The 57,671-nt window shown below is 57.3% G+C and carries 47 protein-coding genes, 5 tRNA genes and 2 pseudogenes (1 of these 54 running past the window's edge); 19 read left to right on the top strand and 35 right to left on the bottom strand.

Annotated elements, in window-relative coordinates; translation table 11 throughout:
• From NBH12_RS08440 to NBH12_RS08405, 8 genes and pseudogenes are all read left to right on the top strand, one after another.
• On the top strand, positions 1-244 hold the 3' portion of the coding sequence (locus NBH12_RS08440) for a pyridoxamine kinase (protein ID WP_003829051.1). Its footprint begins 629 nt before the window's first position; the window shows 244 of its 873 coding nt (coding positions 630-873); its start codon lies off the left edge, out of view; its stop codon occupies positions 242-244.
• Between the two features lie 572 nt (positions 245-816).
• Positions 817-1,023: pseudogene (locus NBH12_RS08435) on the top strand (IS30 family transposase); the annotation flags it as partial.
• A gap of 174 nt (positions 1,024-1,197) precedes the next feature.
• A complete protein-coding gene (locus tag NBH12_RS08430; protein ID WP_003833404.1) occupies positions 1,198-1,614 on the top strand; it encodes a YraN family protein in 417 nt (138 codons plus the stop codon).
• Between the two features lie 14 nt (positions 1,615-1,628).
• Positions 1,629-3,164, top strand: a complete 1,536-nt coding sequence (locus tag NBH12_RS08425; RefSeq protein WP_025301174.1) for a YifB family Mg chelatase-like AAA ATPase — start codon at positions 1,629-1,631, stop codon at positions 3,162-3,164.
• Between the two features lie 167 nt (positions 3,165-3,331).
• Positions 3,332-4,780: a DNA-processing protein DprA gene (locus tag NBH12_RS08420; protein WP_391503353.1), complete on the top strand. Its 1,449-nt coding sequence runs from the start codon at positions 3,332-3,334 to the stop codon at positions 4,778-4,780.
• A 101-nt stretch (positions 4,781-4,881) separates the two neighbouring features.
• Positions 4,882-6,744, top strand: coding sequence for an FAD-dependent oxidoreductase (locus tag NBH12_RS08415; RefSeq protein ID WP_065453817.1), 1,863 nt, complete (start codon positions 4,882-4,884; stop codon positions 6,742-6,744).
• 72 nt (positions 6,745-6,816) lie between these two features.
• On the top strand, positions 6,817-7,767 hold the full coding sequence (locus NBH12_RS08410; protein ID WP_250819360.1) for a succinate dehydrogenase/fumarate reductase iron-sulfur subunit: 951 nt from the start codon (positions 6,817-6,819) through the stop codon (positions 7,765-7,767).
• A 62-nt stretch (positions 7,768-7,829) separates the two neighbouring features.
• On the top strand, positions 7,830-8,495 hold the full coding sequence (locus NBH12_RS08405) for an O-methyltransferase (protein WP_003829041.1): 666 nt from the start codon (positions 7,830-7,832) through the stop codon (positions 8,493-8,495).
• A 40-nt stretch (positions 8,496-8,535) separates the two neighbouring features.
• Here the strand turns inward: NBH12_RS08405 and NBH12_RS08400 are convergent, their stop codons facing one another.
• The 21 genes from NBH12_RS08400 to NBH12_RS08300 form a co-directional block, all read right to left on the bottom strand.
• Positions 8,536-9,291: an LOG family protein gene (locus NBH12_RS08400; RefSeq protein WP_370622707.1), complete on the bottom strand. Its 756-nt coding sequence runs from the start codon at positions 9,289-9,291 to the stop codon at positions 8,536-8,538.
• 185 nt (positions 9,292-9,476) lie between these two features.
• Positions 9,477-10,865, bottom strand: a complete 1,389-nt coding sequence (locus NBH12_RS08395) for a Na+/H+ antiporter NhaA (RefSeq protein WP_014483861.1) — start codon at positions 10,863-10,865, stop codon at positions 9,477-9,479.
• Positions 10,866-10,944: 79 nt separating this feature from the next.
• Positions 10,945-12,150 carry a MalY/PatB family protein gene (locus NBH12_RS08390; RefSeq protein ID WP_052828822.1) on the bottom strand — a complete coding sequence of 402 codons (1,206 nt, stop codon included), beginning with the start codon at positions 12,148-12,150 and terminating at the stop codon, positions 10,945-10,947.
• Between the two features lie 109 nt (positions 12,151-12,259).
• A tRNA-Arg gene (locus tag NBH12_RS08385) sits at positions 12,260-12,333 on the bottom strand.
• A 29-nt stretch (positions 12,334-12,362) separates the two neighbouring features.
• Positions 12,363-12,436: transfer RNA gene (locus NBH12_RS08380), tRNA-Arg, on the bottom strand.
• A 106-nt stretch (positions 12,437-12,542) separates the two neighbouring features.
• On the bottom strand, positions 12,543-13,904 hold the full coding sequence (clpX, locus tag NBH12_RS08375; RefSeq protein WP_052822413.1) for an ATP-dependent Clp protease ATP-binding subunit ClpX: 1,362 nt from the start codon (positions 13,902-13,904) through the stop codon (positions 12,543-12,545).
• A 173-nt stretch (positions 13,905-14,077) separates the two neighbouring features.
• Entirely contained in the window at positions 14,078-14,761 is a 684-nt protein-coding gene (locus tag NBH12_RS08370) for an ATP-dependent Clp protease proteolytic subunit (RefSeq protein WP_052828821.1), read from the bottom strand.
• Positions 14,762-14,766: 5 nt separating this feature from the next.
• Positions 14,767-15,390, bottom strand: a complete 624-nt coding sequence (locus NBH12_RS08365; RefSeq protein WP_003833421.1) for an ATP-dependent Clp protease proteolytic subunit — start codon at positions 15,388-15,390, stop codon at positions 14,767-14,769.
• A gap of 151 nt (positions 15,391-15,541) precedes the next feature.
• Positions 15,542-15,919: a hypothetical protein gene (locus tag NBH12_RS08360; RefSeq protein ID WP_003833424.1), complete on the bottom strand. Its 378-nt coding sequence runs from the start codon at positions 15,917-15,919 to the stop codon at positions 15,542-15,544.
• 44 nt (positions 15,920-15,963) lie between these two features.
• Positions 15,964-17,364: a chloride channel protein gene (locus NBH12_RS08355; RefSeq protein ID WP_052828820.1), complete on the bottom strand. Its 1,401-nt coding sequence runs from the start codon at positions 17,362-17,364 to the stop codon at positions 15,964-15,966.
• A 182-nt stretch (positions 17,365-17,546) separates the two neighbouring features.
• Positions 17,547-18,920, bottom strand: a complete 1,374-nt coding sequence (gene tig / locus NBH12_RS08350; RefSeq protein WP_003829027.1) for a trigger factor — start codon at positions 18,918-18,920, stop codon at positions 17,547-17,549.
• 54 nt (positions 18,921-18,974) lie between these two features.
• Positions 18,975-20,276, bottom strand: a complete 1,302-nt coding sequence (locus NBH12_RS08345; protein ID WP_015438688.1) for an HRDC domain-containing protein — start codon at positions 20,274-20,276, stop codon at positions 18,975-18,977.
• Complete coding sequence (locus NBH12_RS08340) at positions 20,273-20,905, bottom strand: DUF3000 family protein (protein ID WP_050824853.1); 633 nt, start codon at positions 20,903-20,905, stop codon at positions 20,273-20,275. The genes NBH12_RS08345 and NBH12_RS08340 overlap by 4 nt, the downstream gene beginning before the upstream one ends.
• 182 nt (positions 20,906-21,087) lie before the next feature.
• Positions 21,088-21,969: a pyruvate formate-lyase-activating protein gene (gene pflA / locus NBH12_RS08335; RefSeq protein ID WP_003833429.1), complete on the bottom strand. Its 882-nt coding sequence runs from the start codon at positions 21,967-21,969 to the stop codon at positions 21,088-21,090.
• 112 nt (positions 21,970-22,081) lie between these two features.
• Positions 22,082-24,457, bottom strand: coding sequence for a formate C-acetyltransferase (pflB, locus tag NBH12_RS08330; protein ID WP_025262911.1), 2,376 nt, complete (start codon positions 24,455-24,457; stop codon positions 22,082-22,084).
• Positions 24,458-24,732: 275 nt separating this feature from the next.
• Complete coding sequence (locus NBH12_RS08325) at positions 24,733-24,963, bottom strand: hypothetical protein (protein ID WP_003829017.1); 231 nt, start codon at positions 24,961-24,963, stop codon at positions 24,733-24,735.
• A gap of 19 nt (positions 24,964-24,982) precedes the next feature.
• Positions 24,983-26,680 carry an NAD+ synthase gene (locus NBH12_RS08320; RefSeq protein WP_003833432.1) on the bottom strand — a complete coding sequence of 566 codons (1,698 nt, stop codon included), beginning with the start codon at positions 26,678-26,680 and terminating at the stop codon, positions 24,983-24,985.
• Positions 26,681-26,773: 93 nt separating this feature from the next.
• Complete coding sequence (locus NBH12_RS08315) at positions 26,774-27,925, bottom strand: M20 metallopeptidase family protein (RefSeq protein ID WP_250819359.1); 1,152 nt, start codon at positions 27,923-27,925, stop codon at positions 26,774-26,776.
• 78 nt (positions 27,926-28,003) lie between these two features.
• Positions 28,004-28,690 carry a methionine ABC transporter permease gene (locus NBH12_RS08310; protein ID WP_014483869.1) on the bottom strand — a complete coding sequence of 229 codons (687 nt, stop codon included), beginning with the start codon at positions 28,688-28,690 and terminating at the stop codon, positions 28,004-28,006.
• Positions 28,687-29,889 carry a methionine ABC transporter ATP-binding protein gene (locus tag NBH12_RS08305; RefSeq protein ID WP_250819358.1) on the bottom strand — a complete coding sequence of 401 codons (1,203 nt, stop codon included), beginning with the start codon at positions 29,887-29,889 and terminating at the stop codon, positions 28,687-28,689. Before NBH12_RS08305 ends, NBH12_RS08310 begins: the two co-directional genes overlap by 4 nt.
• Positions 29,890-30,057: 168 nt before the next feature.
• Positions 30,058-31,038: a MetQ/NlpA family ABC transporter substrate-binding protein gene (locus tag NBH12_RS08300; RefSeq protein ID WP_250819357.1), complete on the bottom strand. Its 981-nt coding sequence runs from the start codon at positions 31,036-31,038 to the stop codon at positions 30,058-30,060.
• Positions 31,039-31,286: 248 nt separating this feature from the next.
• On the opposite strand from NBH12_RS08300, the gene NBH12_RS08295 reads away from it, so the two are divergent.
• Entirely contained in the window at positions 31,287-32,096 is an 810-nt protein-coding gene (locus NBH12_RS08295; RefSeq protein WP_015438681.1) for a Cof-type HAD-IIB family hydrolase, read from the top strand.
• A gap of 50 nt (positions 32,097-32,146) precedes the next feature.
• Here the strand turns inward: NBH12_RS08295 and NBH12_RS08290 are convergent.
• From NBH12_RS08290 to NBH12_RS08265, 6 genes are all read right to left on the bottom strand, one after another.
• A tRNA-Ala gene (locus tag NBH12_RS08290) sits at positions 32,147-32,219 on the bottom strand.
• A gap of 86 nt (positions 32,220-32,305) precedes the next feature.
• Positions 32,306-32,378, bottom strand: a tRNA-Ala gene (locus tag NBH12_RS08285).
• Between the two features lie 127 nt (positions 32,379-32,505).
• Positions 32,506-33,207, bottom strand: a complete 702-nt coding sequence (locus tag NBH12_RS08280; protein WP_250819356.1) for a histidine phosphatase family protein — start codon at positions 33,205-33,207, stop codon at positions 32,506-32,508.
• The gene (rsfS, locus tag NBH12_RS08275; RefSeq protein ID WP_003833436.1) at positions 33,204-33,590 is read right to left on the bottom strand and encodes a ribosome silencing factor; all 387 of its coding nucleotides are present in this window, start codon (positions 33,588-33,590) and stop codon (positions 33,204-33,206) included. The genes NBH12_RS08280 and rsfS overlap by 4 nt, the downstream gene beginning before the upstream one ends.
• 3 nt (positions 33,591-33,593) lie before the next feature.
• Positions 33,594-34,976 (bottom strand): bifunctional UDP-N-acetylglucosamine diphosphorylase/glucosamine-1-phosphate N-acetyltransferase GlmU, encoded by a 1,383-nt coding sequence (gene glmU / locus NBH12_RS08270; RefSeq protein WP_025221459.1) that lies wholly within the window; start codon positions 34,974-34,976, stop codon positions 33,594-33,596.
• A gap of 183 nt (positions 34,977-35,159) precedes the next feature.
• The gene (locus tag NBH12_RS08265; protein WP_025221458.1) at positions 35,160-37,637 is read right to left on the bottom strand and encodes a phosphoketolase; all 2,478 of its coding nucleotides are present in this window, start codon (positions 37,635-37,637) and stop codon (positions 35,160-35,162) included.
• A 447-nt stretch (positions 37,638-38,084) separates the two neighbouring features.
• Between NBH12_RS08265 and guaA the strand changes: the two genes are divergently transcribed.
• The gene (guaA, locus tag NBH12_RS08260) at positions 38,085-39,647 is read left to right on the top strand and encodes a glutamine-hydrolyzing GMP synthase (RefSeq protein WP_016463142.1); all 1,563 of its coding nucleotides are present in this window, start codon (positions 38,085-38,087) and stop codon (positions 39,645-39,647) included.
• 251 nt (positions 39,648-39,898) lie between these two features.
• Here the strand turns inward: guaA and NBH12_RS08255 are convergent, their stop codons facing one another.
• A complete protein-coding gene (locus NBH12_RS08255) occupies positions 39,899-40,255 on the bottom strand; it encodes a site-specific integrase (protein ID WP_016463141.1) in 357 nt (118 codons plus the stop codon).
• Positions 40,256-40,309: 54 nt separating this feature from the next.
• Between NBH12_RS08255 and NBH12_RS08250 the strand changes: the two genes are divergently transcribed.
• The 3 genes from NBH12_RS08250 (at position 40,310) to NBH12_RS08240 (ending at position 43,255) form a co-directional block, all read left to right on the top strand.
• The gene (locus NBH12_RS08250) at positions 40,310-41,278 is read left to right on the top strand and encodes a hypothetical protein (RefSeq protein WP_016463140.1); all 969 of its coding nucleotides are present in this window, start codon (positions 40,310-40,312) and stop codon (positions 41,276-41,278) included.
• Positions 41,279-41,352: 74 nt separating this feature from the next.
• Positions 41,353-42,141: a DUF6414 family protein gene (locus NBH12_RS08245; protein WP_016463139.1), complete on the top strand. Its 789-nt coding sequence runs from the start codon at positions 41,353-41,355 to the stop codon at positions 42,139-42,141.
• The gene (locus tag NBH12_RS08240; RefSeq protein ID WP_016463138.1) at positions 42,131-43,255 is read left to right on the top strand and encodes an AAA family ATPase; all 1,125 of its coding nucleotides are present in this window, start codon (positions 42,131-42,133) and stop codon (positions 43,253-43,255) included. The genes NBH12_RS08245 and NBH12_RS08240 overlap by 11 nt, the downstream gene beginning before the upstream one ends.
• Positions 43,256-44,041: 786 nt before the next feature.
• Here the strand turns inward: NBH12_RS08240 and NBH12_RS08235 are convergent.
• Entirely contained in the window at positions 44,042-44,197 is a 156-nt protein-coding gene (locus NBH12_RS08235) for a hypothetical protein (RefSeq protein ID WP_016463137.1), read from the bottom strand.
• 208 nt (positions 44,198-44,405) lie between these two features.
• Between NBH12_RS08235 and NBH12_RS08230 the strand changes: the two genes are divergently transcribed.
• Positions 44,406-44,660 carry a hypothetical protein gene (locus NBH12_RS08230; RefSeq protein ID WP_016463136.1) on the top strand — a complete coding sequence of 85 codons (255 nt, stop codon included), beginning with the start codon at positions 44,406-44,408 and terminating at the stop codon, positions 44,658-44,660.
• A gap of 359 nt (positions 44,661-45,019) precedes the next feature.
• On the opposite strand, the gene NBH12_RS08225 is transcribed toward NBH12_RS08230, so the two are convergent.
• Together NBH12_RS08225 and NBH12_RS08220 are read right to left on the bottom strand one after the other, a co-directional pair.
• Positions 45,020-45,181, bottom strand: a complete 162-nt coding sequence (locus NBH12_RS08225; protein WP_229028526.1) for a helix-turn-helix domain-containing protein — start codon at positions 45,179-45,181, stop codon at positions 45,020-45,022.
• 831 nt (positions 45,182-46,012) lie between these two features.
• Positions 46,013-46,684, bottom strand: a complete 672-nt coding sequence (locus NBH12_RS08220) for a DUF3800 domain-containing protein (RefSeq protein ID WP_016463134.1) — start codon at positions 46,682-46,684, stop codon at positions 46,013-46,015.
• A 693-nt stretch (positions 46,685-47,377) separates the two neighbouring features.
• Here NBH12_RS08220 and NBH12_RS08215 point away from each other — a divergent pair.
• The 5 genes from NBH12_RS08215 (at position 47,378) to NBH12_RS08195 (ending at position 53,924) form a co-directional block, all read left to right on the top strand.
• A complete protein-coding gene (locus NBH12_RS08215; RefSeq protein WP_016463133.1) occupies positions 47,378-49,309 on the top strand; it encodes an acyltransferase family protein in 1,932 nt (643 codons plus the stop codon).
• Positions 49,310-49,449: 140 nt separating this feature from the next.
• Positions 49,450-50,472, top strand: a complete 1,023-nt coding sequence (locus NBH12_RS08210; RefSeq protein WP_014483875.1) for a ribose-phosphate diphosphokinase — start codon at positions 49,450-49,452, stop codon at positions 50,470-50,472.
• Between the two features lie 102 nt (positions 50,473-50,574).
• A tRNA-Gln gene (locus NBH12_RS08205) sits at positions 50,575-50,645 on the top strand.
• 247 nt (positions 50,646-50,892) lie between these two features.
• The gene (pta, locus tag NBH12_RS08200) at positions 50,893-52,563 is read left to right on the top strand and encodes a phosphate acetyltransferase (RefSeq protein WP_050824849.1); all 1,671 of its coding nucleotides are present in this window, start codon (positions 50,893-50,895) and stop codon (positions 52,561-52,563) included.
• 131 nt (positions 52,564-52,694) lie between these two features.
• Positions 52,695-53,924: an acetate/propionate family kinase gene (locus NBH12_RS08195; RefSeq protein ID WP_003828955.1), complete on the top strand. Its 1,230-nt coding sequence runs from the start codon at positions 52,695-52,697 to the stop codon at positions 53,922-53,924.
• Positions 53,925-54,153: 229 nt separating this feature from the next.
• Here the strand turns inward: NBH12_RS08195 and aroA are convergent, their stop codons facing one another.
• From aroA to NBH12_RS11005, 4 genes and pseudogenes are all read right to left on the bottom strand, one after another.
• Positions 54,154-55,488, bottom strand: a complete 1,335-nt coding sequence (aroA, locus tag NBH12_RS08190) for a 3-phosphoshikimate 1-carboxyvinyltransferase (RefSeq protein ID WP_025221445.1) — start codon at positions 55,486-55,488, stop codon at positions 54,154-54,156.
• Between the two features lie 27 nt (positions 55,489-55,515).
• Positions 55,516-56,688: a hypothetical protein gene (locus NBH12_RS08185; RefSeq protein ID WP_003831866.1), complete on the bottom strand. Its 1,173-nt coding sequence runs from the start codon at positions 56,686-56,688 to the stop codon at positions 55,516-55,518.
• A gap of 161 nt (positions 56,689-56,849) precedes the next feature.
• The gene (locus tag NBH12_RS08180) at positions 56,850-57,491 is read right to left on the bottom strand and encodes a hypothetical protein (RefSeq protein ID WP_350448380.1); all 642 of its coding nucleotides are present in this window, start codon (positions 57,489-57,491) and stop codon (positions 56,850-56,852) included.
• 20 nt (positions 57,492-57,511) lie between these two features.
• Positions 57,512-57,671, bottom strand: a pseudogene (locus NBH12_RS11005) (IS607 family element RNA-guided endonuclease TnpB); the annotation flags it as partial.

Here is a 57,671-nt window from a genome sequence, read left to right as displayed (position 1 = left end):
TGTTACCGGCAAGATCGAACTGGCACATGACAAGCTGCCGTACATGATTCACGGCACGGGCGATGCATTCGCTTCCGCCCTGTGCGGCGCGGTGATGGCCGGTCGCGGACTGGCTGAGTCTGCTGAGATTGCCGGCGAGTTCGTGCGTCATGCAATGGAAAGCACGCGCAACCAACCTCACTTCGAGGATCGCGGCGTCAGCTTCGAGCTCAATCTCGGAGAACTCACCAATTTGGTGAAGTGACCCACTTTGGCTCCCGCTGGCGGGAGCTGTCAACGAAGTTGACTGAGGGTGGTCTACTATCTGCACGCACCACCCTCAGTCTAGCGGGAGCATCCCAATCTACCGATTCTTGAAGTACTTGAGCAGGTGGCTTTCCCGCGTGCTAAGTACGGCAACTAACGCCCCAACCAGCACACCAACCACTGCGCTTATCGGCACCCGAAGCAGCGTGTCGGTAAGCGCCATTGCCTCTGCATTCCCGTTCTCCAGCCATACCCATGCCAGTAACAGGCTTGATATATCAGTATGCCGGCAAGTGCCCACACCCTGAGTTCTAAATAGAAGCGCAACACCCGCTCTATGGTTGGAAGTGTTCAAGTTCATAACCAGAGAGAAAGTGTCGCGCTCGATATGAAAGCTTATTCCCACCTGTCGGCAGAGGAACGCATCCGGGTCGACGAGTTGAGGAACCGCGAGGGGCTCGGGGTCCGCCAGATCGCCCTGAGGATCAGCCGCGAACCGAGGCGCGGCCCGTGGCTCGCGTCCAACGAGAACGAGTCCTACCGCCTCTACCGGCCGAAACGGCTGAAGAAGGACGCATCCGCCGCTACCTGCCCAAGAGGACCAGTCTCGACGACCTGACGGACGAGGACCTGCAGGCCATCGTCCAGGAGATCAACGACACCCCCATGAAGGTCCCGGACTGGGAAACACCCAACGAGGCTTGGTACCGCAAACTCGGCAAGCTAATGTCGAAGACAAGCCACCCACAGACAAACGTTGCACTTACAAATAGGTAACGGGATCGCGAATGTCATCCGCTGGATGACATAGCGAAGCACATACTTTCTGAACTAATGGTGGATAACCGCACTTTCATCCACACGCTGTCCACAACACGCCAAGCCGCGTCATGGTATCCACATTTGCCGGTCGCCCTTGCGTCCCGATATCCCAACCCGCACAGTGGAATCATGAATGATGCAGCAACTTCCACGGAACACATCGCAGCCGCAATGGGCGACCGCAATTTGTCACCCAAGCAGTTCGGCGCTCTTGGCGAACGATATGCGGCTGTTTGGTTGGAGAAGAAAGGATGGACCACACTGAGCCATAACTGGCGTACTCGATACGGCGAACTGGATCTTGTGATGCTCAACGACGAGCACACTGTGGTGTTCGTCGAGGTGAAATCGCGCCGCACCATCCAGTACGGCTGCCCGCAGGAGGCCGTGACGCCGGCCAAGCAACAGAATCTCAGGAAAGCTGCTTGCGATTGGCTGCTTGATTGCCGCAACCGTATCTCGCACAAAGCCGTCAGATTCGATGTCATCACCATCGTGTTGCGCGTGGGTAGACCGCTGGTGCATCACATTGAAAACGCGTTTTAGCGAAAGGATCAAGCATGGCCATTGGCAGCGCCCTTTCGGTCGGTCTGATCGGACTCAAGGCCTTCATTGTCCAGGTACAGGCTTTCATCAGTCCCGGCCTGCCATATTTCAGCATCATTGGACTGCCAGATACCTCACTGTCCGAAGCGCGCGAGCGAGTGAAATCGGCATGTCAAGCCAGTGGTTTCTCATGGCCACAAACCCGTGTGACCGTGAATATGAGCCCCGCTTCCCTACCCAAACGCGGCTCATCACATGATCTGGCCATTGCCGCCAGCGTTCTCTGCGCAGCTGGAGCCATTGGCCACGATTGTCTGGAAGACACTATTGTGCTTGGCGAAGTGAATCTTGACGGTTCGGTACTGCCTATCCATGGATTACTGCCAATCATGTTGCATGCGCAGGAACGCGGCATCCGAAAAGTAATCATTCCCTATCGCAATCTTGACGAGGCTTCGATGGTGGAAGACATGGATGCAATCGGCGTAAGACATGTGGGCGAGCTCATCGAGCTCATGGGAGGCAATGCCTCATATACAATCCCCGATCTGCAGCTCGCGGAGGATGCAAGTGCCTCCGAGCAAGCCGAAGTCAGTGAAAACGGATACGCAGACATGAATGAGGTGTTGGGCCAGGAACATGCCAAATGGGCGCTGCAGGTAGCGGCCGCCGGAGGCCATAACCTCATCATGACCGGACCTCCCGGCACGGGAAAAACCATGTTGGCTTCACGATTACCCGGCATCATGTGCCCATTGGAAGATACCGAACAGCTGGAAGTCGCTTCGATTCGCTCGCTGTGCGGCACCTTATCGCAATATGGCATCACCGATGTGCCTCCGTTTGAAGCGCCGCATCATACCGCTTCCACAGCATCACTGGTCGGCGGCGGCAGTGGCATCGCAGCACCGGGCGCGATAACCCGCGCTCACCGTGGCATTCTGTTTTTGGACGAAGCACCGGAGTTCAGCGCCCGGGCCTTGCAAACGTTGCGCGAACCATTGGAATCCGGCTATGTGGCTCTCTCCCGCTCCAAAGGAAGCACGTATTACCCAGCTGCATTCCAGCTGGTCATGGCGGCAAATCCTTGCCCATGCGGATATTATTACGGCACTGGCGAGCGCTGCAGGTGCCGGGAAAAAGATCGCATGAGGTATTTCTCCCGTTTATCGGGCCCGGTACTTGACCGAGTAGATATTCAGATGACAGTGCCGCCCGTCCCCCGCATCACCGTACAGCATGAACCGCTCGGCGAATCCAGCGCCACAATTCGTGCACGCGTGATTCGTGCAAGAAACGCCGCCAAAGATAGGTTCCAGCAATTCGGGTGGACATGTAATGCTCAGGCATCCGGCACGTGGCTGCATGCGAACACCTCGCTCAAGGCGATGGAACTGGTCAATCGTGCCTTGTCCTCGCAGCAGCTGACGTTGCGTGGAGCTGATCGCGCCATGCGATTGGCCTGGACCCTCGCCGATCTGGCCGGTCGGATTTCCCCTACCGAACAGGATGTCCATCAAGGTATCGAAATGAGAACGAGAGTGTCATGAGTACCACCAATATGATTGCCGAGCCCGCTTCAGTTCACGGCTCCCCTCACACAATCGGAAAAGCCGAAGCGGCCGCACAGACCGTGCGCTCACGTATTATCGCCGCTCCTTCACTAGATGCCCTATACCGTGCCGCGCTCACGTTCTGCATCGATGGCGCGGATGCGATGATGTACGCCACACTCAAAGGAGCCGAACATGCTGAGGCATTATGGCAGGTCTTGTCACAATGTCACCCTGACCGGCCTTCCGATGTTCGCCAAAAAGCACTGACCTGCATTGATCGCATGTTCATCAATGGTCTGACCCGCTGGGGTCGCAAACCCACACCCAGCGCGATGAACGCTTTTCGCAATGCCCTGTCCGGCTGGCATCAGCGGATGGACGCCCTGCCCTCGCAAGACATCGTTTCCTTGGCCGACTGGTTCACTATGGATGGCACACAATGGATTATCGGCCCGGGACACCCATGCTGGCCTGCGCAATTGACCGACCTATCCATCCGCTCCGACTGGGCACCTCCCTTATGCCTTTGGGTCAAAGGCGATCCGCGGGCCCTGACCAGCTGCGCAAAACCGGTGGGTATTGTCGGCTCCCGAGACGTCAACGAGTACGGACGGTATGTGGCCCATACGGTTGCCGAGCAAGCCGCGGTGGATGGTCATCTGGTAGTTTCAGGAGGCGCGATGGGCACGGACGCGGCCGCTCATTGGGGTGCTCTGAACGCTCTGCACGGCCGCAAACCAGGATGCGTGGGCAGAACCGTCGCCGTATTCGCCGGCGGACTGAACCATATGGGGCCAGCTCGCAATCGCACACTGTTTGAACGCATCGAATCGCAGGGAGGCGCACTCATCAGCGAACTCTGTCCCGGCACCATTCCCGAGGCGCGCAGATTCCTGCTGCGCAACCGTATTATCGCGGCATTGTCTTCCACACTGGTTGTGGCACAGGCGAGATTGCGCTCAGGCGCACTGAATACTGCGGGCTGGGCCTGCGAGCTGATGCGCGAGGTGTATGCAGTGCCAGGAGACATCAATCAGCCATGCAATGCCGGCTGCAACAAAATGATTGGCGACCATCAGGCCACGATTCTATGCGCCGCCACCTCCACGAAAGACATCTGTCACAAGCGCCATCAGCCGATTATGGAACGATGCCCAGGCATGGCGGACAACGCACAGCGCGATGCCAGTGATCCAGCGCCTTCGTGTACGACCAAGGCGGTCCACAAGAAATCCGAGCAGCCCACGCTATCCCAGGCTGTCATCACGACTCCCTTGCCGTCTCGCACAGACTCCAAGGATTTCTCCTCATCCCACCACATGCCAGATTTGCGCGCCCAGGCATCGTTGCAACCCGATGCGGAAGCGCAACAGACGATACAGGTCAGCACATTGCCGGAAGCGGAACGCTTGATGGTCGGCCTTATCCGCGAATGCCGTACGCATCGCCTCGCCATCACACCGGACACCCTGCTGCGCGCGGCCAGAAATAACGACCTCGAGGAAATACCGGATATCGCCACCGTACTGGAACTGCTCGGAGCGCTGGAACTGCGAGGAGCGATTCACCGGAAGACCGGAACGGTCACGCTCAGTTGTCGCCTCATCTGAATCATGGAGACGCCAGTCTTACACACCGCTAGAACAAGAATTGTCAGCACCCTCATGACACGATGACGGCGCTGTTCGGCGGGTGTGCAAGAATCGAATCCATGAGTCCGAAACGTTTGGAAGATATGTATGATGCAGTGATCGTCGGTGCCGGTGCGGCTGGTTTGTCGGCGGCATTGGGACTGCTTCGATCCCCCGAAATCGCCGAACTCAAGGAACAAGGCGTGGACCCGAAGATCCTTGTGGTCTCCAAACTACAGCCGCTGCGTTCGCACACCGGTTCGGCTGAAGGAGGCATTGCCGCAAGCCTGGGCAATGTGGAGTCCGATGACTGGCATTGGCATTACTACGACACCATCAAGGGCGGCGACTGGCTTGTTGATCAGGACGCGGCCAAGCTGCTCGCCGAGTATGCGCCGCAGACCGTAATCAATCTGGAGCGTCAGGGCGTGGCCTTCTCCCGTACCGAGGACGGGCATATCGCACAGCGCCGATTCGGCGGCCATACGCGCGAGTTCGGTGGAGCCCCGGTCAAGCGCGCCGCCTATGCGGCCGACCGTATCGGCCACCAGATTCTGCACGCCTTGTGGCAGCAGTGTGTGGCCGCCGGCGTTGAGTTTGCCGAAGAATGGTATGTGACCGATCTGGTGCTCGCCGATGATGGCAAGCAGACGTCCGGTATTGTGGCTTTTGATACGCATACGGGCAAGATTCAGGCCATTCACGCGCGCAATGTGCTGCTGGCCACCGGAGGCGCGGGCCGACTGTTCCACACCACGTCGAACTCTTGGGACTTGACCGGCGACGGCATGGCGCTGACCCTAGCTGCCGGCCTGCAGCTTGAAGACATCGAATTCGTGCAGTTCCACCCCACCGGTCTCGCGCACACCGGCATCCTGCTTTCCGAAGCGGCACGCGCCGAGGGCGGCATCCTGCGCAATGCCGACGGCGAGCCGTTCATGGAACGTTATGCTCCAGAGCATAAGGATCTGGCCGCGCGCGACGTGGTCTCCCGCTCCATCATGGCGGAGATCGACGCCGGCCGCGGCGTTGCCGACCCGAAGGATCCGGATGGTCCGAAGGACTGCGTCTGGCTGGATATGACCGGCATCGACCCTGAACGTATGAAGGAAGTGCTGCCGCAGGTGGTCGAAACCATCGAACAGTACGCGAACCTCGATCCGGCCAAGGACCTGGTGCCCATCAAGCCCACCGCGCACTATACGATGGGCGGCATCCCCATCACCACCAATGGCGAGGTGTACCGTTGGACGGACGATGCCGTGCAAATCGTCGATGGCTTGTTCGCCGCTGGCGAATGCTCCTGCGTTTCCGTACACGGCGCGAATCGCTTGGGCGGCAATTCGCTGCTTGACGCATGTCTGTTCGGCACGCGCGCCGGCCAAACCATGGCCACGCGTATCGCCGAGAATCCGGTCGACTCCCCCATGGCCGATGATTCGGCCGATGACATGTTGACGACGGCCGCCGATCATGCCGCCGAATCCCGTAAGTCCGAACTTGACGAGCTGCTCGCCGGCCAAGCCGATGATGTCGATGAGGGTTCCACGGCCAATCCTTATCAGCTCATGGCCCAACTTGGATCAGTGATGGAACAGGCTCTGGCTGTACGCTGCACCGCTCAGACCATCGATACGGCTCTGGCCCAGCTCAACAGCGACATCAAGCCGGTTTCCGATATCTTACGGGCACATGACAAAACTGCCGCCTTCAACCAAGAGGTCACCGCCATCTGGGAGGTCCGGCATTTGATTGAGCTGGCCGAGGCCATGTTGCACGCTTCCGAGTCTCGTCAGGAATCTCGTGGGTCCCTGCAGCGTCTTGATTTCCCCGAACGCGATGATGAGCATTTCCTCGCTCACTCGTTGGTCGCCGATGCCGGCCCGGTGAGCTTCAAGCCGGTGCATATCACCGACTACCCGCCCAAGAAGCGTGAATACTAAGCCGCCCAGGGCTTGTGACACAATAGATTGTCGAATAATCGGACTGATATCCACGGTTTCTGGAGGCAGAACATGGTTGAGGCGAACAACACAACGGTTACCCTGCAGGTGCATCGTTTCACGCCGCGCCCCGAGCGCGCCGAACGTGCACGCGGCGGCAGCCCGTTCGCCAAGAAAAGCTCCCCGTTCGGTGGCGGCTCGGATTCAGCGGCACGCCGCCGCCCGCGTGGCAAGCAGTGGGTGCAGGAATACACCATTCCCGCGCGTCCATCGGACACCGTGCTCGACTGTCTGCTGACCATTAAACGCACCATCGACCCGACGCTGGCCTTCCGCTATTCATGCGGTCACGGCATGTGCGGCTCTGATGCCGCAGCCATCAACGGCACACCCACTCTGCTGTGTACGGCCACCGTCCGCGACTGGGCCAAGCAGCCTAGTACAGCTCCGGAAGTCGATGATGAGGGATTCCGACGCACCGGCGACGAAACCGCTAACGAAACCGACGTTCCCGCCGAAAACGTCGAAAACAACATCCCTGAAGGTTCTCTGGGTGTTATCGAACTGGCTTCCTTGCCTGGATTCCCGCCGCAACGTGATCTCATCGCCGACATCGACCCGATGCTCAACCAGATTCGTAAACTCACCCCGTATCTTCAGGCTGATGGTGTGCTTGCCACCACCGCCGAAGGCAAAGTGGACGTTTTCGAATACCTGCAGAACCCCGAGCAGCTCGCCAAGTATGAGACGCTGAGCAATTGCATCGCCTGCGGTGTGTGCGAGGGGGCCTGCCCGGTATACGCCGGCGGCGATGCATTCGTTGGCCCGGCCGCATTGATCTGGGCTTCCCGCTTCATCAACGATTCACGTGATACCAAGGCCATGGATCGCATGGATGCCATTGATACCGCTGACGGTGTGGCCGGATGCCAATCGGTGCGTGCCTGCTCCCGCCACTGCCCGCGCGGTATCGATGTGGGCGAGGAAATGTGGCAGATCGTGGCCAAAGTCCGCGAGCGCTGAATCATTGCCGGGTAGATACCGGAAAGTCATAGTCTGAGAGAACGAATATCGAAGGAACGGTTATGGACAGAACACAGTACACGAATCTCGCCAAGGCATGGGAATTCACCGAAGAACATGCTCGCGAACTTGAACCGTCCACACTGGCTGATGCCCGTACCGCCGCCGACGAATCCGGACAACTGCAAGGTCCAGCCGCACAAGCCCGACTCCTGGGCCTGCTGGTCCGTTTGACCGGAGCCTCCTCGGTAATCGCCGTGGGCACCGGCTCCTTGGTGGAGACTCTGCAACTCGCCTATGCCTTGGACAACAAGGGACAGTTGACCGCCGTCGATTCCACCGCACAGGGCATCACACTGATTCGCAAGGCGTTTGCCGAACTGCAGGACGAGACCGCTACCACGCTTCGTGCGGTGAATGCCCCGGCCAGTGTGTTTCTGCCCAGGCTCAATGCCAATGATTACGATTTGATTGTGGTGGCCGGCGATGCGGAGAATTATGCCGCCACATTCGCCCAGGCGTCCCGCCTGCTACGTGATCATGGTGCCATCGTATTCACGGACGCATTGGCTTTGGATACGGAGCAGGGCGGTGTGATCAACCCGGCCGACCGCAGCGGCAAGGCCACGGCCATGCGCGAGCTCATCACTACCGTCGAGCAGGATGAGGAATTTGAATCCACACTTACTCCGGATGGTACCGGACTGCTCATCGCATACAAGAAGTAATATTTCTTGGCTTCCCTTGACGGAGGGGAGCCAAATGCCCTCAGACAACCATACTCGTGGCCACGTCCACGGCTTCGTCGGCATCGTCAGTCACGGTAACCAGCTTGGGATCTATCTTCGAAATCATGCCACGCTCGGCGACCGGCCCATCCAACCAGTCGAATAGCCCCTGCCAATAATCCTTACCGTACAACACCACCGGAATGTTCGCCACCTTGTGGGTCTGAACCAGGGTCAACAGCTCGAACATCTCATCCAACGTGCCGAACCCTCCCGGGCAGACGATCACACCGGAGGAATACTTGACGAACATCGTCTTCCTGACAAAGAAGTACCGGAAGCTCATGCCAAGGTTCACCCACTGGTTCAGCCCCTGTTCAAACGGAAGTTCGATGCCGAGCCCCACCGACTTGCCGCCCGCCAATGCCGCTCCCCTGTTCGCGGCTTCCATAATGCCCGGCCCGCCACCAGTGATGACGGCGATATTGCGCTTGGCGATCTGGCTGCCCATGCGACGAGCCGCCTTGTAGTCCGATTCGGTGCGTTGTGTGCGCGCGGAGCCGAAAATCGATACCGCAGGCCCCAGCTCGGCAAGCGCACCGAAGCCATCCACGAATTCGGATTGGATGCGCAGCACACGCCACGGATCCATATGCAGCCAATCGGTATCCCGATCCGGCTTGAGCAGGTTCGCGGTGGTGTTGTCCGAAGGAATCATCTGGCCGCGCAGAATCACTGGGCCTCGATGATAGGTGTCCCCCAGCGGCGCGGCGTCCTCCAAATCAACCGGATTCATCGGAATTTGTGCGACTTGAATGTTGGCTTGTTCTTCGGCAATTGTTCCGACGTTCGGATTCCCGTCAACACCGGTGTTTGTCGGCTGCTTTATACCGGATGCTTTTTTGCCATCGGCCTTTTGGGATTTTTTCTGCTTCTTCGCCATTTGGTACCTCCATGGGCTCTAGCAGTATCCTAGGCAGATTAACGACGGAAGTCGATTTCAACGCTTTCCGTGCCGTCCGCAAGGGTGATGGAATGCTCCGCCAGCTCGTCGGAATGCGTATTGACGTCGGACTCGGCGTCAGCCTCAGCAGCTGCAACGGCCACAGCCTGTTCAAATCGCTTGGATTGGCGGCTCAACAATACGCCGGAAATCGCGGCGGCGATCAGCGAGGCCACCAGCACACCGAATCGGGCTTCGGCGGACAGCTCCTGGTTCGTATAGGCCAGAGAGGCGATGAGGAACGACACCGTAAAACCGATTCCACAGGCGACGGCAGCGGGAATCATATCGCGAACGCGTAGCCCCTTGGCCATCTTGAGCCCTCCGACATGTGTGGCCAGCCAAGCGGTGACGATGATACCCAACGGCTTGCCGACCACCAGCGCCACAATCAGGGCGATGACCAGTGGCGAGAGCAGCAACAGCGGACTCATGGATTCAAAATGCACGCCGGTGGCGAACAAGGCGAAAATCGGCAAAGCCAGCAGAGCGGAAAACGGCTTGAGCTTGTCCGCATATCGTTCGGCGCGCGGTGAGTATTCACCGTGCATCACACGTGCCGGGGTCAGCAAACCAACCAATACACCGGCCAACGTGGGATGGATGCCGGCTTCAAACATCATGATCCAGGCAAGGATGCCGACCACGCCCACCGCGATCCATGGCACTTTCTTAAGACGAACCAGATGTGCCCATACCACGGCACACACGGCGATGCCAATGAACCAGTACCAAGCATTGACCGAGGAGAAGAACACCGCTATCAGGATGATGGCCAGCAAATCGTCGACCGTGGCCAAAGTCATCAGGAATGCGCGGATCGAACCGGGCAGCGCCTTGGCAAACAGTGCGAGCACCGCCAACGAGAACGCGATATCCGTGGCTGTGGGCACCGCCCAGCCGTGGGACATCTCGGCGAACGGGATGCTGCTGCCAGTGGTGGCCAGGATCAATGAGCCAGGCTCCCCCGGGCCGAACTGCGAAAACAGTGCAGTGGTGGCCAGAAACAGGATGGGCGGGGTGATCATGCCCCCAACGGCACACAGCATCGGCACAGCGGCCGCCTTGGGATTAGCGAGCGAGCCGGTGGTGAGCTCCTGCTTCAGTTCGAGGCCAACAGTCAGGAAGAAGATAGTGAGCAAACCGTCCTGAGCCCAATGGCCGATCGGCAGATCAAGATTGGTATGCGGAATGAACACATGCGTTTCCGCTACGGCCTCAAATGCATGCGCGGTGAGGGGAAGATTCGCCAGAACCAGACCGGCAAGGGCAAAACCGAGCATAATCAGTCCAGATATGCGATCAGAGGCGGCTATCCGCCTGATCATGGGCCAAATGCCCCGTTTTGCGCCGGTGGTTGTGGCCATCGCGTCTCCTCGCTCGATAATGAATGATCTGCTGCTATGGTACGGAATATCTCAGGACGTTCAGCCCGGGGCGTACCCCCTACTGACGGTCAGCCAAAGCGGTCTCGATGTTGGCAAGCACCTGTTCAAGCAGCCTGGTCGGACAGGCAAGGTTGACACGCTCGAAGAAGTTTCCGGATTCGCCGAACATCGAGCCTTCATCAAACCACACACGGGCCTCATTGCGCAGAAAATCGCAAAGTTCTTCAGGAGTATCGAAGCCCAGGCCTCGGCAATCGAGCCAAGCCAAGTAAGTGCCTTCCGGTTCAATCAGACGAATGCCGCTTACACGTGCAGTGAAGTCGCGGATGAGCCCGAGATTGCGTTCCAGCACTTCCATCAGTGCGTCCAGCCACGGTTCGGCATGGTCGTAGGCGGCTTGGCATGCGACCATACCGAAATGGTTGACGGTCAGGCCGCCGATATTATCCGCCGCCGCATCGTAACGACGCTTGAGATGCGGGTTCGAGATGATGGTGTTGGAGCACAACAGACCAGCCAGATTGAAGGTTTTGGTAGGCGCGGTGAATTCAAAGACGATATTCGCGTACTCAGCCCCCAACGTGGAGAACATGGTGACCTTATGTCCAGGATAGGAAAAGTCGGCGTGAATCTCGTCGCACAGCAGACGCACACGGCGTTTGATACAGATATCGCCAATGCGCCGCAGTTCTTCAGGCGTCCAGACACGGCCCACCGGGTTGTGCGGATTGCACAGAATCATGGCCGTGCAGCGAGGATCGGCGGCCTTGGATTCGAGATCATCAAAATCAATGCCATAGTGGCCGTTCTCGTCCAGTACCAGCTCGTTGTCGAGAATGGTCAAACCATTGTGCTCGGCGGCAAAGGTGAACGGGTAATAGACAGGCCGCTGGATAATGACCTTATCTCCCGGTCGGGTGACGGATCGCAGGGCCGTGTTGACGGCAGGCATCACGCCGTCGGACAGGCTCACCCATGAAGGGTCGATATGGAAATTATGACGATGCTCCATCCAATTGAGAAAAGCTGTGAAGTAGTCTTCAGTGGCGTAATCGTAACCGAATACGTCATGGGTGGCAGATTGGATGAGAGCCTCGACTATTTCAGGAGCCGGTTTGAATTCCATGTCTGCCACGGACAAGGGCACCACATCTTTGCCGTCCTCACCCATCTGTTCCACGACCTCATGCCATTTGGCGGACGAAGAGCCATGACGCTCAAGAATCGTATCGAAATCGTAAGGGGCATGCTGTGCCAGAATCACTGTTTCTCCTTCTTCACTACCGGCGAAAACAAACCTGACCCATCGTAAAGGAGGTATGTAACGAGAATTGGAAAAGCCTCGAAGGCATTTCGCTTCCGAGGCTTTATCGTGCGCCAGACAGGATTCGAACCTGCGACCTGCTGATCCGTAGTCAGCTGCTCTAATCCGCTGGGCTACTGGCGCATACCACCGTTGTCCCCGTGGTTCGGGAGTGCGCCAGACAGGATTCGAACCTGCGACCTGCTGATCCGTAGTCAGCTGCTCTAATCCGCTGGGCTACTGGCGCATATTGTCTTTCAGACAACTCAATACATATTACTCAAGGTTCGTGTTTGTGCAACCCATTGGTTACTCGGCGTGTCACAGGAACAGCGAGTCACAGTATCCGACAATCATGCTGTACGACGACGCTCCGCGGATTCCTGGATGACCGTTTCACGCAGCAGTTTCGGCGCACTGGTGCCTTCCACGGATGCCTTGTCGACAACCACCTGCTTGACATCCTCAAGACTGGGCAGCTGGAACATCGTGTCTTGCAGGGTGCGTTCGATAATCGAACGCAGACCTCGTGCGCCAATCCCCTGCTTGATAGCCGTATCGGCAATCGCTTGGACGGCCTGGTCGGTGAACTCCAGATCAACGCCGTCGACGGCAAACAGTTTGCGGTACTGCTTAATCAGCGCATTGGCCGGCTGCGTAAGAATCTCCGTCAAATCATCCACCGTCAGCTCCTTGAGCACGCTGGTGACCGGCAGTCGACCGATGAATTCAGGCAGCAGACCGAATTCGGCTAAATCATCGGCATTGACCTGCTTAAGCAGCTCCTCGTCTTTCAGGTCGGCGTCATGCCAATTGGCTCCAAAACCGGTTTCCCGGCGGCCCAGACGCTTGCGCACGATGTCCGTCAATCCTACGAATGCGCCGCCACAGATGAACAGGATGCCACGCGTATCCATCTGCACCGTGTCCTGCTCTTTGTGCTTGCGAGTGCCTTCCAGTGGCACGGAAGCAATAGTGCCTTCAAGGATTTTCAATAGTGCCTGCTGCACTCCCTCACCGGATACGTCACGGGTAATCGAGGTGTTCTCGCCGGATTTGCGGGCGATTTTATCGATTTCGTCAATATAGATAATGCCGTGCTGGGCTCGGCTGACATCGCCGTCCGCGGCCTGCAGCAGACGCTGGAGCACGGTCTCCACGTCATCGCCCACGTAGCCGGCTTCGGTGAGCGTGGTGGCATCGGTGATGACGAACGGCACGTTCATCACACGGGCCAGTGACTGGGCAAGATAGGTTTTGCCCACACCGGTGGGCCCCAGCAACAGAATGTTCGACTTGGCGACTTCCACATCCGATAGCGGATCATTAGCCCGCTGAGACTTGCGGGCTCGCCCGGCTGATTGGAGCGCGGCATTGCCGTTCGCGCCGTCAAGTTGTTCGGCGGATTCCTGCAACTCCATATTGACGCGCTTGTAATGGTTGTACACGGCCACGGAAAGCGCCCGTTTGGCTTCTTCCTGGCCGATGACATATCGATTGAGATAATCGAAAATCTGCGTTGGTTTGGGCAGGCTCAGCGAGTTGACTTCGGCGTCTTTGCTGCGCTCCTCGGAGATGATATCCACGCATAGGGCAATGCATTCGTCGCAGATGGAGGCATTGGGACCGGCCACCAGTTTGCGAACCTGACGCTCGGTTTTGCCGCAGAACGTGCAGCGGGGAATGTCCTCGTTGTAGCTCACCACACGCCCCATGAGATCTCCTTTGCCGATGAATGCCGCACTGCCTGCTGTGCTTGTCTGTATGTTTACACGACGCACACATTGCCGTCGCCTTTCAACACAATACCCCCGGTCAGACCGACCGAGGGTATTGCAATGCCTAGTGTCCGGACGAATATCACTATTCGTCCACATGTTTGAGACCGTTACTGGCGGTGAGCCAGCACTTCGTCCACGATGCCGTAATCCTTGGCTTCGTCGGCGGTCAGGAAGGTGTCCACCTCGATGTCGCGGCGAATCTTCTCCACGTCCTGACCGGTGTGCTTGGCGAGGGTTTCCTCCAGCCATTCGCGCATGCGGAGCATTTCCTTGGCCTGGATTTCAATCTCCGTGGCCTTGCCGAAGCCCTGGTCGATGGCCGGCTGGTGGATGAGCACACGGGCGTTCGGCAACATCAGACGCTTGCCCTTGGTGCCGGAAGCCAGCAGAATCGCCGCTGCGGAGGCGGCCTGACCGAGGCATACGGTCTGCACATCGGGCTTGATGTACTGCATGGTGTCGTAGATGGCGGTCATGGCCGTCATCGAACCGCCGGGCGAGTTGATGTACATCATCACATCGCGGTTTGGATCCTGGGATTCCAAGACCAGCAGCTGGGCCATCACATCGTCGGCGGAGGCGTCATCCACCTGCACGCCGAGGAAGATGATGCGATCCTCGAACAGGCGGGAGTAGGCGTCCTGGGTCTTCATGCCGTACGGGGTCTTCTCCACAAACTGCGGCATGATGTAGCGGTTAGTTGGGGACGCGGCCGGCATGAAGCCGGCTACACCCTGGCGGCCGGCCAGTCGGTCGGCGCGGGCGGCAAACTTCGCTTCTTCACTTGCCATAAGTCTCACTCCCCCTGCTGGTTGTTGCCGATGGTGTCCGGCGTGGTCACGAGCTTATCCACGAAGCCATAATCGAGGGCTTCCTGAGCGGTGAACCAGTGATCGTATTCGTTGTCGCGGTAGATTTCCTCGACGGTATGGCCGGTCTGTTCGGCGGTCAGCTCGCTCATGGTCTTCTTCATGTCCATGATGAGCTCGGCGTTGATGCGCACGTCGGTGGCGGTGCCGCCAATGCCGCCGGAGGGCTGGTGCATGAGCACACGGGCGTGCGAGGTCAGGTAACGCTTGCCCTTGGTGCCGGAACTCAGCAGGAACTGGCCCATGGAGGCGCACATGCCCAGACCCACGGTCGCCACGTCGGGCTCGATGAGCTGCATGGTGTCGTAGATGGCCATACCGGCGGTGATGGAGCCGCCCGGCGAATTGATGTACAGCCAGATATCCTTCTTCGGGTCTTCGGCGGCCAGCATCAGCAGCTGGGCGCAGATGCGGTTGGCCATATCGTCCTTGACCTCTTCACCCATCCAGATGATGCGGTCTTTGAGCAGACGGTTGAAAATCGGGTCGACGGGGCCGGCCGGGACGTCATCGCCCGCCATGACCGGCAAGGTCGCAAAGGCATTGCTCACCTTGATTCTCCTTCTAAATTACTCGAACATTGTTCAGACTACCGCCTTGAAGCGACTGAAGACGGCTTTTCACGCGCTTTTTGGCGGCCAGCGTAGGATATCTCTCCCTCCGTCTCGACTTCGTCGAGTCACCTCCCTCGTCAGAGGGAGGTTATTCGAGAGTATCGAGGACGTCGTCGATGAGCAGGCGAGTCTGGGCCGAATCGTCTTTGAGGCGGGGGAACCGGCGCATTGCATTGGCTGGACTCGCCCCGGCGGCACGGGCCACATTCGACTTGCTGGCACCGCGCGAGACGGCCTTTTCCGCGAGTCTGTCAACCAGTGAGTCCGCGACTTGTCTCATCTGTTCGGCCACCCACAACTGGGCCATGTCCGTAGGCAAATCATAGTCTTCGGCCACACCGCTGGCGGCCTCCTGGATGGCGGCCCACAACACCATAAACGGCTTGCGGTAATAGTCGATCTGCTCAGACAATGGCTCGGCAGCAAGCGATTCTAGCGCCGCACGAATCTCAGTGTTTTCAGACATAGCTTATTCTTTCCGCTCCCGCTGGCGGGAGCCAAAACAACTTCCTACTTACGACGGCTCAACATCCACTTCGACACCAGTGACGATGCGGCCACGGCCAACCCGACCAGCATGAAGAACGCACTGGGCGCTTCGGTCAGTTCCATCACCAAACACATGGCCATCAACGGCGCTTGCTGCGATGCCGAAAGCAATGCGGCGGCACCAATCAGCGCACAAGCAGTCACCGAGTCAGCCGGGAACAACAGTATCCAAATGAGACCCAGCATTGCACCCAGCGTGGATCCCAACGCGATGCCCGGCTGCAATACGCCGCCTGAGGCACCCGAACGAATGGTCATTAGCGTAACCAGCGCTTTGGCAACAAACGTCAGCGCAAGCACACCCAGCAGCATGGCGATATTCGATTGAGACAACTGGAAACCGGCATTAACCGCCGTAGAAGCCGAACCGGAAACGTTGCCGCCGCCCGCCAACAGATTCCAAGGCGAGGCCGCCGCCGAAGAAGCCGATTGCGATGCGCCGGCAGCGGCAGAGCCCTCCGGCACGAATGTACTGAAACCAAGCTGCGCCGCAGCGCGCCCGTTGCCCATCACCTGCGGAACAACAATCGCCGCCAATCCAGTCACCAGACCAGCCAATGGCATCTGCCACAAAATATGCTTGTCATGCGATTGATGGGATTCCGCCCATTGCGAGCCTTTGCGAAACCATGCGCCAGCCACACCGCACGCTGCGCCGCACAGCACCGCAAACAGCATCAGGGTAGGCGTGGATTGCGGTTGCATGGCGGTGATGTCATAGAACGTGTGATGGCCCTTAATCGACGCCGCCACGAACGCGGCAATCGCGGACATGCCCAAACCGAAAGCGACCTTCTCAAGGGTCACGTCCACCAGCAGAATCTCCACGGAGAAGAACATGCCGGCAAGAGGGGCATTGTAGACGCCGCCCAAGCCGGCACCTGCCGCCACTGCTACCACCATACGGCGGTCAATGCCGTCGGCCCCTTCGATATGGAACAGGTCGCAGAAACGTTGCGCCAACATGGCGCCGAGTTCACGAGGAGCGACTTCTCGTCCAATGGACGCGCCCGAACCGACGATACCGATCTGCAGCACCACATGCACCAAGGTCTGCCATACAGGCATCCGCTCCCCCGCCACGGCTTTTTTGACCGAGGGCACCTTGGTGGTCTTGTTGCGCAGAAAATACCAGATAATGCCGGCTAGGGTGAGACCGATGGTCACCGAAATCGCACGGCGTATAGCGGGCACACCGAATGGACCGGGCAATTCCGAACCCTCGACATAGCCGAGCATCACGTGCTCGACGCCGTAGAGCAGCAGCGTCAGCAGACCTGCGCCCGCGCCGATGATCACGCCAAGGATGATGGTTGTCGCTGCAAGCCAGCCAAGACGTTTGGCGGTAACTACTGGTTGCATGTCGACCTCCGCACTTTATGCAACGAGTATGCCCTTGGGAACTCCCCTCAGTCTCGCTACGCTCGACAGCTCCCTCAAGGAGGGGAGCCAATGGAACAATACTTCTTTAAGAATAGAAAGAGCCCGGAACCATGAAACACGGTTCCGGGCTTAACAGTTACGCTAACGCAAGCAAGCTAGGCTCACTCAGCGTCCTTGTCCTTGGAGGACAGCTCGTCAGCCACGGCAGCGGCGGCGGAAGCGGCCTCGACGGATTCGGACTCCTCTTCCTCAGCGGCTTCACCGAGGAAGTTGGAGAGGTCGACAGCCTCGCCATCGGCGGTGAACTTGACGGCGCGCATGCCGGCGAGCAGGCCCTTGGAACGTCCGACTTCCTGCACGGCGGAGCCGAGCTGGCCGTTCTTGATGATGGCCTGAATGAAGTTGTTCGGATCCATGCCGTACTGCTGGGCGATGGAAGCGAGGAAGTTGAACACGTCGGACTGGGAGACCTGGACGTCCAGCTTCTCAGCCAGAGCGTCGAGCACCATCTGGTCGCGCAGTTCCTTCTCGACGGTTTCCTCAGCCTGAGCCTTCTGCTCCTTGGTGGCCTTCTCCGGATCCGGGGTCATGCCCTTGAGCTGCTCGGCGACCATGTTGGCCTTGACGCCCTTCGGCACCGGAATCTCGAGGCCTTCCTGCAGCTTGGCGATGAAGGCATCGCGAGCCTCGGTGGCCTGACGGCCTTCGGCGTCCTGAGCGGCGGCCTTGCGGATATCGGCCTTGAGCTCGTCCAGGGTGTCGAACTCGGAAGCTTCGGAAGCGAACTCGTCGTCCAGCTCCGGCAGCTCCTCAGCCTTAACGGAGTTGACCTTGACCTTCACAGTGGCCTTCTGACCTTCGTGGTCGCCAGCTTCCAACGTGCCTTCGAAGGTGGTCTCCTCGCCGGCGGACAGGCCATCAAGAGCCTCATCCAGACCGTCGAGCATGGTGTTGGAGCCGAGCTCGTAGCTCACGCCTTCCTGGGAGTCAACGGTCTCGCCGTCGATCTCGGCAGTCAGGTCGATGTTGGCAAAGTCACCCTTGGTGGCCGGGCGATCCACGCCGACCAGAGTGCCGAAGCGCTGGCGCAGCGCCTCAAGGCGCTTGTCGACGTCCTCATCCTTGACTTCCGGCTTGGCGATGGCGATCTCGAGGCCATCGATTTCCGGCAGCTCGATGTCGGGGCGACGCTCGACGGTGGCGGTGAACTTCAGCTTGGTGTCGTCGTTGGCGGCCTGCGGCACGTCCTGCACGTCGAACTCCGGCTGAGCCATCGGGCGAATCTTCTTCTCGTCCAGAGCCTTGGAGTACAGCTCCGGCACGGCGTCGTTCACGGCCTCGCCGGCGACGGCAGCGAAACCGATACGCTGATCGATGATCTTGCCGGGAACGTGGCCCTTACGGAAGCCGGGGACGTTCACCTGCTTGGCGATTTCCTTGCGGGCCGCATCCAGGTACGGGTTGAGCTCTTCCGGTTCAACAGTGACGGTGAGCTTCACCTTGGTGGGCTCGAGGTTACGAACGCTGATCTTCACGCTAATGACTCCTCAAAAGTCGTATTTTCTTACAGTTCTGCCGTAAGGCAACCTCTACATAATAACGCCACTTACGGACGGTGCAATGAGTTTCACCTGCCAGTTTCTTGCGCCCTGCGCGATCAGGAACTCCTCGACGTCCACTTCGGCCGGATTCTCCACCCAGCATAGGTTGCGCAGAATCTGCGGCTTGATAATCATCTCGGCCGGCGTACGCGTATCTTCGGCTATCGAAGTGATCACGCGGCGGACCCTTTGCAGTCGGTCATATCGGTCGGGGTGCCTTTGCTGCCAGAGTCGCATCGAACGCGGTGCATTCACTATGCCGTTCTCGTCCGGCGCGGGTGCCGGCATACTCGGCCATTGGGAGGGGTGCAGCGCCATGGCCCGATCAATGGCCTCTTTCCAAACCTTGGGTTTGACGGCACGCTGGATTGGGGCATAACGTTCAAACATCTTGTCTTGCTCGGTGCCGGTGCGAATGCGCACACGCTCATTGAGCGAGCGCAGAGCCCGAAACTGGGCGGCATTATGCGGCTTGCGCGTCGCAGCCTCGATAATCGAGGAATCAGACAACAGCAGGCTGGGGGCAATGTCATGCTGCCGGGCCAGTTTGTCCCGCTCCTGCCACAGAGACTTGGCGATGGCCAATCCCTGCGGATCACGGCTCAGCTGGGTGATGCGGGAAATGCGCAGCCACGGAACCGGATGGGGTTTGCGAGGGGCGAGTCCTTCGGACAGTGCATGGGTAAATTCCTCTTCAGCCCACTCGTCCTTGCCGGCGGCTCTCAGATCACGGCGCATCAGGTTTTCGAGCTCGATCAGCACTTCCACGTCAAGCGCCGCATAGTTGCGCCAGTCTCGTGGCAGCGGGCGGTAGGACCAGTCAGCCGCAGAATGTTCCTTGGCCAAAGTGATGCCAAGATAATGTTCGGTGACGGCGGCTAATCCGAATCGATGCAAACCGAGCAGACGCGCGGCGATCTCCGTGTCGAACAGCGCCTTCGGCTGAAGTCCCAGATCAGCGAATCCCGGCAAATCCATCAGAGAATCATGCAAAATCCAAGTGGCATCGCCCACGGCATCATTGAATTCATTCCAGTCGGCACCAGATTGGGTCAAGGCGATGGGGTCGAGTAATGCGATGCCCGCACCTTCTCGTTTGCATTGAATCAGCCAATCCTCGTGGCCATAACGGAATCCAGATGCGCGTTCGGCATCGGCGGCCAAGGAGCCAGAAGCATCAGCCAACGCTTCGCAGACGTGATGATAGCCTTCAATCGTCGAGGTAACATCCGGCACTCCCCCGCGCGGCTCTTTCAGTAACCGTGGTTCGGTGTCATGGATGTCACTCAACTGGCATCATCCTCCTCACGACGGGTAGTTGATCTGATGAATGCGGCCCACGAGTTCACTTGTGCGCCGGCGTCCATAGTACCGTCTGGCCCGGTCCCGTCAAGTGGCGTCCATGAGACACGTATCTCGCAACCGGCGCTGGTGCTGCCGGCCATCAGGCCGAATGTGGTGTTCTGGGTGACGGTGACCGTTCCGGAAATCGAGTCCGGTTCGACTTCGCCAAGATAATCGCACATATCTTCCCAATACATGCCCGGGGCGAGGGAGTCGTTTTCGGAAGGTTCCAGCGGCAGGCGCGCGAACGCCACGCATCGCCAATTGGAATTCCAATCAGGGCGCAGCTCGTACGAATACAACGTCATTACCCATCCGGTGGCAACATGCGGCTCGGAAACACTGTCGACGGCAAAGGGATGGCTATCCATCCGCTTGCCTGCTTCAAGTTCCACGCCGATGCCATAGTCGGCAAGGGTGGAGGGAACGGGAATCTCCCGATAGCGCACGTCATACAGGCGCTTCATGGCGCTCACGGATTCAACGGCCGCCCATACATCATCCGGTACGCCCTGCGGGCGTTCGGGGTGCCCCTCATTGGGCGCACCCGTAGGGAATGCGTAAATATCGGCCATATCTCTAGGGTATGGGCGATTTGGCGCAATCGCGGTATAACGCGCGGCGTGGCGCGAGTTTTAGCCACTTTTAAGGGGAATTTTATGTCCCCTAAGTCGGCTCCGTTCGACAGCTCTCCTCAGAGAGGGGAGCCAGAGAGATATAACTTGGCTCCCCTCTCTGAGGAGAGCTTCATCGAGATTTAGTACACAGTGAAGCCATGATCTTTGAATTGCTTGGCCACACGTTCGCGAGTAGCGGCGTTGGGCCCCTTCTGGTTCTCCAACGGATATGGGATGCGCAGCTCATGCCACTTCGGGCGACCGAGCTGATGGAAGCCCAACACGTCGATATGTTCGACGGAATCACCGAAGGTCTCGCAGATCTTGGCTACGTTCTCCACGTTTTCCTCGGAGTCGGTCAGTCCCGGCACCAGCACGAATCGCACCCAAATCTTCTTGCCGGCCTTGGCGAGCCTCTGGCCGAAATCGATGGTGGGCTGCAACGTGCCGCCGGTCACCTTGTGATAAGTCTCCTCGTCGCCGGACTTGACATCGAGTAGACACAGGTCGATGTCCTCGAGCATCTCGTCAGTGTAGTTGGTGTTGAGGAAGCCGGATGTATCGAGGCAGGTATGTACGCCCATCTCCTTGGCCGCGTGGAACACACGCGAGACGAAGGCGGGCTGCATCATGGATTCGCCGCCGGAGAATGTGATGCCGCCATGCGTGGCCTTGAACAGGTCCTTGTAGCGGTCGACCTTCTTGATCATGGCATCGAGATAGACGGGCTTGCCGTCACGCATCTTCCAGGTGTCAGGGTTCTGGCAGTACTGGCAGCGCAGCGGGCAGCCAGACATGAACACGGTCATGCGGGTGCCCGGACCGTCCACGGAAGTGTTGATATCCCAGGAGTGCACGAAGCCGATATCGCCGGATTTGAGGGCGGAGAGGCGGTCACGTCGGTCGAGTCCGATTGGGGATTCAAAGCCGGAAAGGCCGCCCATCAAAGTCTGTGAGGCATAGGTCTTCGATTCCTTGAGCATATGCCTGGTAGTGGTGCGGAACGTGGGTGTTGCGGGCATCGTCGTCCTCCTGTCCCAAATGATGTGAAAGTCTATGTGGGGAAATAACGAAGGGGTGGAGCTGAGCCCCACCCCTTCGATTAGTCATTGCCGCGTATCGCGGGGTTGGTCATCAGTCGACGACGGCGCCCTGGTGGAAGGTACGGGAGATGACGTCGAGCTGCTGCTCCTTGGTGAGCTTGACGAAGTTCACCGCGTAGCCGGAGACGCGCACGGTCAGGTGCGGGTACTTTTCGGGGTGCTCGACGGCGTCCTCCATGGTCTCCTTGCGCAGAACGTTGATGTTCGCGTGGTAGAGGCCGTGGCCGTTGCCGGCATCCAGGATGCCGACCAGGTTGCCGATACGCTCGTCCTCATCGCGGCCCAGGCCATCAGGGGTGATGGTGTTGGTCAGCGAGATGCCGTCAAGAGCGTCGTTGTAGTCGATCTTGCCGACGGAGAACATGGACGGCAGCATGCCGTGGGAGTCCATGCCGTTCTCCGGGTTGGCGCCCGGAGCGTACGGAGTGCCCTTCTTGTGGCGGGACGGGAAGGAACCGGTGTTCTTGCCGTACTCCACGTTGGAGGTGATGGTCAGGATGGACTGGGTCGGGACGGCGCCACGGTAGACGGGCAGGCGCTTGACCTGGCCCATCACAGTGGAGACAACCCACTTGGCGATGTCATCGGCGCGATCGTCATCGTTGCCGTAGACCGGGAAGTCGCCCTCAGTGCGGTAGCCGACGACCAAATCGTCGTCAGCGCCCTCGACGTACTCGTACTCGTGGCCTTCGAGGTTCTTGGCATCCTTGTTGTAGATCGGGTAGACCTTGGCATACTTGATGGCAGCCAGGGAGTCGGCGGCGATGGACAGACCGGACATACCGCAACCAAGGGTACGGTATACTTCCTTGTCGTGCAGGGCCATCTCGATGGACTCGTAGGCGTACTTATCGTGCATGTAGTGGATGATGTTCAGAGCCTCGACGTAAGTCTCGGACAGCCACTCGAGAGCCTTCTCATAGTTGTCCTTGACCTTCGCGTAGTCCAGAGTGCCATCGGCTTCCGGGGTGATCGGGTCGATGATGCCCTTGTCGATGACCTGCATGCCGGTCATCTCATCGCGGCCGCCGTTGATGGCGTACAGCAGAGCCTTGGCGGAGTTCACACGAGCAGCGAAGAACTGCATCTGCTTGCCCACGCGCATCGGGGAGACGCAGCAGGCGATGGCGGCGTCGTCGCCCCAGTGGGAGCGGATTTCCTTGTCGGACTCGTACTGAATAGCCGAGGTGTCGATGGAGATCTTGGCGCAGAAGCGCTTGTAGCCTTCCGGCAGCTTCGGATCCCAGAAGATGGTGATGTTCGGCTCAGGGCCGGGTCCGAGGTGCTCAAGGGTCAGGGTGTTGAGCAGACGGAAAGAGGTCTTGGTGACCATCGGACGGCCGTCGTCGCCGAAGCCGGCGTCGGACCAGGTCGCCCAGTACGGGTCACCAGAGAAGATGTTGTCGTAATCCTTGGTGCGCAGGAAGCGGACGATGCGCAGCTTCATGACGATGTTGTCGATGAGCTCCTGAGCATCGGTCTCGGTGATCTTGCCGGCCTTGAGGTCGCGCTCGATGAAGACATCGAGGAACGCGGAGTTACGGCCGAAGGACATTGCGGCGCCGTCCTGGGACTTGATGGAGGCCAGGTAGCCCATGTAGGTCCACTGCACGGCTTCCTGGGCGGTCTGAGCCGGGCGGGTCAGATCCAGGCCATACTCGTTGCCGAGGTTGATCAGCTGCTTGAGGGCCTTGATCTGCTCGTCGTGCTCTTCACGGAAGCGGATCCAGTGCTCGATCTCCGGCTCGGTGAAGTCGTTGCGGTACGGGATGGAGTCCTTGTCGCGCTTCTTGAAGGCGATCAGCTTGTTGACACCGTACAGAGCCACACGACGGTAGTCGCCGATGATGCGGCCACGGCCGTAAGCATCCGGCAGACCGGTCAGAATCTTGTTGTGGCGGGCGATCTTGATGTTCTTGGTGTACACACCGAACACGCCGTCATTGTGGGTCTTGCGGTACTTGGTGAAGATCTTCTTGACCTCAGGATCCGGCTCCTTGCCGGCTTCCTTGATGGCCTGCTCGACCATACGCCAGCCGCCGTTCGGCATCATAGCGCGCTTGCAGGGCACGTCGGTCTGCAGACCAACGATCACATTGTCGACTTCCGGGGAGTCGATGTAGCCAGCCGGGAAGGCGTCGATGCCAGCCGGGGTGTGGGTGTCCACGTCGTAGACGCGCTGCTTGCGCTCCACGGCCAGGTAGTTGTCGTCGAGGTACTTCCACAGGTGCTTCGTCTTCTCAGTGGCAGGAGCCAGGAAGCTCTCATCACCCTCGTACGGGGTGTAGTTCTTCTGGATGAAGTCGCGGACGTCGATATCCTTCTGCCAGTTGCCCTCGGTGAAGCCGGCCCACGCCTTGGCGTCGAGCTCCTCTTGGGAGACAGCTGCATTTTCTACTGCGGTCATGTCACTCCTTAATGGGGTTGTAGGTTTCGCATCTTCACGGAACCCTTGCTTCACTAGTGTAGTTTGCGCAGTCTTGAGAAAAGCTGAAATTGGGAGTGAGCTATCTCACATTCTTCTGTGAGCGCTACCAATCCAGCGGCTTCCAGGCATCCGCCGTCCGATTGTCACGGCCGATATTAGACAAAACCGCTCAACTCTCGATGTGAAGTTGAGCGGTGTAGCTATCTGTCATCCGTCATCGGCATGTTCGCCGATCGCGGTGAAAACACATATGGTCAGTCGGTATCCGACGATTTGCCGGCGGACGGTTTGACGCCGTAGTTATCCCAGCGGCGGTTTTCCTCATCCCATTTGGCGTTACGGTCCACCACGATATCCCACGCATGTTCGGCGTCTTCTTTGGTCTTGTACGGCCCCATACGCTGTTCTATCGGCGAGATCTTGCCATATTCAGCCCGCTGCTTGACGGTGTTGTAATACCACTGATTCTTTTCATCATCTGCCATTGGTACCTTCTTTTTGTAACTATTCACGGAATGCGTTGGTGATGGGCAGACGACGATCGCGCCCGAAGGCAAGAGCTGTGACCTTGGGACCCAGCGGGTATTGTCGGCGTTTCCACTCTGCGCGATCGACCAAACGCATCACGGTGTCCACCGTGGCCTCATCGAATCCGTCGGCCAACAGGTCTACACGGCCGTGGGCATGTTCGATATAGGCGGCCAACACCTTGTCAAGCAATGCATATTCAGGCAACGAATCGGAATCCTTCTGGCCTGGGCGCAATTCGGCCGAGGGTGCCTTTTCGATGGACGAGACCGGAATCATCACGCCATTCTTCAAAGGAATGCCCGCATTGCCTTCCTCATTGCCTACAATCTTGAGCCCGCCGATGCCAACGCCCGCAGCTGCGGCCTTGTTGCGCCAACGGCTGATCTCCCAGACACGGGTCTTCAGCAAATCCTTTATTGGCGCATAGCCACCGACCGCATCGCCATAGATGGTCGAATAGCCGCACGCCAGTTCGGATTTGTTGCCGGTGGCCACGGCAAGCAGACCACGTGAATTGGAGCTTGCCATCACGATGACGCCGCGAATGCGAGCCTGCAGGTTTTCTGCGGCCACGCCATCGAGATCAAGCTGCTGCTGGTATGCGACGAACAGCGGCTCAATGGGCTGAACCTCATAGTGCGCACCGATGTTGGCGGCCAGATCTGCAGCATCGTCTTTGGAGCCATCAGAGGAGTACATGGACGGCATGGAGATGCCCCAGACGTTCTCGCCGCCACAGGCATCGGCGGCCATAGCGGCCACCAACGCGGAATCGATGCCGCCGGAAAGTCCCAGCGTCACACCGTTGAAATGGTTCTTGGCCATGTAATCCTTGAGGCCAAGCACGCAAGCGGTGTACACCTCTTCGTCCGGGTCAAGTTCGGCCACGATGGTGGATTTGGTCTGATGGTCGGCAGCGGCGTCGAAATCCCAGAACGTGAGGTCTTCCATAAACATCGGGCTGCGCTCGAGCAACGTACCGTCCGCATCTACCACGAAGCTACCGCCGTCGAACACCAAATCATCCTGACCGCCCACCTGATTCAGATAAATAAGCGGAGCGTTGACCTCGGCAGCACGGCGTTGCGCCAGTTCAAAACGAGTGTTGGTCTTGCCTTCCTCATACGGAGAGCCATTAATAGTCAACAGCAAGTCGATGTTTTTGGTGGCGAGTTCAGCCACCGGGCCGCCGTCCTGCCAGATATCCTCGCAAATGGCCACGCCGATAGTGGTGCCATTCACCTCGAGGGTCACGGAACGGTTTCCTGCGGAGAAGATGCGGAACTCATCGAATACGCCGTAGTTGGGCAGGAAGTGCTTGTCATAGCCGGTCCAGACCACGCCCTCATGCAGCACCACCAGACGGTTACGCGGCTTGCTGGTCTCCCGATCGGTACCCACAGTGCCGACCACCACGAACAAATGGCCAAGACCTTCGTCCTGAAGCTGACCGGCCAGTTCATTGGCCTTGTCCCACGCGGCCTGGCGGAAGGTGCGGCGCAAAGCCAAATCCTCAATGGGATATCCGGTGAGCGTCATTTCCGGGAATACCGCTACTTGAGCGTCCCCAGCAGCGGCCTTGCGGGAATAGTCGAGCACTTTGGCGGCGTTGGCGTCGAGTGCACCGACGCAAGTGTCAATCTGGGCGAGTGCGAAGCGAAGCTGTGTCATAGCTTCTTAGTGTACTCACCGTTGACCTCCACCTGGCTCCCCTCAGTCGCCTGCGGCGACAGCTCCCCTCAGAGAGGGGAGCCAGAGAAGAATTTACCTCAATTCGTTGAGTACGCGCAGGGCGGCGTTGACATAGAAGTTGACGAACGTGGGGATGGATTCATCCAGACCCGCGAAGTGCGGGCTGTGCCAGTCGGCGCAACCCTCTTGGCCGTTTGAGCCCACGAACGCAAACACCGGCAACGTGACTTTTGCAAACTCGCAGAAGTCCTCCCCCGCCATTGACGGACGAATCGGCTCGAGCTGCGCATAATCGTTGACGTCGGCGGCCACGGCCTTGGCGAGGGACGGATCGGAGACCAACGGATCCTGAAAATCGTTCCAGTCCACATCGGCCGTAATACCATACGCCTCAGCCGTATGTTCAACGATCTCCTTGAATCGACGACCCACCAGATTGCCATCTTCCTTATGGAAGTAACGCACCGTGCCTTGGAAACCGGCTTCGGCGGGCACCACGTTCCACACGTCGCCGCCATGCACTTCCGTGACGGACAGCACCAGCGGATGGAAGGGCGTCACATTACGGCTCACGATGGTCTGTAGGCTCAAAATCATGCTGGCAAGCGCCTCAAGCGGGCCGGTGCCTTTGTACGGGTAGGCGGCATGCGTCCCCTGAGCGTGGAGCGTCACATGGAATTTCACACAGCCAGCCATCATCGGTTCAGCACCGATGGCAAGCTGACCAGGGGCATAGTTCGGGTTGTTGTGGGTACCGATGATGGCATCGACGTCATCCACCAAGCCGGCGTCAATCATCGCACGGGCACCCTGCCCCGTCTCCTCACTGGGCTGGAACAGGATCTTGATGGAGCCGGCGAATTTGTCGCGGTGATTGGCAAGCCAGAAGGCGGCTCCGAGCAGACCGGTCATGTGCAGGTCATGGCCGCAGCCGTGCATCACGCCTTTGTTGACGGAGCTGAATTCCAACCCGGAATCCTCCACAATGGGCAAGCCGTCGATGTCCGCGCGCAATCCGATGCGTGGCCCGGGCCCGGCTTCCCCTTGGATAAGACCCACCACACCAGTTTCCATGGAGTTGGGCAGGATTTCGATGCCGTGCGCCTTGAGCTGGTCGGTCAGGTAGATACTGGTGTCGAATTCCTGAAAACTGCGCTCGGGGTGGGCGTGCAGATAGTGACGGATGGTAATGAGTTCGTGGTCGATATCGATATGTTCACTCATGGTTCTCGATTGTAGTAGGACGGGCAATATGACGAAGCCCCCGCTTCATATTGGCGAGGGCTCGGCAGACATCATTGATCATTGCTGCCGCTTGAGCAGACGCTTGGCAATGGCGTTGGCGATGCCCTGCACCACCTGCACCAGCACGATCATGATGATCACTGCCGTCCATGTGACGGTCTGGTCGAACTTCTGATAACCGTAAGCGATGGCGAAGTTACCGAGTCCGCCGCCACCGATGTATCCGGCCATGGCAGACATGTCGAGCACGCCGATGAACAGGAACGCATAGGCCAGAATCAACGGGGCCAAGGCCTCGGGAATCAGCACGGTACGGATGATGGTGAATTTGCTGGCGCCCATCGAACGCGCCGCCTCAATGACGCCGGGATCGACCGGAACAAGATTCTGCTCAACCAGACGAGATGTGGCAAAAGTGCACATCACCACCATCGGGAAGATGGCGGCCACGGTACCGATGGAGGTGCCGACCACCACAATGGTCAACGGCTGCATGGCGGCCAGGAAGATGATGAACGGGATCGGACGGACGATATTGACGATCACGTCGAGAATCCGGTAGACGATGGCGTTCTCAAACAAATTGCCTGGACGCGTGCCATAGAGCACCACACCAAGAATCAATCCAAGAAGTCCTCCTACGACAAGAGTGATAAGCACCATCGTCAGCGTCTGACCGATAGATTCAAACAGGAGCGGGCGCAGCACAGTCCAATCGCTACGGGGGTTGGCAAGGGTAATCATGCGTTGGCTCCTTCATGGCTGGCGGAGATTTCCGCCGACTCATCCTGGCTCATGGATTGCTGGTTGGCTATGGCCGCTTCGGCACCGGCAATATGATTGGCGACCGCATCAGCGTATGCCACTGGTTTCTCGGCGGTGCCGAAATCAATGACATCGCTGTGTTGCGCGAGTTCATGCAAAAACTCGTCCACATGCCATCCAGGGCCGTTGAATTCATAGGTGATTGCGCCGATAGCCGATCCCTTGACCGTATCGATGCCGCCATACAGCAGACTGGATTCCACACCATATTTGGCGATCAGCTCTGAAATGTTCTGCCCTGAGGCATGCAATGTGCGCCCATGGTCATCAGAGACATCCTTTTGCCGGATGAGTACGGTGACAATGCGTCCCGACCACTCGCCATGCAGACGTTCGACACGGCTTTCCTCAGGAAGCCCCGACAAAGCGGTGGCAATGAACCGTTTGGTGACTGGCTGGCGAGGCGCGGCGAATACGTCGTACACGTCACCGGATTCGATCACGCGTCCGGAACTCATAACCGCCACACGGTTGGCAATCTGCTGGACCACGTTCATCTGGTGAGTGATCAGCACGATGGTGATGCCGAATTCCTCATTCACTCGCTTGAGCAACGCCAGTACCTCGGTGGTGGTTTCAGGGTCGAGCGCGCTGGTAGCCTCATCCGCGAGCAGGATTTCCGGATTGGTGGCTAGCGCGCGAGCAATGCCGACACGTTGTTTCTGACCACCGGACAGCTGTGAGGGGTACTTATCCGCATGCTCGGCCAATCCCACGAATTCCAGGAGCTCTTTGACACGCCGATCCTGATAGTCCTTGCGCCAATGATCAAGCTGAAGCGGATAAGCGATGTTTTGCGACACCGTTTTGGTGGAGAACAGGTTGAACTGCTGGAAAATCATGCCGATTTTCTGCCTGATAGGGCGCAACTTGCTCTCGTTCAGTGCCGTGATGTCGGTACCGAGCACGGTCACCGTGCCGGAAGTGGGCCGCTCCAGTGCGTTGATCAGCCTCACCAGAGTGGATTTGCCGGCACCGGAATAGCCGATGATGCCGAAAATGTCGCCACGGTCAATGCTCAGGCTGACATCATTCACGGCTCGCGCGGTCTCGGCCTTTCGTCCTCGTATCTTGAACTCTTTGACCACGTGATCAAAAGTGATGATGGGATCGCTCACTGTTGCTCCAATGTTGTACGGGCTGGAATACCGGCGATTGCGTCCGGTCTAGTTATGCCGTAACGGAGCGGGCCTTATGCAGGCGGCTCGCTCCGTTACGGTTCAGCAGGCTATGCGCATCGAATACTCGCTACTACAGCTCGGTGCGGAAACCAGCCGATGGTTCTCTTACTCCTGGGCCTTGGCGTCCTTCTCGATGTCGGACAGGAAGCCCTGCAGCTGCTTGGCGCTGAACTTGTCGGCAAACACCGCGGTGCCGCCGGAGTTCTCCTGGAGGGCGTCGAGCACGTCCTTCTGCTGGAAGATGGAGACGAGCTTCTTGTAGGTCTCGTTTTTCACGTCCGTCTTGCGGGCCACCCACACGTTGATGTATGGACGGGCTTCCTCGGATTCGGCGTCATCCTGATAGATGGCGTCTTTCGGGTTGAGGCCCGCGTCGGCCACGTAATCGTTGTTGATCACACCGGCGGCGATGGTCGGATCCTTGAGGGTGGTGGCCACCTGTTCGGCCTTCAGCGGGGTGACCTTGACCTTGCTCTTGGCTTCATCGATGTCGGCCGGGGTGGAGAAGGCGGTCCAGTCGCCCTTGAGCGTGACGAGACCCGCTGCCTTGAGCACGCCGATGGCGCGGGCCTGGTTGGTCTCATCGTTCGGAATGGTGACGGTGTCGCCCTGCTTGATGTCCTTGATGTCCTTGACCTTGGTGGAGTACACGCCGAGCGGGTAGATGGCGGTGCCGCCGATGGGCTGCAGATCCTTGTTGTTGCTCACGTTGTAGTTGGCGAGGTAGAGCAGGTGCTGGAACTCGTTGAGGTCCAGCTCGCCGGAATCAAGGGCTGGATTCTCGGAAGTGTAGTCCTGGAAGTCCACGATATCGACATAGATGCCGGCCTTTTCGGCATTCTGCTTGAACTTGACCCATTCCGGGTTGGTGGCACCGACCACACCGATCTTGACCGGGTTGTCTTTGCTGCCCTTGGCGCTGGATTCGTTAGCGTCGGCCACCGCGCGGTAGCCGAAGAACGCGGCCACGGCGATGATCGCCACGACCACGATGGTAATGATGATGTTACGGGCGGTGTGGTTCACGCGCACCGGTTCGTTGCTGTTGGGAGCGGCCGGAGTTGCCGGCTGGGTTGCTGCTGTCATGATGAATGATTCCTCTCTCTCATGGAAATTGCTGTTGCATCTTCTTACGGTGATTCGCTTCCCCAAGCGAACCCATCACGTTGATGACAGGTTTCACCGTAGCACTCAAAATCCCAGAAATGGTCAAAAATGACGGATTGCCGTATAGGTGTCTTTTATGGCGCGCATGCAATACATTGCGTTGCCTGATGTCGATAGCACGCTATAAGCATGTCTGGCGCGTCGAGAGGAGCCTCGAAAATAGAAGCATGACTACCACCGACATTAAAGCTGTGTTTTTCGACATCGACGGCACGCTCACGAGTTTCGTCACGCACAAGGTTCCCGATTCCACCGTTGAGGCTATTCAGCGGCTTCAATCAGCAGGCATCAAGGTGCTTATCTGCACCGGCCGCGCTCCTTCTCAGATGAAGGTGGTGCTGGACACCATGCCGATCTCATTCGACGGCATTGTGGCGTTCAATGGTCAATATTGTTTTGACGAACAGGGATATCTTGAATCACAGGCCTTGGATCAGTCTGATATCCGCGTGATTTTGGATTGGCTCGACCAGCATCCCGATGTGGTGTGTGATTTTGGTGAAAAGGATTACGTCTACTTCAACCATACCAACGAGGCATTGCAGCAGACCTGGAGCGGTCTTGGCAAAACCGCCCCCGTCCAATATTTCGAGAATCCTCGTTTGCGGGCGTTGACGCACGAGACCTTCCAGATCAGCCCGTTCATCGACCCCGAACTGGAAGACGAACTGGTGGGACTGTGCAGCAACATACGCGGCGTGCGCTGGCACCCGGACTTCACCGATCTGATTCCCGCCGATGGTGGCAAACCACGGGGCATTCAGCGTTTTATGAAGCATTACGGCATCACCCGCGAACAGACCATGGCCTTTGGCGACGGCGGCAACGACACGGACATGCTGGCCTATGCCGGAATCGGGGTCGCTATGGGCAACGCCACGGACGAGCCCAAGGCCGCTGCCGACTATGTCACGGATGATGTGGATCATGACGGCGTATTACACGCCTTGCTGCACTTCGGAGTGCTGCACGACTAAGGTGCACGCCAAATACAGAAGGCCGGTGCATATTGCACCGGCCTTGTTTGTGGAGCTAGGGGGATTCGAACCCCCGACCCTCTCCATGCCATGGAGATGCGCTACCAGCTGCGCTATAGCCCCGAATGAAGCTATCCGATTCATGGGAGTTGTTCGACCCGCCATGAACCAGCGGAGAAACCACCAGATGCATGCCGATGGCTTCGTCGTGGAGCTAGGGGGATTCGAACCCCCGACCCTCTCCATGCCATGGAGATGCGCTACCAGCTGCGCTATAGCCCCGTTTTCAATTGTCAGTCCGTTTTCGAACCTTGTCTACATTACGACGGGTTCCTGCATCCCGCAAATCGGCGTGTCGCCAAATGACATTGGCGTGATTTGGCGACACCACAATCACCGGCTGTTCAGATCAACGTTCCCGTTCCCACTCGTCGGTATCGGCGACGGCTGGACCGTGGTTATAGTCCATGAGCCGCCAACGAATCGTGTCATCAGGCTCATCCATGGGAGCCAAACGCACCCAGTGTGCATTGCGCATGGATATCACCGTCGAAAAAGTGGGATCGACTGCGGTGATGCCCAGCAGCGTCTGAAGCGTCTGTGCAATCCACGCACCATGGGAGAACACAAAGAGATCGGTGTCCGTGCCGGCACGCGTGGACCAGTCACGCAGGGCTTCGACGCCACGCTCCCCCACATGTTCTTTGGCCTCGGCGCCATACTTCATCTCGCCGCCGCGATGCTCCATCCAGGAACGGAAGTCCTCAGGATATCGCTCAGCCAGTTCGGATACGGCGTGACCGTCCCAATCGCCAAAACTGCGTTCGCGTACGCGAGGATCATCGTGCACTTCGGCGCCATCCAGTACATCTGCAAAAGCCTGTGCGGTGGCATGCGCACGGCTCAGATCGGAACACACGATGATGCGTTCGTCGGTTTCCGGCCTGCGATCGACGTATAGGTCCTTCAGCGCTGCAGCAGTCTGACGCACCTGCCATTGGCCTACGGCATCCAGCGGAATGTCGACCTGCCCTTGCAACTTATGGGCCGCGTTATACGACGTACGTCCGTGCCGAACCAAGAATATGGAACGAACATGCTGAGCCGTCATGCCGCCACGCTTTCAGGATGTTCGAGCTGAAGATCGATGCTCTCGCAATCCTTCCACAAACGCTCAAGACCGTAGAATTCACGGGCTTCATCATGCATGACGTGAATCACGAAGTCGCCATAGTCCAGCAATACCCACTGCCCCTCGGTCAGACCTTCGCGCGAACGCGGCTGACGGCCATCGCACTTGAGGAAGAGATCCTTCTCGATTTCCTCGGCCACGGCCAGCACCTGACGCTCGTTCGAGGCACCGGCAATCATCATGATGTCGGTGATGCCAAGCAGGTCGGCAACGTCGAAAGCCACGATATCAGTGGCTTTGATACGGTCTGCCGCCTCGGCGGCCACGCGGATGGCGTTGATGGAATCCTGTACTGCGGGCATGATTCAGCGCTCCCAAGCGGGCTTCCAGCCCTCGACGTTATGCTGCGTGTTTTCGGAGTAGACCATCGTATCGTCGGGAACAGCGTGACGGATCACGGAACCGGCGCCGGAGGTCACATTATTGCCGACTTCGACCGGGGCCACCAGCAGGTTGCCTGCACCGATGTGGCAATCGGAGCCGATCTTGGTACGGTTCTTGTGCACGCCGTCATAGTTGGCGGTGATGGTGCCGCCGCCGACGTTCGTGTGGTCGCCAAGCTGGGCGTCTCCCACATAGCTCAGGTGCGGCACCTTGGTGCCGTTACCGATGTGAGCCTTCTTCATCTCGACGAATGCACCGGCCTTGGCGTCCTCGCCGAATTCGTTGCCCGGACGCAGGTAGGTCCACGGTCCGATGTTCGTGCGCGCGCCGATGTGGGATTCCTGCACGCGGGAACGCTCGACCACGGCACCGTCATCGACCGTCGCATCGATCAATGTGGTGTACGGGCCGACTGTAGCTTCCTGTCCGATGACCGTGTGGCCCTGCAGGAAGGAGCCGGGGAGGATGGTGGCGTCACGGCCGATTTCCACGTCGTCTTCAATCCACGTGGTCTCCGGGTCGAGAATGGTCACGCCATCGCGCATCCAGCGTTCGCAGATGCGGCGGTTATAGGCTTTGGACAGCGCGGCAAGCTGCACGCGATCGTTCACACCTTCCACGGTGAGCGGATCTGGCGCGGCGAATGCGCCGACCTTGCCTGCGGACTTGGCGGTCTCCAACGCGTCGGTCAGATAGAACTCGCCTTGGGCGTTATTGGATTTGAGGCCGGCGATGGCCTCGACCAGCACGGAGGCCTCGAACACATAGACGGAGGTGTTCACTTCCTGCACGGCCAGTTCGCTGCGGTTGGCGTCTTTCTGCTCGACGATGCGCAGCACGTTGCCCTCACGGTCACGGATGATGCGGCCGTAGCCGGTCGGATCATCAAGTATGGTGGTGAGCACGGTGGCGCCGTTTCCGGATACGGTGTGGAATTCGACCAGTTTGCGCAGCGTCTCACTATCCAGCAGCGGCATGTCCGAGGCGGCGATTAGCACCGGGCCGTCAAGTTCGGACTGGGCGGCGAGCTGGGCCATCGCGCACTGCACGGCACGGCCGGTTCCGGGGATATCGTCCTGGTTCACGATGGTGACGTGCTCGTCGTAGGATCGGGCTGCTTCGCTGACACGCTCGGCTTGGAAGTGCACCACTACTGCAAGAGTGCCGGGGTTCAGCGCGGAAACCGAATTCATGACCCTGTTGAGGAAGGTCTTGCCCGCAAAAGTGTGCAGAACCTTGGGCTTGTTGGAACGCATACGGGTGCCTTCACCGGCAGCGAGAACGATGGCTGCGGATAATGCCATAACTGACGTATTCCCTTCGCTTGGAATGTCTTGAAGTAATCTTCAGTGTTCAGAACACTTCAACACAATAGACGGTTGCCCGGATGTCGGGTGGGAAGCCCCGGTAATCGGGGAAACGAAAAGGGCCCGGGACGAATCCCGAGCCCTTCGTGTTAGCGAACTAACAACACCGAAGTGGTGTCATCACTCGTTGTCGCCAGCGGTGGCGGCAGTGGCGGTGACGGCGCCCTTCTTGTCGGTGTTCACGCCGGAGTACACCCAGTCGGTGTAGTCCGGGTGGTCGTAGCCCTTGTCGACGGCGAACTGGAAGGCCTCGTCACGGAACTTCTCGAGCTCGTCGATCTTGTCGGCGTACTTGTCGGCGTCGATCATGCGCAGAGCCTCGGCGGTCAGCTCGTAGCGGTCGATGCGGTTGACGCGAACCATGTCGTACGGGGTGGTGGTGGAGCCCTCCTCCTCGTAGCCGTGGACGTTGAAGTTGTCGTGGTTCGGGCGATCGTAGATCAGACCGCGCACGTCGTGAGCGTAGGAGTGGTATGCGAACAGCACCGGCTTGTCGGCGGTGAAGATGTCAGCGAACTCCTCGTCGCTCAGAGCCTCGTCGTTCTCCTTGGCGGACTGCAGGGAGAGCAGGTCGGCAACGTTCACAACCTTGAACTTGACGCCCAGTTCCTTCAGCTTGTCAGAAGCAGCCATGATCTCCTGGGTCGGGACGTCGCCAGCGGCGGCGAGCACGACCTCGGCCTCATCGTTGTTCTTGGCGGTGGAAGCCCAATCCCAAGCGGCGGCACCCTTGGCGAGCTCGGCACGAGCCTCGTCCAGGGTCAGCCAGGTGGCAGCGGGCTGCTTGCCGGCGATGATGGCGTTGATCTTGTTGGTGGACTTGTAGCACTTCTCGGCGATGGCCAGCAGCATGTTCGCATCGGTGGCGAAGTAGATGCCGATGACGTGGTCGTTGTGGAAGCACTTGTTCAGCAGGACGGAGGTGACACCCGGGTCCTGGTGGGAGAAGCCGTTGTGGTCCTGACGCCAAACGTGGGAGGAGACCAGCAGGTTCATGGAGGCGATCGGCTTGCGCCACGGAATCTCGCGGACGGTAGCCTCAAGCCACTTGGCGTGCTGGTTGAGCATGGAGTCGATCACGTGGACGAAGGACTCGTAGGAGCTCCAGATACCGTGACGACCGGTCAGCAGGTAGGCCTCGAGGAAGCCTTCCATCTGGTGCTCGGACAGCTGCTCGACGACCTGGCCGGAGACGTGCATGTGCTCGTCGACCTCATCGGAGATGTAGCCGGCATCCCACTGCTTGTTGGTGACCTCGTAGGAAGCCTGCAGACGGTTGGAAGCGGTCTCATCCGGTCCGAAGATACGGAAGTCGCGCGGGTTGTTCTTGATGATGTCGCGAGTGTAGACACCCAGACGACGGGTGGCCTCGAGCTGGCCCCAGCCGTGGCCGTACTCAGCCACTTCCTTGACCTCGTAGTCCTCGAGGTTCGGCAGCTTCAGGTCGTCGCGGATCACACCACCGTTGGCGTTCGGGTTGGCACCGATACGCAGCTCACCCTTCGGCATGAAGGCAAGGACGTCGTCCTTGACAGCGCCGTTGGCGTCGAACAGCTCTTCCGGCTTGTAGGACTCGAGCCAGTTCTTGAGGACCTCGAAGTGGGCCTCGGTGTCGCGAGCGGAAGCCAGCGGCACCTGGTGAGCGCGCCAGGAGCCCTCGGTCTTCTTGCCGTCGATGTACTTCGGGCAGGTCCAACCCTTCGGGGTGCGGAAGATCAGCATCGGGTAGAACGGACGATGCACGTTGTCGGTCTGAGCGGCGGCCTTGATGTCGCAGATCTCGTCCCAGATGGTCTCCCACAGCTCGGCGAAGCGGCGGTGGATGGACATGTGATCTTCATCGTCGAAGCCAGCGACGAACTCGTAGGGCTCGTAACCCATGCCGTGGAAGAACTCGTGGAGCTCTTCGTCGGAGATGCGGGACAGGATGGTCGGGTTGGCGATCTTGTAGCCGTTGAGGTGCAGGATCGGCAGCACGATACCGTCGGTGCGCGGGTTCACGAGCTTGTTGGACTGCCAGCCGGTAGCCAGCGGGCCGGTCTCAGCTTCGCCGTCGCCGACGATGGCCGGGACGAACAGGCTCGGGTTGTCCATGATGGCGCCGTAAGCGTGAGACAGAGCGTAGCCCAGCTCACCACCCTCGTGGATGGAGCCCGGGGTCTCCGGAGCGAAGTGGGACGGGATACCGCCCGGGTAGGAGAACTGACGGAAGAACTTCTGCAGACCAGCCTCATCCTTGGTGATCTTCGGGAAGGTCTCGGTATAGGTGCCGTCCAGGTAGGACTGGGAGGTACCAGCCGGGCCACCGTGGCCCGGGCCCATGATGATCACGGTGTTCTGGCCGTGGTCAGCGATGAAGCGGTTGATGTGGCCGATGAGGAAGTTCAGGCCAGGGGTAGTGCCCCAGTGGCCGACCAGACGGTGCTTCACATCTTCGCGGGTGAAGGGAGCCTTCATCAGCGGGTTGGAACGCAGATAAATCTGGCCGATGGAAAGGTAGTTGGCAACGCGCCAGTACTTGTCAACGCCTTCGAGGGACTCCTCGGAAACCGGAGCGTTGAGCTTCTTCCAAGGGGTGCCAATAACAGGACTCGTCATGTGTACTCCTGTACTCCTGCACGTGATCGTGCGATTGATTATTTCCGTTAGGTCGCGGGCCTTGGTTCCTTGCGGCGCCAAGGATTCCCGTTCCCAATCAATCGTCATGGTACGAGGACAACACGACTTTTGAACGATTTCTTGCGGGTGTGTTCGAAATTGTGCTGGAAATTTCAATATTTGTGCGATTCAACCATTGGTTTGTGAGCATTCGGTTTACATGTCAGAAATGCGCAAATGGGCGAGAATAAGCGGAAAACCTATTGTTCATGCCATTGTCGTACGTTCGATTTGCCATGTTCGAAACCGGCGTGTTGTTCCTGTGAAGACCAGAAATTTGTTCGTTTTCCGCACAGAGCCATCGCGTGTCGGGCTTGTCGTATTGACCGGTGATAATCGTTGATGTTCAACCCACGGTGAATCCCATTAAACGTTAGGGGAAAATCAATGGCAAACGGTCCTGTGCTTGTCGTCGACTTCGGCGCCCAGTACGCCCAGCTCATCGCCCGCCGCGTACGCGAGGCCGGCGTCTACTCTGAACTGGTCCCTCATTCCATGCCCGTTGACGAGATCCTGGCCAAGGATCCGAAGGCGATTATTCTGTCCGGTGGCCCGGCCTCCGTATTCGAGCCCGGTGCTCCGACCATAGATACTAAGGTATTCGAGTCCGGTATTCCGGTGCTCGGCATCTGCTACGGCTTCCAGGTCATGGCCTACGAGCTCGGCGGCAAGGTGGATAAGGCCGCCCTGGGCGAATATGGCAAGACCGAGGCCGCGATTGATGATGCCGAGGGCATTCTTGCCGACTCCCCCGCCGAACAGACCACGTGGATGAGCCATGGCGTGGCCGTTGAGCAGGCTCCGGCAGGCTTCACGGTGCTCGCACATACCGAAGGCGCACCTGTTGCCGCCATGGCCGATGAGTCCCGCAAGTTGTATGGCGTGCAGTGGCATCCGGAAGTCAAGCATTCGCCGCTCGGCCAGAAGCTCATCGAGAACTTCCTACACCGCTGCGCCGCGTTGCCCAACGATTGGGATGCCTCCTCCATTATTGAGGACCAGGTCAAGAAAATCCGCGAGAAGGTCGGCGATGCCGAAGTAATCTGCGGTCTGTCTGGTGGTGTGGATTCCGCCGTGGCTGCCGCTCTGGTACACAAGGCCATTGGAGACCAACTCACCTGCGTGTTCGTGGATCACGGTCTGCTGCGCAAGGGCGAGGTCGAGCAGGTCAAGCATGACTTCGTGGCCGCCACCGGCATCAAGCTCATCACCGTGGACGCGGCCGATGACTTCCTCAAGGCGCTGAAGGGCGTCTCCGAGCCGGAACGTAAGCGCAAGATCATCGGCGAGAAGTTCATTCGCACGTTTGAAAAGGCCCAGCGTCAGGTACTCGAAGAGGCCGGCGCCCGCGGCAAGGAAGTCAAGTTCCTCGTGCAGGGCACGCTCTACCCGGATGTCGTTGAATCCGGCGGTGGCGACGGCGCGGCCAACATCAAGTCTCACCACAATGTCGGCGGCCTGCCCAAGGACATCAAGTTCCAGCTCATCGAGCCGCTACGCACCCTGTTCAAGGATGAGGTGCGTGCCATCGGCACCGAACTTGGTCTGCCCGACGAAATCGTATGGCGTCAGCCCTTCCCAGGCCCCGGCTTGGGTATCCGTATCATCGGCGAAATCACCAAGGAACGCCTCGACCTGCTGCGCGAGGCCGACGCCATCGCCCGCGAAGAACTCTCCCGCGCCGGCCTCGACCGCGACATCTGGCAGTGCCCCGTGGTTCTGCTCGCCGACGTCCATTCCGTCGGCGTCCAAGGCGACGAGCGCACCTACGGCTCCCCCATCGTCCTGCGCCCGGTCAGCTCGGAGGACGCCATGACTGCCGACTGGTCGCGCGTGCCCTACGACGTGCTCGCCACGATCTCCACCCGCATCACCAACGAGTGCCGCCAGATCAACCGCGTGGTACTCGATTGCACTAGCAAACCCCCAGCAACCATCGAGTGGGAGTAATCCAAGATAGGTTTCTGAGTCCCGAAAAGTGTTGAAAACACAGCGCTTTTCGGGATTCTTGTTTTTCGTGGCTACAAGATGGCTACATCAAACCGATTTTTTTGTAGCCGAAGCCTTAAATGGCTAACTTGTCTAACTGGTTGGCTACTTCCACCTGCTTGTTCGAGTACAGATGGCTGTAGGTATCCATGGTGGTTTGCACTCGCTCATGCCCTAAGCGTTCCGCAATCAGTAGCGGTGAAAAACCAAGTTCAACCAAGGCTGGCGTGGCTATGACGAATATCGTGCACCCTGATGCGTTTTACCCCAGATGCTTCAATCCCAATCTGCATCTCACGATAGAGAAAACTTCTGTTGTACGGAAACAGTCGGTCATCGGGCTGTAAGCCGTAGCATTTCTCCATATAGTTGCGGAGGACGGTTTTCAGCACTTCCGGCAGCATGATCACACGATTGCTTTTCGGGGTCTTGGGTGTAGTGATAATATCCTTGCCACCAAGGCGCTGATAGCTTTTGTTGATGGTCAGCGTGTCCTTCTCGAAGTCAATATCTGCGGGTTTCAAAGCGAGAAGCTCACCTTCACGGATGCCTGTGTAGTACATTGTCATAAATATCGCAAACAATCAACATCGCAGAATTAAATCGATTGGAGGGATTTGCAAATGCCACTTTTAACTAAATCGCAGAAGCGAACCATTATTTCTGCATTGCGTTCCTCTGATATGAGAGCTGTTGACCAAAAATACAACGAACCCGCTCGATTGTGGTGTAATGAAGAATGGGTAACGGCTGGTTGTCTGAGATGCACTGATCCTCGCTGCATGAAGTTTATTGATGCAGAGATCAACTGCAGACATTTCCCGGATTTTTCATATGAACGTGATTTGAATGTTTGCCCTGCTGGCGCTATCAAATGGAATTTTGACAAAGAACTCCCGGAAATTGCAGAACCTTCTTCGGATTATACCGATATTCCCATCAATCATGTCAATCTGGAAGCACATAAGCTGTTTATTAGAGAATTAGACAAAATCCATTGGAATCACCAGTTCCAGAAAGAGACCGATGGAATTATGGAGCGTATCTATCAGGATATTTCTCAGTTTGATGGTCGCTCAATGGTTCCTAATATTCTAGTTCGAAATCTGATTATTGCATGGAACCACGAGTGTGCAAAAAGCAGAACCGGTGATGTTTACACAAGAATGGATGCCGTGTATTCGAGCAATTTGAAACCTACCTGCAAAGGCGTTGTCGAAATTGAATTTGGAAGAGATACGCTGGAAGCATCGAGAAGTATTCTTGATGATATTGCGGTTATGCACTCCAGAAACAACCTTGACAAGAATGACAATGCAGCGTTGGTTGTATGTCTGTCGTTCCCAAATAAGCGACAAGGCTATTTCCAAGTAATCAAAGATATTAACCGAGTGCTTGGCTTAAAAATCCAGACGATCTCTCTTGGTGCGCTGCTACTGTTGGTATGGAACGGCGCACAAGTAAACTTCTTGTCCAGGGAGTTCTATGTTGATTTCGATAATTTGAGCATTCGTGGTATTACGGAGTTCAGACTTAATCGCCGTATAAACCTTAGTGACGGTAAGCTTGGAATCCTCGAACCGGAAAAATAAAAAGTAATTCAAAATGATTTCTGGGAGTTTATCTACAGGAAATAAGATGAAGCTCTCCCCAAACAGGTAATCGCATGGCAACAATAAACAAGATTATATATTTTGATAAGGAAACCATCCGCAATATTCTTCAGGAGCGTGACCATGGTGAATTATCTCGAAAAACAGATGTATCAAATTCTGTCCAAACACAGGGGTCTGTTGCTACAGAAGCTTCTGCGAAATTAAAACTAGATGTTCCTTTAGTTTCGAGAATTTTCTTTCTGTTCACCGGGAAAATAGAAGCATCGTATGTAATTAGCCGTGACAGCACAACCACAATTTCTTCGACCGAAATCTCTGAATTTGAGAAGTTGAAACCGTTGTTGACCAGTATTTCCAATGTTCAATTATCAGATATAGAAAACTCTTCTACTTCTCTTCGTGTTGCAGGAGGATACCTGAAAATTGTCAAAGGCGGCATTGATGGTGTGGACACAAATGAATTCAAAACTGTCATGGATAGTTACGACGGTTATGATACTTATGCAGTCGACGAAAAACGATATGTTCGCTTTAATAATGCTGCCTTTGTAAGTAATTACAAAAGAAACGATATACTTACAACGACCATGACACTCTATTGCATTCCTGTAGGTGACTTTGAAAGAAGAAGATTCGATTTTATCGAAGAAATTGGTAAAATGGAGCGTTTAATTTCTTCTGCTGAGCAGCCCAAAACATTGGCAGATATCTATCCTCCTGAAATGCAAAGCGTGGGAATTCCAGAAAAAGCGGAGGGAACACCTGTACCTAAAGATACGGTTACTCTTTATGATGTTCTGTATGCCTGTGTAACAGCGGAGGCGTCAGATGGAAGATAAGAGAAAGTATCATATCATTGTTGGTTCTAAAACATTTTTTGATTCCAAACTGCCATCATTTTCCGAAGATGATGAAGTTGATGCGTTTTTGGAGTTGGTAAAGCTATCGGATACCGCAAAGCAGAGTCGTCCGATATCTGATCAGCATGCCAGCATACTAATTGTAAAGAATGATAATTATCATGGCATTGTAGAAGCAGCGCATGATCGTTTAGGGCCGTTAATCGAGGATTTAACTACAGATGAAGCAGAAATCTACATCCATAACCCGCCTCGTGTTCTGAAAGCGTATTTAGAAGATCAGTATAAACGTGATCTTATAGAGCTTGAAATTCTCTGTGAGGAGTACGAAATCAAAAGAGACCCAGATTTATTTGTTGACAATATCAATGCCATATCTGCACGAATATTTGGTCAGCAGATAGCTATTGAAGAAATCAGTAAAAGTCTTTGGTATCTCACAAACGTTAAAAGAGAGAAGCCATATGTAATTATGCTGTACGGTAACAGCAGCTTGGGAAAAACCGAGCTGGTGCGAGAAATTGCAGCAATGTTCTTCGACGGAAAATGCTTAGAGAAGCATTTGTCGATGTTTAAGAACAATAACTACTCAGAATACTTCTTTGGAGATGCTCCTAATAGAAGAAGCCTTGGGTTTGACCTGTTGGAACGTGAATCCAATTTGGTGTTCTTTGATGAACTTGATAAATGCCCGGAACATTTCTTTTCTGCGTTTTATACGCTGTTTGATAATACACAATTCAAAGATGCAACTTATGATGCAGATGTATCTGGTATTGTAATTATATTAACATCCAATTATCAGACGGAAGAAGAAATGAAAAAGCAGTTGGGGCTACCTATCTTTTACCGCATTGATAAGTTCATCCACTTTGATGATTTTAGCTGTGAAACCATATACCAGATCGTTCAGAACGAAATTCTGGCACGAAAAGAGGAGTATGATTCTAAGCTAACACCAGAAATGGTATATGCTGCTGTCAGTCCTCTTATCTCTACATCGGGTGAAAACGCAAGAACCATCAAATATAAGGTGCAGCAGGTTATTGAAGAGCTGCTGTTCCAAGACGTATTGGAAGAAATGTCTGTATAAAATCAGCCGACCAGCTAATCACTGCCCGGCTGATCGACTATACTGTTATTCTTCCATGATCTCCAGCATCATTCGATAACGTCCGAACTCTTGCGCATTTTCGGACGTTATCGTGGCTACAAAATGGCTACAGAATTCGTAAAGACTCTCTGTAAAACGTGAAATATGTGGAATACTTGGACGAAAACCGCATTCTTAATGCGTATTATCATAAGAAATTAAGGTCTGGCACTCGAGTGGGAGTAGTAAATAGCCCTTTGCGAGGGAGGTCGGAAACGGTCTCCCTCGTTTTTTATTTGCATGCCATGGGTGTCTGCGGGCTGTGGTGTATATGGTACATACAAACCAGCTACGCAATCTCTCAAGCTGTTTAGCTGGGATAATTGTTTACTGGTACGTCTTAAAGTGCTTTCAATTACCGAAGCAACGCCATCAATTTATTTCAAATTAATGCTGACCGGCAGATTGCTTTTGCTCGCAAGGGATCGCTCAGGTTGGTACTCAAATTGTACTCACAACGTTTTGAGTATCGATTGGCTGGTGTTCATAGACGTCGGAAATGGGCGCTGACTTCGGAGGTTTCGTTATCGCATATTGCATTTAACCCAAATAGAGGCGCCCTTCATTAGGCATAATGCAAATGAGGAGCGCCTCTGGGTTATTGCTTGCTGTTGGTGCAACGCCGTCCAATGCGTGTCTTGGGTGGATGCACGCCAAGCAGGCTAGGCTCGTCGTAAGCGGAGGCGACGTGGGCGCGGGTTCGTGGCCGTGCACGAGCTATTGGTTTTACGGGTTCTCGGCGCTTGCGCCGGTGGATGGCATGAGCGCGTTGTGGCGCACGGCGCGAATGTAACACGCGTTCAACTCGCGCTCGGCGCTGAAGGAGGCCACAGCCGGCACTTCGCGGGAGTTGTCGTTGAGCGGTGTTATCGTCTCGGGCACGTTCCGTAGTCTCAAGGTACTTATGAGCGGAAATGGGACCAAATGAAGCTCAGGCATCAGCTTCGCGACGACGGGGATGGACGCCGTGGGGACGTCGGGGCATCTGATGACAGGCCAGTTGGTTGGATATGCCGAAAAGACGAACGAGCTGAATGGGGGAGTGCGTATAATAGCCTAAACGGGAGTCATTAGTGAAAGTGTGGATACCATGAGACACGTATTCAAGGCCAAAAAGCTCGGCTGGGGCGATGATAAGACCGAGGGCGTTTGGTTCGATGCTGACCACTACACCAAAGAAGAGGCTGAGGCGGAGTTCAAGCCTTATCAAGGGGTTACTCAGAGAGGTTATGACTACACTGGGTACGAGCATGATGGGGAACGCTATCACCATTACACCTACCTTGGTGAATTCGAGGATGATGATATGCCTACCAGTGATGCCGACCTTTGGAATCGAAAATAGGCATTTTCCTTCCATATAGCCATCGGTGGCCCCGGCGCTTTGCTGTTGATTGCTTTTCGTTCTCCCCTATTAAAGAACAGTGTGGAGCAATGAGAAGCGCGTTTCCTTTGTGTTGTGGCCTGATGGCCTTGTGGTAGTTCCAGTATGTTTGAGGCATATTGGCGAGCCGGTACATGGCGTCGCAGCTGATGCGCAGCATCGCGCACGCCTCGTCGACGCCGAATATCGCGTTGGAGGATACGATGAGTCTCACCTGTCTCCTGCTAATGCTCTTGGTCATGGTCGTCCTCGAGCTCCTTTTCGTCTCGAGGCTCCCTCGCGTGCCCGGCCGCGGGCGGCTCCCGGGGCGGTCGCCGCCGTCATTTCCTGCCGCTCCTCGACTCGATGTAGGCGTCCACGGACGACCTCGAAACCAAGAGCTTCCTGCCGAGCCTGTACGAGTCGATCTCTCCCGACCAGATGAGGTCGTACGCCTTGTTTCGGCTCGCCCTCATGTACTCCTGCATCTCGATCACCGTCATCCATTCGCCGCAATCTTGGTTGCCCTCGGGCGCGGCGCATTCGGCTGTGCGTGCCAGGGTTCCTCCAATCTTCCCGTGCGGCACCGCGCGAGGACACCGCACGACACCGTGTGCCTTTTCGTCTGCGCGACGATTGAACCGCCTGATGGCGATTAGTGGGCACGACGGGAGCGGAGACGGGTCGAGGTGGGTCGAGCTGGTCGGGCCTTCACGAAACGGCCATGAGCCGCGTGCCCTAGCTCGCGGCTAAGTCCCTGAAAAGTAAAAGGCGCCCATGCGGGCGCCTGCCTAGTAGCTGGAATTGTTCGGTTGTGGTCGGAATGCTCGTATTCCGCGGTGCTGTCGTCCGGGATCCGGCATCTGTCGTTCGCCTCTTCTGTCGTGTTTGATGTTGCGTGTTATGCGAGCGACCTTCCGCGGGCCTGCCGGTCCGTTGCCCCAGGTGCACCCGGGTAAGTGGTACCCATCCGCTGGGACATGGCCTGTTGCGGTTGGCGATTTCGGACGAGCGGAAGCAGACGAACGGCGCGAGGATGCGTGCCGGATTCGAGTTAGTCAATACTGGCTCTTGAATCTGGCCGATTGGAGTCGTCTCATTGCCTGCAGCTCTTCGAGCCCAATCGCGAAATAGCTGCCTCCGATGCGGCTTTATAGCCTTCTGATGCTGCTTCGTAATCTCGGAAACAGGGCAGAATCGCTTTCGCAATTCCACCCCGCAAACCCGAGGGTTTCTAACTGGAACCTATTATGCAGCTAAGTGACATTTATCAACCCTCCGCGCGCGACAGACTCCATTGTCGGTAAACGCTCCGCCAAGGGCCGATCGCCTCTCTAGACGAGCTTCTTGCGCGTCTCCTTCAGTATGCCCTTCTTGAAATCGGACCATTTGCCAAAGAACTTCTCGTCCGTGGCGGTGGCCGCATGCTCCGCGTACTTAATCGCTGTGAGCTCCATGGTGCAGACGTAGTCTGCCGCCTGCGAAAGCCGGTACTCGGAGGGCTGCGCCGATCGGTAGACGACGGCGTCCTTCGACAGCGCGTACTCGACCGCGCGATGGAGGGACTCGGCGATGGAGTGCTGGCCGTTGTCATAGTAGACCTTGACCATATCGTAGGATTGCAGCTCCGCGAGGTTGTCGAACAGGAAGTTCACGAGGTCCCTCCGCATCGTCCCCGCGAGCTTGTCGAGCGAGGCGAACTGTTTGGTCGCGTATGCGAAGGTATGGTACTTCACGGGCATGTGGCGGAAGAAGACTCGGAACGAGCCGAGCAGCATCTTGCGCGTTCTCAGGTCGAGTCCGGAGTACTGGTCCTTGCCGTTCATGAGCGGCGACGCATGGAAGGGTATGTCCGGGAGCCCCTTGGCGCGAAGGGCGTCCTCATATACCGCGATCGAATCCGCGATGCTCTCGGACTGGTCGTGCATGACGACGGTAAGGAGGTAGTGGCGGTCGGAGAGGCCGTCGCTTCCCGACTCGTCGACGAAGATGCTGAGTTCTCGCATTGTTCTCCTGGATAAGAAAAAAGCCGGGGAAAACGTCCCCGGCACTTGGAAGCCTTCCTAACGGAAAACCAATTACCTTATATCATGTACTGCTTGAAAATTCAAGGGAGCTCGAAGCGTTTCCGGACGTCAGCGGAATCTCAAGGCCCGTTCGTCAACTCATGGGCAAGCCACCTGAGACTACTCACTTTGCCTACCGATGGCGAAGACATGCGACCTGCGGTTTTGCGAACGGCGCGTAAGCCACCCGCGTTGATTCACTTACGATTGCAGCTGGCGGCTTGCAGACTAAAGGGCGGTTGAGTTTCGAAACGGGCGTTTTCGGCGCTATCGAGCCTCCGAGGGCGGCCCGTCGCGCCCTTTGGGACAAAAACAAAAACTCAAAGCCCTGAGTTTGAAAAGAGTTTTTGAAGTTGTCCCAACTTTTGTCCCCGAAGCCGACGAAACGCGACATCGCGTCATTCGGCGGCACGCGTTCCGTGTCGATGCCGAAAACTGGGTGCAACTGGAATGACGGCACGGTAGGACCAAGGCCATTGAGTGGGAATAAAGCGATAGCAATATAGACAGATTGCTTAGAGGGGAACGATGTCATTCGATGTCGTTCCCCTCTACCATGCTTGACCCTGATTCTTTTGTGAGGTTCGAAGAGAAGAGAATCGTGAAATCGCAACAGCAAAGGGATGAAAAACTGTGAAGCGTTTTGTCGGACTTGACGGTATCAAAGGTCTGGCACTTATCGCCATCGTGCTATATCACTGCGTGCAGCAGAAGATGCCAGGCGGATTCTACGGCGTTGACGTATTCTTCACGGTATCCGGCTTCCTTATTGCCATCAGCCTTTTCCGTTCGCTGTCCACCACTGGCTCGTTGAATCTTAGGCGGTATATTCCTCGACGCTTGGTTCGACTGTATCCGGCTTTGCTTTTGCTGATTCCCGTTATCGTCTCCGTCTGCTGGCTGACCGAACGGGATTTGCTGGTTGCCATCCGCAATCAGGTCATCACCGTGCTGTTCGGCTGTTACAACTGGTATGCCATTGCCGGCAGGCAAAGCTACTTCGAGCAGATGAATCCACAAATTCTACGGCACTTGTGGTTCATCGGTGTGCTGACGCAGTTCTATATCATCGTGCCGTTCATCGCATGGGCGATGTGGAGGATTCGCGATACCCGTTTTGCCTCGCTTATTCCTCTGGGTCTTGCTGCCCTCAGCGGCGCTTCCATGTGGCTGATGTACAAGCCGGGCGCAGATCCAACCCGCGTTTATTTCGGCACCGATACCCATAGCGTGGGTCTCATGCTCGGCGTGGCCCTGGCTTGGTGGCTGACTCGCCACAATCAGGCAACGCCGCAAGCTCCCCGAGTCGCCGGAGCGGCAGCGGACTCAGGTTCCGTGCATGTCAATATTCCCGCAATACCCAACAATATTCCCAACAACATTGCCGAAGTCGCAGCGAAAACCACACGGCAACGTCTCTGGGAAACGATTGCACCAGCGATGTCGCTGACAGCGCTGGTGGCACTCATTATCATGACGGTGAACGGGCAGCAAGATGACTTTGCATTCCGCGGCGGCATCATTATTGCCAGCATGCTGTCTGTGGCACTGATTGCAGGCACCATCAGCGATGACTCGTGGATGCAGGACCTGATGAAGTTCAAGCCGCTAGCGGCATTGGGGCGCTACTCATACGGCATCTACCTGTGGCACTGGCCGGTGTGGATTATCGTCCGGTCCACGTTACCTCGCATGATTCAAGGTCCGTCGTACAGCATCATTCTGGCTATCACCGCCATACTAACCGCCCTGGCTGTGGCGTTCTCCTGGCTGATGGTTGAAAAGACGGCCGCTGCTCAATCGGCACTGGAGGTTCTGGTGCCGTACCGTAACCCTGTTGCAAAGCAGATAGTCTGCGCGGTGGTAGTGGATATCGTTTGGGCCGTTGCTCTGGTTGGATGTGTGCAGGGCCTTGTGCATGCCCCGGAGAAAACCTCTGTGCAGATTCAGTTGGAACAGCAAGCTCAGACCCTGCAGCAGCAGAAGCAGTCGCAACAGGCGAGTCAGGCGCAGCAGACAGCCAGCGATCTTATGCGATCCCTCACACCCCCGCCAGCCAAGCCACGACATGGCATGCCGACCGGTGACCAGATCACCGCAATCGGCGACTCCGTGATGCTGGCTTCCTCGCAGGGATTATCCGCTGTGTTTCCGGGAATTCAGATTGACGCCGCCGTGTCACGCTCTATTATGGTGGCCCCTGGCATGGTGAACAATGACTTGAATGCCGGAACGCTGCGCAGTTGGGTCATTCTCGGGCTTGCCACCAATTCCGCAATAAGCACCGGTCAACTCGACCAGCTGCACAATCAGATTGGCCCTGACCGTGTGCTGGTGCTCGTCAACGGCCATGGCGACCGCAGCTGGATTCCCGTGGCCAATCAAACGTTGTCCGACTATGCGAACACCCATCAAGACAACGTCGTGCTAGCAGACTGGGACTCCGCCGCACAGGCGAATACGCAGCTGCTGGCCTCCGACGGTATTCATCCTTCCGCAGGAACCGACCTGTACGCGCAAACGGTGAAACAAGCCATAGAGCAATGGGTGCAGGCCGGCCACTAAACAGCCGCGATGCGGACAAAGCAAATCCGACCCGCCCTGCAAGGCCGTTAGATGAACGCCAAGCAACGCAAGGGTGTCTTTACGGTCGTTAAGAACAGCTATGCTGGTGGGTGCATCAGCGAGACCACATGTTGGGAGTAATGGTGAGCGCAATCCTTGAAGGAAAGCCCGATAAGAACCTCATTCTCGTCACGGGAAGGGTTCATCCGAAGTTAGCGCAGGATGTCGCCGATCAGCTCGGTATCGATGTCTTGGAAACCACCACATACGATTTCGCCAACGGCGAGATGTATGTGCGCTACACCGAATCGGTGCGTGGCGCCGACGTGTTCGTGCTGCAGAGCCATTACAAGCCGATTAACAAGGCGATTATGGAACAGCTCATCATGATCGACGCCTTGAAGCGCGCCTCCGCCCGCTCCATTACCGCCGTGTGCCCGCTGCTCGGTTATTCCAGGCAAGACAAAAAGCACCGCGGCCGCGAACCCATCTCCTGCCGTCTGGTCTTCGATTTGCTCAAAACCGCCGGCGCCGACCGCATCATGTCGGTCGATCTGCATGCTGCCCAGTCCCAAGGCTTCTTTGATGGTCCGGTCGACCACCTCATCGCCATGCCGGTACTGGTCGATTACATCCGCGATCGTTTCCAGGGGCATCTTGACAACGTCGCTGTCGTCTCCCCCGATGCCGGACGTATCCGTGTGGCCGAGCAGTGGGCCCAGCGACTCGGTGGCGGTCCTCTTGCCTTCGTGCATAAGACACGTGACATTACCCGCCCGAACCAGGCCGTGGCCAACCGTGTGGTCGGCGACGTGGCTGGCAAGGACTGCGTGCTGGTCGACGATTTGATTGACACCGCCGGCACTATCGCGGGCGCATGCCACGTGCTACAGGAAGCCGGTGCGAAGTCCGTGACCGTGGTCGCCACCCATGGCGTGCTGTCCGGCCCGGCAATCGATCGGCTGAAGGAAAGCGGTGCACGCGAGGTCGTGCTCACCGACACCGTGCCGATTCCGGACGAGAAGCGCTGGGACGGTCTGACCGTACTGTCCATTGCCCCCTTGCTTGCCAGCGCCATTCGCGCGGTATTCGAGGATGGCTCGGTGGCTGAACTGTTCGACACTTACCCCGAACATCACGGTCAAGGATTCCTCTTTGCGTGAGTCCTGTTGCTTTTCATGAAGCGACGCGAACGACATGGCATGGGCTTTCAGTAATTCCAGCCGTGTGGTATAAATGAACACTTGTGGGCGCAAGCCCACTGCTCCCCCATGGTGTAATGGCAGCACACGGGTCTTTGGAACCCTTTGTCTTGGTTCGAGTCCAGGTGGGGGAACCCAATGGCGGTTCCTTGTATGAGGAATTGCCGCAAATCAAGAAGCGCGAGTCGTATCAAGGCTCGCGCTTCTTGTTTTCTCTGTTCACTGCGTTATTGCCAATTTCGTATGGTTTGCTGGATTCGATGGCAATGCTGAGCCTGGTCTTCGGGCATCCCGCCGCGACACAACACCGTGAACGATAACAACGACCACTACAATGAGATATGGTCCCACATATGTTGCACATCAAAGGAGACAGACACAGTGACCGTGACCCGTGTATATATTGCCAGCCCCGAAGGCGCTAATGGCCGCAACGTCGTTGCGTACGGCGTGCTCAATGCATTGACTTCCAAGTACAAGACCATGGTGTTCCGTCCGGCCGTGTCCAACCACGACGACTTCACCCCCATTCTGCTCGCCGCGTCCAATGCTGGCCTTGGCGTGGCTCTGTCTACCGGACTTGACGTGCACAAGGTGCGCACCGACAAGGGCACCGCCCGTGGTGACATCGTCGGTGCATTCAACGACGCCATGGATGTGTCCCGTGCGGATGCCGCACTGATCGTCGGCACCGATAAGTCGCATGTCAATGATCCGACCAGCTACGAATTCAATGCGAATGTGGCCGCCGACCTGAAGGCCGGCGTGTTCCTGGCCGTGTGCACCATCGACCGCTGGCCGCACGAGCTGGACGAGACCGTGCATCTGTCCATCGAGGGCATGGAAGCCGCCGGCAACAAGGTGCTCGGCATTTTCGTGACCGGCTGCGAACCGCGCCACGCCTTCTCCGTCAAGGAAACCCTCGCCAAGTACGGTCTGCCCGTCTGGACGCTGCCCCAGATTCCGTTCACCGACGAATCCACCAAGGATCTGGCGCTGGCGACCTTCCGCAAGAACGCCCCCACCGATGAAGTGCTCGCAGCGCTCGATGTGGAGAACACCGCACCCATCACCCCGTATGCCTTCCAGTTCGACCTGCTCGGCAAGGCCAAGAGCAACAAGAAGACTATTGTGCTGCCTGAAGGCGAGGAAGACCGCATTATCAAGGCGGCTGACTACCTGCTCGAGCGTGAGATTGTGAATCTCATCATCGTGGGTGATAAGAATGCCATTCTGGCCCGCGGCGAGGAGCTCGGTCTCAAGTTCCTGGACCGCGCCCGTTTCCAGGCCATGGATGACGAGAACGTCTTGAAGCCCATGGTTGCCAAGCTGTGCGAGCTGCGCGCCAAGAAGGGCATGACCGAAGAGCAGGCCCGCAAGCAGCTGGCCGACGCCAGCTACTTCGGCACAATGCTCGTGGTGCTCGGCTACGCCGACGGCCTGGTCTCCGGTTCCATCAATTCCACGGCCAACACCGTGCGTCCGGCCCTGCAGGTCATCAAGACCAAGCCAGGTCAGAAGCTCGTTTCCGGTGCCTTCCTCATGTGCTTCAAGGATCACGTGGCCGTGTTCGCCGACTGTGCCATCAACCTGAATCCGGATGCGGAGCAGCTCTCCGAAATCGCGCTGCAGTCCGCCGAGACTGCACGCGCCTTCGGCATTGACCCGAAGGTCGGCATGCTCTCCTACTCCACGCTCGGCTCCGGCAAGGGCCCGGATGTGGATATTGTCGAGGAAGCCACCAAGCTGCTCAAGGAGAAGGCACCGGACCTGCCGGTGGTTGGTTCCATCCAGTTCGATGCCGCCTGGTCGCCCAACGTGGCCGCCACCAAGGCCAAGGGCAACGATGTGGCCGGACACGTCAACGTGTTCGTGTTCCCGGATTTGTGCGCCGGCAACATCGGCTATAAGGCCGTGCAGCGCTCCTCGGGCGCGCTGGCCATCGGCCCGGTGCTGCAAGGCCTCAACAAGCCGGTGAATGACCTGTCCCGTGGTGCCCTGGTGCAGGACATCATCAACACCATCGCCCTCACCGCCATCGAAGCGCAGTGATTCCGACTCCGGCTCCCCTCTCTGAGGGGAGCCGCTGTAATGCCACATTTTGTAGCAAGCAACGAGTAATCTAATCAACGGTAACCCGTGTATCCACGGGAACATTCAATTCATAATGGAGGATGCCCACAATGGCGAAAACCGTCCTTGTCATCAATTCTGGCTCCAGCTCGATCAAGTACCAGCTGGTTGATCTCGAATCCGGCGAAGGCCTCGCTTCCGGTCTCGTCGAGAAGATCGGTGAGCCGGTCGACGGCCACTACAAGCACGAGTACAACGGCGAGAAGCACGAGCTTGAAGAGCCGATTCACGACCACGAGCAGGGCTTGAAGCGCGTGCTCGGCTTCTTTGAGGAGTACGGCCCCAAGCTGTCCGACGCCGGCATCGTTGCCGTCGGCCACCGTGTGGTGCAGGGCGGTTCCATCTTCCCGAAGCCGGCCCTCGTGACCGACAAGACCATCAACCAGGTCAAGGATCTGGCCGTGCTCGCCCCGCTGCACAACGGCCCGGAGGCCAAGGGCGCCGAAGTCATGCGCTCCCTGCTGCCGGACGTTCCGCAGATCTTCGTGTTCGATTCCTCCTTCTTCTTCCAGCTGCCGAAGGCCGCCAGCACCTATGCGCTGAACAAGGAAATCGCCGACCAGTACCACATTCGCCGCTACGGCGCCCACGGCACCTCCCACGAGTACATCTCCTCCGTGGTGCCGGACGTCATCGGCAAGCCGGCCGAGGGCTTGAAGCAGATCGTGCTGCACATCGGCAATGGTGCTTCCGCCTCCGCTGAAGTCTCCGGCAAGCCGGTTGAGACCTCCATGGGTCTGACCCCGCTCGAGGGCCTCATGATGGGTGGCCGTACCGGCGACATCGACCCGGCTGTGGTCTTCCACCTGATCCGCAACGCCCACATGAACGTGGACGAGCTCGACGCCCTGTTCAACAAGCGTTCCGGCATGATGGGCATGACCGGCTTCGGCGACCTGCGCGAAGTCCACCGTCTGGTGGGCGAAGGCAACGAGGACGCCAAGCTGGCTCTGGACGTCTACGTGCACCGCATCGTCAGCTACATCGGCAACTACACCTACCAGATGGGTGGCTGCGACGTGATCACCTTCACCGCTGGCGTGGGCGAAAACGACGACATCGTGCGCAAGATGGTGTGCGACAAGCTCGCTCCGTTCGGTGTCAAGCTGGACGAGGAGAAGAACGCCACCCGTTCCAAGGAACCGCGCATCATCTCCACTCCGGACTCCTCCGTGATCATCGCAGTAATTCCGACGAACGAAGAGCTGGCTATCGCCCGCAAGTCCGCCGCGATCGCCGAAGCCGGCACCGACACCTACGGCAACACGTTCGCCAAGTGAGTGGCCGCCGTTAGGGCATTAACTAGTCTCTAGTTGCAACACGAGTGTGGGGCTGATTCCAACCGGAATCAGCCCCACACTCATTTGTAATGCCGTGATTTGCCCGCTGCGCGGACAGCTCCCCTCGGTCGCCTCCGGCGACGGCTCCTCTTAAAGAGGGGCGCCGGACTCTTTAACTTGGCTCCTCCCTGAGGGTAGCTGTCCGCGCAGCGGACTGAAGGGAGCTGAATTATGCCAGCATCCCGTTCCACATACCAACGAAATCAGGCAGGGTCTTGCGCGTGGTGGCCACATTAATGACCTGAATATCGGGAATGCGTAGTCCCAGCATCGCGGCAAACGTGGCCATACGATGGTCGGCGTAGGTTTCCATATTCGCCTCATGCAGTGTCTCAGACGGCACTGGCTCGATGCGCAGTCCGTCGGGCAATTCCTCGGCCACTCCCCCGATGCGGCGAATCTCATTGACCAAGGCTTCCAGACGATTCGTCTCGTGGCCTCGCAGATGCCCGATACCGACCATATCGGTGGGCTTATCGGCGAATACCAGAATCGCCGTCAGCGAAGGCGCAATCTCTCCCGCTGCGGTCAGATCAAACGAGCCTAGGCCGCGTACAGTTCCATCGCCGGTCACTTCGCAATAGCGCACGCCGTCAATCGTCGGGAACGATACCTTGGCACCCATTTGCTCCAAGTATCCAGGCAGCAGACCGCCCGGCTGGGTGGTGGTTTCCGGCCAATGCGGTACACGGACCGTACCACCGGCAATCAAGGCCGCACCAAGGAATGGCGCCGCATTCGACAAGTCAGGTTCGACAGTCACCTTATCCGACAGCTGTATCGCGCGAGGCTCGACCGTCCATGTGCGGGCGGACTCATCGGCTTCAATTGCACCGCCGGCACCGGTCACATCGGCCACGGTCATGCGGATGTGCGGCAGACTCGGGGTCTTTTCTCCTGTGTGCGTCAGTCTCAATCCACCAGGCAGTTTGGAACCAATCAACAGCAAGCCGGAGATGAACTGGGAGGAACCGGACGAATCGATACTGACCCGAGCCTGAGCAGTCGGAAGCTCGGTTGGCGGTGTAATGGTAAACGGCAGTCGTCCGACTTCCCCGTGGTATTCGATCTTGACACCAAGTTGCTTCAGACCGTCAAGCACCGGCCTCATCGGGCGTGCATAAGCCTGCTCATCGCCATCGAAATTCACTGGCCCATCGGCGAGCAGTGCCAGTCCCGGTACAAAACGCATCACCGTACCGGCCAAGCCGCAGAACACATCAACGTTGCCATTGAATCGGCCGGATGAAGGCGGTGTGACCGTTACGGTGGTGTCAGTTGTGGTATCGACATCGCATCGCACGCCCAATGCTTCAAGAGCGCCCATCATCAAGTCGGTGTCACGCGAACGCAGCAATCCGACCAAAGTGACGGGTTCATTGCCAAGTGCGGCAAGTATCAGATAACGATTGGATAACGATTTGCTGCCCGGCACCGTCACCGTGGCGTTCAACGGCCGTGTAGCAAGCGGCGCAGGCCAGAGATTCGAGAGTTGTTCAGTCATAAGGCCAAATCTAGCAAATGAATGGGCTCAGCGGTCGGCAGCGATGCGAGATTCAATTTGCTGTTCCGGTTCAGCAGCGGGCTGTTCCAGTCCACCTTCGATGGCTTGGGCATGCAAGAGCTGCGCGGCAATACGATCAGCTTCGATGGCAGCGATTTGACGAGAGAACACGATGAACCAACCGAGGAACGCCAGTCCAGCCAGAGCCTCCACATTGGTAAGCGTGTTGTGTCCCATCATCATATTGACCCAGAATGCGGCGCATACGAGTGCAGCCAAATCGGAGGCCACCATCACCGCTTTGGATAGTCGGGGCGCCAGCCATGGCAGGAGGACAAACAGCAGCAACATCACAAACGGCAGGCCTTTGGCGCAGATGTTGTGCAACAGATTGTGCGGTGTATAGCGGAACACGCCAATGCCGATGAACGCCAGGCCGGCCACGGTCAGCAGAATGGACAGGACGACTATACGGAACATGAAATGCGAAATCTCATAACCGCGGTTCGGGTCGGCTTTGGTGTGGTCATGCCACAGGCGCTGCAGCCGTTCGGTGGTCACCAGCTCGGAGATGGCGAAGTAGCTGACGATGATGATGCACGTGCCGGCCAGAATCAGCGTGGAGTTGAACATGCGTGCCGCGAATGTGGTGCGGTCGCCCAGCTGGGAGAAATTGTTGTGATACCAGTATGGATCGTCGGTGGTCATGCCGGCGGTAACCACGCCGGAGATGACGAAGAACGGCAACAGGCTGGCGATGGTTTTGGCATTCATCATCTCCGCCTGCACGAAGGTCATATACCCCACCACGCCGGCAAAGGCCGCGCAGACGCTGGAAAGATAGCCGGAGAACAGTGCCTTGCCCATCATGTCACTGGCCGCGCCGATCAGGGCGAACGAAGACAGGAAGATGGTCGAGGCGTATACCACCGACAAAGCGATGATCTCGAACATACGACGAATCGGCGCGAGCCAACCGTGTTTGAGGTTCAGCGAGCGTGACTTGCTGGCGTATCCGATGATGAACGAGATGACACCGCACGCGGCCACGATGCCCGAACACACCATGAAACGGCGTTGGGTCAGCTGCCAGATGGCAGGCGCGAATTGCAGGTACAGGTTCATGGACACCGCGCCGACGACGGCACAAATCAGAAAGGAGATGAGGCCGGAGGTTTCCGCACGTTGGTGACATCCCATGCCGGTCCTCCCCTATCTATTCGATGCCGCGTTATCTTTCAACAACAAACAAAGCTCTCCCCGAGGACAACGCTTTACTAGCAAGCCAGCGGGATTTGGCTGTCGCCATTCTACTGAAAATCTGAAACACTACAAAAATCTTGTAATTCCCGTAATGATGTTCAGAATTGCTTGCGACGTAGAATCTTGAGATAGTTCTTACGGAAGTCTCTCCGGTTCTTGAATATTTTCCGATCAGTAGCAGTTTCCGTACCTTTATCGAACTTCAACGCAGTCAGTTCGACAGTACACATCAAATCTGCCGCCTGTTCAAGACGATAGTCTTTTGGCTGTGCATCACGGTATACAACGGCCTCCTTAGACAGCGCATAGCTGATAGAAGTCTTCAATGCATGTGCAACAATCTGCTGACCATTGTCGTAATACACCTTGATTATCTCGTACGACTGGAATTCGTCCAGATGCGACAGGAAGAAGTCGGCTAAGTCACGTTTGAGCTGAGCCTCAAATCGGATTTTGTTGCCATCAAACATGGTCTTGAGATGCGCGAATGTCACATATCGGAACGGAAGGTTACGAGCGAGCGTGAAGAACGCGAAGAACAACCGCTTACGGTCCGCAAATGAAATGTCTTCGTAACCGTCATGCCCATTAAACAATGGACCAGCATGGAATGGAATATCAGGCAAGCCTGAATCAGCCAGATGGCGTTCATACTTATCAATATGTTCCGCTACAGAATCGGACTGGACGTGAAGCACCAATGTGATGAGATAGTATTCGGACAGCTTACCGTTGTAGATGACTTTGTTTTAGCTTGTCGCTAGAGCGAAGTCATCTGCATGGCCTCGTTGCCGAGACCAGCTCCAAGTCTCACGCGACTCTCGCCGCCGCTTGGTTCGCGTTTCGCCGGATGCCGCATTGTCCCGCACTCAAGGCGGGTCTGTCTTCCGCTTCCTCCACGCGCGTTTGACGTCTCCGGG

The sequence above is a fragment of the Bifidobacterium sp. M3-N-101 genome (genome assembly GCF_023656805.1).
Taxonomy (GTDB): Bacteria; Actinomycetota; Actinomycetes; order Actinomycetales; family Bifidobacteriaceae; genus Bifidobacterium; species Bifidobacterium breve.
This window is presented reverse-complemented; position numbering and strand designations above follow the sequence as displayed.

Bases quoted from the DNA above. Each gene is read 5' to 3' on its own strand.
- NBH12_RS08250 (WP_016463140.1), top strand. From the start codon at position 40,310: ATGCCACTTTTAACTAAATCGCAGAAGCGAACCATTATTTCTGCATTG.
- NBH12_RS08255 (WP_016463141.1), bottom strand. From the start codon at position 40,255: ATGACAATGTACTACACAGGCATCCGTGAAGGTGAGCTTCTCGCTTTG.
- NBH12_RS08300 (WP_250819357.1), bottom strand. From the start codon at position 31,038: ATGACAGCAGCAACCCAGCCGGCAACTCCGGCCGCTCCCAACAGCAAC.
- NBH12_RS08340 (WP_050824853.1), bottom strand. From the start codon at position 20,905: ATGGCCGATATTTACGCATTCCCTACGGGTGCGCCCAATGAGGGGCAC.
- NBH12_RS08370 (WP_052828821.1), bottom strand. From the start codon at position 14,761: ATGGCAAGTGAAGAAGCGAAGTTTGCCGCCCGCGCCGACCGACTGGCC.
- NBH12_RS08415 (WP_065453817.1), top strand. From the start codon at position 4,882: ATGAGTCCGAAACGTTTGGAAGATATGTATGATGCAGTGATCGTCGGT.
- NBH12_RS08265 (WP_025221458.1), bottom strand. From the start codon at position 37,637: ATGACGAGTCCTGTTATTGGCACCCCTTGGAAGAAGCTCAACGCTCCG.
- NBH12_RS08320 (WP_003833432.1), bottom strand. From the start codon at position 26,680: ATGACACAGCTTCGCTTCGCACTCGCCCAGATTGACACTTGCGTCGGT.
- NBH12_RS08245 (WP_016463139.1), top strand. From the start codon at position 41,353: ATGGCAACAATAAACAAGATTATATATTTTGATAAGGAAACCATCCGC.
- NBH12_RS08360 (WP_003833424.1), bottom strand. From the start codon at position 15,919: ATGTCTGAAAACACTGAGATTCGTGCGGCGCTAGAATCGCTTGCTGCC.
- NBH12_RS08395 (WP_014483861.1), bottom strand. From the start codon at position 10,865: ATGGCCACAACCACCGGCGCAAAACGGGGCATTTGGCCCATGATCAGG.
- clpX (WP_052822413.1), bottom strand. From the start codon at position 13,904: ATGGGGCGTGTGGTGAGCTACAACGAGGACATTCCCCGCTGCACGTTC.
- pflA (WP_003833429.1), bottom strand. From the start codon at position 21,969: ATGCCCGCAACACCCACGTTCCGCACCACTACCAGGCATATGCTCAAG.
- NBH12_RS08355 (WP_052828820.1), bottom strand. From the start codon at position 17,364: ATGCAACCAGTAGTTACCGCCAAACGTCTTGGCTGGCTTGCAGCGACA.
- NBH12_RS08225 (WP_229028526.1), bottom strand. From the start codon at position 45,181: ATGACGGTGATCGAGATGCAGGAGTACATGAGGGCGAGCCGAAACAAG.
- NBH12_RS08210 (WP_014483875.1), top strand. From the start codon at position 49,450: ATGGTGAGCGCAATCCTTGAAGGAAAGCCCGATAAGAACCTCATTCTC.
- NBH12_RS08325 (WP_003829017.1), bottom strand. From the start codon at position 24,963: ATGGCAGATGATGAAAAGAATCAGTGGTATTACAACACCGTCAAGCAG.
- guaA (WP_016463142.1), top strand. From the start codon at position 38,085: ATGGCAAACGGTCCTGTGCTTGTCGTCGACTTCGGCGCCCAGTACGCC.
- aroA (WP_025221445.1), bottom strand. From the start codon at position 55,488: ATGACTGAACAACTCTCGAATCTCTGGCCTGCGCCGCTTGCTACACGG.
- NBH12_RS08430 (WP_003833404.1), top strand. From the start codon at position 1,198: ATGAATGATGCAGCAACTTCCACGGAACACATCGCAGCCGCAATGGGC.
- pflB (WP_025262911.1), bottom strand. From the start codon at position 24,457: ATGACCGCAGTAGAAAATGCAGCTGTCTCCCAAGAGGAGCTCGACGCC.
- NBH12_RS08315 (WP_250819359.1), bottom strand. From the start codon at position 27,925: ATGAGTGAACATATCGATATCGACCACGAACTCATTACCATCCGTCAC.
- NBH12_RS08240 (WP_016463138.1), top strand. From the start codon at position 42,131: ATGGAAGATAAGAGAAAGTATCATATCATTGTTGGTTCTAAAACATTT.
- glmU (WP_025221459.1), bottom strand. From the start codon at position 34,976: ATGGCATTATCCGCAGCCATCGTTCTCGCTGCCGGTGAAGGCACCCGT.
- NBH12_RS08295 (WP_015438681.1), top strand. From the start codon at position 31,287: ATGACTACCACCGACATTAAAGCTGTGTTTTTCGACATCGACGGCACG.
- NBH12_RS08400 (WP_370622707.1), bottom strand. From the start codon at position 9,291: ATGAATCCGGTTGATTTGGAGGACGCCGCGCCGCTGGGGGACACCTAT.
- NBH12_RS08405 (WP_003829041.1), top strand. From the start codon at position 7,830: ATGGACAGAACACAGTACACGAATCTCGCCAAGGCATGGGAATTCACC.
- NBH12_RS08410 (WP_250819360.1), top strand. From the start codon at position 6,817: ATGGTTGAGGCGAACAACACAACGGTTACCCTGCAGGTGCATCGTTTC.
- NBH12_RS08280 (WP_250819356.1), bottom strand. From the start codon at position 33,207: ATGACGGCTCAGCATGTTCGTTCCATATTCTTGGTTCGGCACGGACGT.
- rsfS (WP_003833436.1), bottom strand. From the start codon at position 33,590: ATGCCCGCAGTACAGGATTCCATCAACGCCATCCGCGTGGCCGCCGAG.
- NBH12_RS08420 (WP_391503353.1), top strand. From the start codon at position 3,332: ATGATGTACGCCACACTCAAAGGAGCCGAACATGCTGAGGCATTATGG.
- NBH12_RS08195 (WP_003828955.1), top strand. From the start codon at position 52,695: ATGGCGAAAACCGTCCTTGTCATCAATTCTGGCTCCAGCTCGATCAAG.
- NBH12_RS08185 (WP_003831866.1), bottom strand. From the start codon at position 56,688: ATGGGATGTCACCAACGTGCGGAAACCTCCGGCCTCATCTCCTTTCTG.
- NBH12_RS08310 (WP_014483869.1), bottom strand. From the start codon at position 28,690: ATGATTACCCTTGCCAACCCCCGTAGCGATTGGACTGTGCTGCGCCCG.
- NBH12_RS08230 (WP_016463136.1), top strand. From the start codon at position 44,406: ATGAGACACGTATTCAAGGCCAAAAAGCTCGGCTGGGGCGATGATAAG.
- NBH12_RS08425 (WP_025301174.1), top strand. From the start codon at position 1,629: ATGGCCATTGGCAGCGCCCTTTCGGTCGGTCTGATCGGACTCAAGGCC.
- NBH12_RS08220 (WP_016463134.1), bottom strand. From the start codon at position 46,684: ATGCGAGAACTCAGCATCTTCGTCGACGAGTCGGGAAGCGACGGCCTC.